General features: G+C 75.5%; 51 protein-coding genes and 1 tRNA gene (2 of these 52 running past the window's edge). 31 read left to right on the forward strand and 21 right to left on the reverse strand.

What is annotated here, in order from left to right:
- The 5 genes from A2CP1_RS07495 to A2CP1_RS07515 form a co-directional block, all read left to right on the forward strand.
- Window positions 1–1178, forward strand: the 3' portion of a protein-coding gene (locus tag A2CP1_RS07495) for an O-antigen ligase family protein (protein WP_150106330.1). It extends 205 nt beyond the left edge of the window; the window shows 1178 of its 1383 coding nt (coding positions 206–1383); the start codon falls outside the window, past its left edge; it ends in the stop codon at window positions 1176–1178.
- Window positions 1179–1247: 69 nt separating this feature from the next.
- Window positions 1248–2099, forward strand: a complete 852-nt coding sequence (locus A2CP1_RS07500; RefSeq protein ID WP_012632778.1) for an ABC transporter permease — start codon at window positions 1248–1250, stop codon at window positions 2097–2099.
- A gap of 1 nt (window position 2100) precedes the next feature.
- On the forward strand, window positions 2101–2865 hold the full coding sequence (locus A2CP1_RS07505; RefSeq protein ID WP_012525450.1) for an ABC transporter ATP-binding protein: 765 nt from the start codon (window positions 2101–2103) through the stop codon (window positions 2863–2865).
- Window positions 2866–2876: 11 nt separating this feature from the next.
- The gene (locus A2CP1_RS07510; protein WP_012632779.1) at window positions 2877–4319 is read left to right on the forward strand and encodes a hypothetical protein; all 1443 of its coding nucleotides are present in this window, start codon (window positions 2877–2879) and stop codon (window positions 4317–4319) included.
- Window positions 4301–6487 carry a glycosyltransferase gene (locus tag A2CP1_RS07515; RefSeq protein WP_012632780.1) on the forward strand — a complete coding sequence of 729 codons (2187 nt, stop codon included), beginning with the start codon at window positions 4301–4303 and terminating at the stop codon, window positions 6485–6487. Before A2CP1_RS07510 ends, A2CP1_RS07515 begins: the two co-directional genes overlap by 19 nt.
- A gap of 4 nt (window positions 6488–6491) precedes the next feature.
- On the opposite strand, the gene A2CP1_RS07520 is transcribed toward A2CP1_RS07515, so the two are convergent.
- Entirely contained in the window at window positions 6492–9188 is a 2697-nt protein-coding gene (locus tag A2CP1_RS07520; RefSeq protein ID WP_012632781.1) for a glycosyltransferase, read from the reverse strand.
- Between the two features lie 143 nt (window positions 9189–9331).
- Between A2CP1_RS07520 and A2CP1_RS07525 the strand changes: the two genes are divergently transcribed.
- The 11 genes from A2CP1_RS07525 (at window position 9332) to A2CP1_RS23605 (ending at window position 21713) form a co-directional block, all read left to right on the forward strand.
- Entirely contained in the window at window positions 9332–10816 is a 1485-nt protein-coding gene (locus A2CP1_RS07525; protein WP_012632782.1) for a hypothetical protein, read from the forward strand.
- Between the two features lie 150 nt (window positions 10817–10966).
- Entirely contained in the window at window positions 10967–12265 is a 1299-nt protein-coding gene (locus A2CP1_RS07530; protein WP_012632783.1) for a glycosyltransferase family 2 protein, read from the forward strand.
- 141 nt (window positions 12266–12406) lie between these two features.
- Window positions 12407–13819, forward strand: coding sequence for a sugar transferase (locus A2CP1_RS07535; protein WP_012632784.1), 1413 nt, complete (start codon window positions 12407–12409; stop codon window positions 13817–13819).
- Between the two features lie 9 nt (window positions 13820–13828).
- On the forward strand, window positions 13829–14467 hold the full coding sequence (locus tag A2CP1_RS07540) for an L-threonylcarbamoyladenylate synthase (RefSeq protein WP_012632785.1): 639 nt from the start codon (window positions 13829–13831) through the stop codon (window positions 14465–14467).
- 18 nt (window positions 14468–14485) lie between these two features.
- Window positions 14486–15835, forward strand: coding sequence for a DUF1015 domain-containing protein (locus tag A2CP1_RS07545; protein WP_012632786.1), 1350 nt, complete (start codon window positions 14486–14488; stop codon window positions 15833–15835).
- 89 nt (window positions 15836–15924) lie between these two features.
- Entirely contained in the window at window positions 15925–16950 is a 1026-nt protein-coding gene (hemB, locus tag A2CP1_RS07550; RefSeq protein ID WP_012632787.1) for a porphobilinogen synthase, read from the forward strand.
- A gap of 2 nt (window positions 16951–16952) precedes the next feature.
- Complete coding sequence (locus A2CP1_RS07555; protein WP_041450467.1) at window positions 16953–17165, forward strand: hypothetical protein; 213 nt, start codon at window positions 16953–16955, stop codon at window positions 17163–17165.
- A gap of 4 nt (window positions 17166–17169) precedes the next feature.
- Window positions 17170–17703, forward strand: a complete 534-nt coding sequence (locus A2CP1_RS07560; RefSeq protein ID WP_012525461.1) for an RDD family protein — start codon at window positions 17170–17172, stop codon at window positions 17701–17703.
- 67 nt (window positions 17704–17770) lie between these two features.
- Window positions 17771–19957 (forward strand): D-alanine--D-alanine ligase family protein, encoded by a 2187-nt coding sequence (locus A2CP1_RS07565; protein ID WP_012632789.1) that lies wholly within the window; start codon window positions 17771–17773, stop codon window positions 19955–19957.
- 106 nt (window positions 19958–20063) lie between these two features.
- A complete protein-coding gene (locus tag A2CP1_RS07570) occupies window positions 20064–21533 on the forward strand; it encodes a DmpA family aminopeptidase (RefSeq protein ID WP_012632790.1) in 1470 nt (489 codons plus the stop codon).
- 72 nt (window positions 21534–21605) lie between these two features.
- Window positions 21606–21713, forward strand: coding sequence for a hypothetical protein (locus tag A2CP1_RS23605; protein ID WP_012632791.1), 108 nt, complete (start codon window positions 21606–21608; stop codon window positions 21711–21713).
- A gap of 81 nt (window positions 21714–21794) precedes the next feature.
- Here the strand turns inward: A2CP1_RS23605 and A2CP1_RS07575 are convergent, their stop codons facing one another.
- Entirely contained in the window at window positions 21795–22892 is a 1098-nt protein-coding gene (locus A2CP1_RS07575) for a hypothetical protein (RefSeq protein ID WP_012632792.1), read from the reverse strand.
- Between the two features lie 275 nt (window positions 22893–23167).
- On the opposite strand from A2CP1_RS07575, the gene A2CP1_RS07580 reads away from it, so the two are divergent.
- Both A2CP1_RS07580 and A2CP1_RS07585 read left to right on the forward strand, forming a co-directional pair.
- Entirely contained in the window at window positions 23168–23449 is a 282-nt protein-coding gene (locus tag A2CP1_RS07580; RefSeq protein ID WP_012632793.1) for a hypothetical protein, read from the forward strand.
- 9 nt (window positions 23450–23458) lie between these two features.
- A tRNA-Ala gene (locus tag A2CP1_RS07585) sits at window positions 23459–23531 on the forward strand.
- A 96-nt stretch (window positions 23532–23627) separates the two neighbouring features.
- On the opposite strand, the gene A2CP1_RS07590 is transcribed toward A2CP1_RS07585, so the two are convergent.
- The gene (locus A2CP1_RS07590; RefSeq protein WP_012632794.1) at window positions 23628–23957 is read right to left on the reverse strand and encodes a hypothetical protein; all 330 of its coding nucleotides are present in this window, start codon (window positions 23955–23957) and stop codon (window positions 23628–23630) included.
- Window positions 23958–24218: 261 nt separating this feature from the next.
- Here A2CP1_RS07590 and istA point away from each other — a divergent pair, with 261 nt between their 5' ends.
- A complete protein-coding gene (istA, locus tag A2CP1_RS07595; RefSeq protein WP_012632795.1) occupies window positions 24219–25496 on the forward strand; it encodes an IS21 family transposase in 1278 nt (425 codons plus the stop codon).
- Window positions 25493–26272 (forward strand): IS21-like element ISAnsp5 family helper ATPase IstB, encoded by a 780-nt coding sequence (istB, locus tag A2CP1_RS07600; protein ID WP_012632796.1) that lies wholly within the window; start codon window positions 25493–25495, stop codon window positions 26270–26272. The genes istA and istB overlap by 4 nt, the downstream gene beginning before the upstream one ends.
- Window positions 26273–26403: 131 nt before the next feature.
- Here the strand turns inward: istB and A2CP1_RS07605 are convergent, their stop codons facing one another.
- The 3 genes from A2CP1_RS07605 to A2CP1_RS07615 all read right to left on the reverse strand — a co-directional run bounded on the left by A2CP1_RS07605 (window position 26404) and on the right by A2CP1_RS07615 (window position 29034).
- Entirely contained in the window at window positions 26404–27507 is a 1104-nt protein-coding gene (locus A2CP1_RS07605) for a sensor histidine kinase (protein WP_041450468.1), read from the reverse strand.
- A gap of 29 nt (window positions 27508–27536) precedes the next feature.
- The gene (locus A2CP1_RS07610; protein ID WP_012632798.1) at window positions 27537–27959 is read right to left on the reverse strand and encodes a response regulator; all 423 of its coding nucleotides are present in this window, start codon (window positions 27957–27959) and stop codon (window positions 27537–27539) included.
- A gap of 172 nt (window positions 27960–28131) precedes the next feature.
- Window positions 28132–29034: a LysR family transcriptional regulator gene (locus A2CP1_RS07615; RefSeq protein ID WP_012632799.1), complete on the reverse strand. Its 903-nt coding sequence runs from the start codon at window positions 29032–29034 to the stop codon at window positions 28132–28134.
- A gap of 106 nt (window positions 29035–29140) precedes the next feature.
- Here A2CP1_RS07615 and A2CP1_RS07620 point away from each other — a divergent pair, with 106 nt between their 5' ends.
- From A2CP1_RS07620 to A2CP1_RS07630, 3 genes are all read left to right on the forward strand, one after another.
- The gene (locus A2CP1_RS07620; RefSeq protein WP_012632800.1) at window positions 29141–30373 is read left to right on the forward strand and encodes a thiamine pyrophosphate-dependent dehydrogenase E1 component subunit alpha; all 1233 of its coding nucleotides are present in this window, start codon (window positions 29141–29143) and stop codon (window positions 30371–30373) included.
- 102 nt (window positions 30374–30475) lie between these two features.
- Window positions 30476–31750 (forward strand): ATP-grasp domain-containing protein, encoded by a 1275-nt coding sequence (locus tag A2CP1_RS07625; protein WP_012632801.1) that lies wholly within the window; start codon window positions 30476–30478, stop codon window positions 31748–31750.
- Window positions 31751–31794: 44 nt separating this feature from the next.
- Window positions 31795–32598, forward strand: a complete 804-nt coding sequence (locus A2CP1_RS07630) for a class I SAM-dependent methyltransferase (protein ID WP_012632802.1) — start codon at window positions 31795–31797, stop codon at window positions 32596–32598.
- 70 nt (window positions 32599–32668) lie between these two features.
- Here the strand turns inward: A2CP1_RS07630 and A2CP1_RS07635 are convergent, their stop codons facing one another.
- The 5 genes from A2CP1_RS07635 to A2CP1_RS07655 all read right to left on the reverse strand — a co-directional run bounded on the left by A2CP1_RS07635 (window position 32669) and on the right by A2CP1_RS07655 (window position 36847).
- Entirely contained in the window at window positions 32669–34042 is a 1374-nt protein-coding gene (locus A2CP1_RS07635) for a CUAEP/CCAEP-tail radical SAM (seleno)protein (protein WP_012632803.1), read from the reverse strand.
- A gap of 42 nt (window positions 34043–34084) precedes the next feature.
- Window positions 34085–34363, reverse strand: a complete 279-nt coding sequence (locus A2CP1_RS07640) for an oxidative damage protection protein (RefSeq protein WP_012525478.1) — start codon at window positions 34361–34363, stop codon at window positions 34085–34087.
- Window positions 34364–34534: 171 nt separating this feature from the next.
- Window positions 34535–34741, reverse strand: coding sequence for a helix-turn-helix domain-containing protein (locus A2CP1_RS07645; RefSeq protein WP_011421488.1), 207 nt, complete (start codon window positions 34739–34741; stop codon window positions 34535–34537).
- A 100-nt stretch (window positions 34742–34841) separates the two neighbouring features.
- Window positions 34842–35588 carry a response regulator gene (locus tag A2CP1_RS07650; RefSeq protein WP_012525479.1) on the reverse strand — a complete coding sequence of 249 codons (747 nt, stop codon included), beginning with the start codon at window positions 35586–35588 and terminating at the stop codon, window positions 34842–34844.
- A 35-nt stretch (window positions 35589–35623) separates the two neighbouring features.
- Window positions 35624–36847, reverse strand: a complete 1224-nt coding sequence (locus tag A2CP1_RS07655) for a molybdopterin molybdotransferase MoeA (protein ID WP_245530008.1) — start codon at window positions 36845–36847, stop codon at window positions 35624–35626.
- Between the two features lie 110 nt (window positions 36848–36957).
- On the opposite strand from A2CP1_RS07655, the gene A2CP1_RS07660 reads away from it, so the two are divergent.
- Complete coding sequence (locus A2CP1_RS07660) at window positions 36958–37797, forward strand: TIGR00266 family protein (RefSeq protein WP_245530009.1); 840 nt, start codon at window positions 36958–36960, stop codon at window positions 37795–37797.
- A gap of 1 nt (window position 37798) precedes the next feature.
- Complete coding sequence (gene rnr / locus A2CP1_RS07665) at window positions 37799–40372, forward strand: ribonuclease R (RefSeq protein ID WP_012632807.1); 2574 nt, start codon at window positions 37799–37801, stop codon at window positions 40370–40372.
- A gap of 13 nt (window positions 40373–40385) precedes the next feature.
- On the opposite strand, the gene A2CP1_RS07670 is transcribed toward rnr, so the two are convergent.
- On the reverse strand, window positions 40386–40700 hold the full coding sequence (locus tag A2CP1_RS07670; RefSeq protein WP_012632808.1) for a hypothetical protein: 315 nt from the start codon (window positions 40698–40700) through the stop codon (window positions 40386–40388).
- A 96-nt stretch (window positions 40701–40796) separates the two neighbouring features.
- Here A2CP1_RS07670 and A2CP1_RS07675 point away from each other — a divergent pair, with 96 nt between their 5' ends.
- On the forward strand, window positions 40797–41540 hold the full coding sequence (locus A2CP1_RS07675; RefSeq protein WP_012632809.1) for a sulfite exporter TauE/SafE family protein: 744 nt from the start codon (window positions 40797–40799) through the stop codon (window positions 41538–41540).
- Window positions 41541–41632: 92 nt separating this feature from the next.
- Here A2CP1_RS07675 and A2CP1_RS07680 read toward each other — a convergent pair whose 3' ends face one another.
- The 8 genes from A2CP1_RS07680 to A2CP1_RS07715 all read right to left on the reverse strand — a co-directional run bounded on the left by A2CP1_RS07680 (window position 41633) and on the right by A2CP1_RS07715 (window position 50825).
- Window positions 41633–42076 carry a CBS domain-containing protein gene (locus A2CP1_RS07680; RefSeq protein WP_012632810.1) on the reverse strand — a complete coding sequence of 148 codons (444 nt, stop codon included), beginning with the start codon at window positions 42074–42076 and terminating at the stop codon, window positions 41633–41635.
- A 2-nt stretch (window positions 42077–42078) separates the two neighbouring features.
- Entirely contained in the window at window positions 42079–42783 is a 705-nt protein-coding gene (locus A2CP1_RS07685; protein WP_012632811.1) for an ABC transporter ATP-binding protein, read from the reverse strand.
- Window positions 42783–43502: an ABC transporter ATP-binding protein gene (locus A2CP1_RS07690; RefSeq protein WP_012632812.1), complete on the reverse strand. Its 720-nt coding sequence runs from the start codon at window positions 43500–43502 to the stop codon at window positions 42783–42785. Before A2CP1_RS07690 ends, A2CP1_RS07685 begins: the two co-directional genes overlap by 1 nt.
- An 11-nt stretch (window positions 43503–43513) precedes the next feature.
- Window positions 43514–44620, reverse strand: a complete 1107-nt coding sequence (locus tag A2CP1_RS07695) for a branched-chain amino acid ABC transporter permease (RefSeq protein WP_012632813.1) — start codon at window positions 44618–44620, stop codon at window positions 43514–43516.
- Between the two features lie 4 nt (window positions 44621–44624).
- Complete coding sequence (locus A2CP1_RS07700; protein WP_012632814.1) at window positions 44625–45491, reverse strand: branched-chain amino acid ABC transporter permease; 867 nt, start codon at window positions 45489–45491, stop codon at window positions 44625–44627.
- A 212-nt stretch (window positions 45492–45703) separates the two neighbouring features.
- Complete coding sequence (locus A2CP1_RS07705; RefSeq protein ID WP_012632815.1) at window positions 45704–46855, reverse strand: ABC transporter substrate-binding protein; 1152 nt, start codon at window positions 46853–46855, stop codon at window positions 45704–45706.
- A gap of 78 nt (window positions 46856–46933) precedes the next feature.
- The gene (locus A2CP1_RS07710; protein ID WP_012632816.1) at window positions 46934–48232 is read right to left on the reverse strand and encodes a hypothetical protein; all 1299 of its coding nucleotides are present in this window, start codon (window positions 48230–48232) and stop codon (window positions 46934–46936) included.
- Between the two features lie 202 nt (window positions 48233–48434).
- On the reverse strand, window positions 48435–50825 hold the full coding sequence (locus tag A2CP1_RS07715) for an endonuclease MutS2 (RefSeq protein ID WP_012632817.1): 2391 nt from the start codon (window positions 50823–50825) through the stop codon (window positions 48435–48437).
- Window positions 50826–50919: 94 nt separating this feature from the next.
- Between A2CP1_RS07715 and A2CP1_RS07720 the strand changes: the two genes are divergently transcribed.
- Window positions 50920–51837, forward strand: a complete 918-nt coding sequence (locus tag A2CP1_RS07720) for a tetratricopeptide repeat protein (protein ID WP_245530010.1) — start codon at window positions 50920–50922, stop codon at window positions 51835–51837.
- 32 nt (window positions 51838–51869) lie between these two features.
- Here the strand turns inward: A2CP1_RS07720 and A2CP1_RS07725 are convergent, their stop codons facing one another.
- Window positions 51870–52358: a hypothetical protein gene (locus A2CP1_RS07725; protein ID WP_012632819.1), complete on the reverse strand. Its 489-nt coding sequence runs from the start codon at window positions 52356–52358 to the stop codon at window positions 51870–51872.
- A gap of 102 nt (window positions 52359–52460) precedes the next feature.
- Here A2CP1_RS07725 and A2CP1_RS07730 point away from each other — a divergent pair, with 102 nt between their 5' ends.
- The 4 genes in view from A2CP1_RS07730 to A2CP1_RS07745 are tightly spaced (at most 31 nt apart) and all read left to right on the forward strand, a layout consistent with a single transcriptional unit that may run on beyond the window.
- A complete protein-coding gene (locus A2CP1_RS07730; protein ID WP_012525495.1) occupies window positions 52461–52742 on the forward strand; it encodes a hypothetical protein in 282 nt (93 codons plus the stop codon).
- 31 nt (window positions 52743–52773) lie between these two features.
- A complete protein-coding gene (locus tag A2CP1_RS07735; protein ID WP_012632820.1) occupies window positions 52774–53886 on the forward strand; it encodes a glycosyltransferase family 4 protein in 1113 nt (370 codons plus the stop codon).
- A gap of 7 nt (window positions 53887–53893) precedes the next feature.
- On the forward strand, window positions 53894–54736 hold the full coding sequence (locus A2CP1_RS07740) for a polysaccharide deacetylase family protein (protein WP_012632821.1): 843 nt from the start codon (window positions 53894–53896) through the stop codon (window positions 54734–54736).
- Window positions 54737–54739: 3 nt separating this feature from the next.
- Window positions 54740–55514 carry the 5' portion of a lysylphosphatidylglycerol synthase transmembrane domain-containing protein gene (locus tag A2CP1_RS07745; RefSeq protein WP_012632822.1) on the forward strand. The gene runs 215 nt beyond the window's last position, so 775 of the gene's 990 nt are visible here — the first part of the coding sequence; its start codon is at window positions 54740–54742; its stop codon lies beyond the right edge, outside the window.

Consider the following 55514-nt stretch of genomic DNA (forward strand, 5'->3'; position numbering starts at 1 on the left):
TCCCGGCGCCGGGCGCGCAGGTGGCGCTCGCGACCCTGGTGCTGCTGGGCGCGGCGCTGGCGTCGATCGCGATCGCGGCGCTGGCGGGCGCGGGGGCGGCCCGCATGGATCACGTGCTCTACGCCCGGGGGCTGGCGCTGCCGCTCGTGTTCCTGCTCGCGATCGAGCGCGGCGACGCCGGCGAGGATCCCGAGGCGCCGCGGCGGCGGGCGCTCGCGCTGGTGGTCGCCTGGGCGGTGGCGACGCTCCTGCCGGCCTCGATCGCCTGGGCGCAGCACCGGACCGGCTTCGACCTGCTCCACGCGCTCGGCCTGCGCGACGCGCCGCTCCGCGCGAAGCTCTACACCGGGGTCGGCCCGCTCGACGTGCCCACCGGGCGCTACGGGGCGGTCGGTTTCTTCAGCTGGTACACGCGGCTGGCGCTCTCGCTGACGCCGCTCGCCGCGCTGGCGGGGGGGCTCGCGCTGCTCGCGCCGCTGCGCCGGCGGACCCGGGTCGCGCTGGCGCTCGGCGCGGGGGGCGCCGCCTGGGCGGTGGTGCTCACCACCTCGCGCGCGGCCTGGGCCGGCCTGGCCGTGGCCGCGGTGGCGCTGGCGCTCTCGGCGGGACGGCGAGTCCGGCGGGTGGCGCTGCCGCTCACCGTCGCGGTGTCGGTGGCGGCCGGCTGCGCCGTGCCCGACCTGCGCGTCCGGCTGGGGCGGGCCTTCTCCGCCGAGAGCAACGCCGACCGCTCCGCCATCTGGCGCGCCTGCCGTGCGGTGATCGCCGACCACCCGCTCACCGGGGTCGGCTACAAGGCGCTCCCCCAGGTGGGCCGGCCCTACTACGAGACGTACAGCGCCGACACCCCGGTGCGCTCGTGGTGCCACGACACGCCGCTCTCGGCCTGGGCGGAGGGCGGCCCGCTCCTGGCGGGCGCGGTGCTCGCCTGGATGGCGCTGCTCGTGCGCGCGTTCCTGCGCGCCCGCCGCGCCGGCGACCCGCTGGCCCGCGCCGCCGCGGCCGGCGCCCTGGCCGCGCTCGCCGCACTCACGGTGAACGCGCTGGTGCACGACGTCCTGTGGGCGATGGAGCCGCTCTACGCGAACGGGTTCCTGCTCGCGGCGGCCGCGGTGCTGGCGCACCCGCGCTCCGCCGGGGCGTCCCGCGCGCGGCCCGTCCTGCGGGCGGTGTCCTGAGCCGGGGCGCGCGACCGCGCGGGGCAGGCGGGTGCCCGGGCGAGCGATCGACGCCTACGTTCCCTCGACGTGACCGCGCTCTCTCCCTCCGCCGGATCGACCCGGACCCCCGCGCCCCCGGACGCGCCCGCGCTGGCGGGCGCCGCCGCCGACGTCTGGCGCTTCCGCGAGCTGCTCGCGCTGCTGGTGCTGCGCGACCTGAAGGTCCGCTACAAGCGCAGCGTCCTCGGGATGGTCTGGACGCTGCTCAACCCGCTGCTCCAGATGGTCGTCTACACCCTGGTGTTCTCGACCATCCTGCGGATCGGCGTCCCGGACTACCCGCTGTTCGTCCTGTGCGGCCTGCTCCCGTGGTCGCTGCTCGCGGTCGGGACCACCGGGGCGGCCACCGCGCTCGTCGGCAACCAGTCCCTCATCCGGAAGGTGGCGGTGCCGCAGGCGGTGTACCCGCTCGCGGTGGTGGGCTCGAAGCTCGCCGACGCGCTGCTCTCGATCCCGGCGCTGGCGCTCCTCGCGCTCGCCACCGGCCGGCCGCCCGGCGCGAGCTGGGCCTGGCTCCCGCTCGCGCTCGCCTGCGCGGCCGGCTTCACCGCCGGGCTGGCGCTGCTGCTCTCGTCGGCGACGGTGTTCTTCCGCGACCTGCGCCACCTGGTGGAGCTCCTGTTCCAGGTCTGGTTCTACGTGACGCCGGTGTTCTACCCGGCGAGCTTCCTCGAGCAGCTCCCGGTGCCCGCCCTGCGCGCCGTGCTCGCCGCGAACCCCGCGGCGCCCATCGTGCGGCTCTTCCAGGAGAGCGTGTACGAGGGTCGCAGCCCGGCCGCCTCCACCGTCGCGTTCGCGCTGCTGGCCGCCCTCGTCTCGCTCGCGGTCGGGGGCGCGGTGTTCACCCGCTGCGAGCACGGCCACATCCACCATCTCTGACATGACCGGGACCATCACCTTCGAGGACGTGGGGATGTGCTACCGCCTGCACCGGGAGCGGGTGCGCTCGCTCAAGGAGGCGGTGCTGGGCGGCTTCCGGCACCTGCGCGAGGCGGACGAGCTGTGGGCGCTGCGCGGCGTGAGCTTCGAGGTGCGTCCCGGCGAGGCGGTCGGGCTGGTGGGCGCGAACGGCTCGGGGAAGAGCACGCTCCTCAAGCTCGCGGCCGGCGTGCTGCGCCCGACCGAGGGCCGGGTGCGGGTGGAGGGTCGGGTGGCGCCCATCATCGAGCTCGCCGCCGGGTTCGACCCCGAGCTGTCCGGCCGGGACAACGTGTTCCTGAACGGCGCGCTGATGGGCCGGGCCCGGCGCGACATGGCCCGGCGGCTGGAGCGGATCTTCGCGTTCGCCGAGCTGGAGGGCTTCGAGGACGTGCCGGTGAAGAATTACAGCTCCGGCATGTACGCGCGGCTCGGGTTCGCCATCGCGGTGGACGTCGAGCCGGAGATCCTGGTGGTGGACGAGGTCCTGGCGGTGGGCGACGAGCGCTTCCAGGCGCGCTGCCTGGAGCGGATCCGCGCGCTGCTCGCCGGCGGGACCACGCTGTTCCTCGTCTCGCACCAGATGGACCAGGTGGCGGAGGTGTGCCGGCGGGTGCTGCTCCTCCACCGGGGCGGCGTGTGCCACGACGGCGCGCCGGCCGACGCCATCCGGCGCTACCGGGAGCTGCAGGGCTTCACGCCGCCGCCGGTGGCGCGGACCGGCTGAGCGGAGGGCGCGTGGGCGAGGCGGTGCTCGCGGTGGCGGGCGGGGCCGAGCGCGCGCGGCGCGCGGGGGTGGCGCTCGGCCGCGGCGCGGCGCTGGTCGCCGCGGCCGCGGCCGGGCTGGCGCTGGCGGGCGCCGCGCTCTCCGCGGTCGCGCTCCACAACGGCTTCCCGCTGGTCTACTCCGACACCGGCACGTATCTGGAGTCGGCGCGGGTGCTCCAGCCCAACCCCGACCGGCCCATCGTCTACGGCCTGGTGGCGCGCGCGGTGGCGCTGGATCGCTGGCCGTGGCTGGTGGTGGCGGCGCAGGCGCTGCTGCTCGCGGCGCTCCTCCGCGCCGCGTTCCGCGCCGCCGGCGCCCCGCGGCCGGGCGCCTGGGCCGCCCTGGCCGCGCTCGGGCTCGCGGCGCTCACCAGCGCCGGCGTCACCGCCGGCCACCTGCTGCCGGACGTGCTCGCGCCGGGCGCGCTGCTCGCGCTGGCGCTCCTGCTCGGCGAGCGCGCCGGCCCTGCGACCCGCGCCGGCGCCTGGGCGGTGCTGGCGCTCGCGGTCGCGTCGCACGCCTCGCTCCTGCCCATCGGCGCGCTGGTGTGCGCGGGCGCGCTGGTCGTCGCCCTTCGGCGGGCGCCCGGGCGCCTGGCCCGGGCCGGCCGGGTCGCGGTGGCGGCGCTCGCCATCGCCGCCGGCGCGGCCGGGCTCGCCCTGCTGAACCGCCACCTCGGCGCCGGCCTGGTGCTCGTCCCGGCCTCCCCGGTGTTCCTGGCCGGCCGCATGGCCGAGACCGGCCTCCTGCACGACGTGCTGGCGGCGCGCTGCCCCGCCGCCGGGTGGCGCCTGTGCCGGTGGCGCGCCCGGGTGCCGCACGACATCGACCAGTTCGTGTGGCGGCCCGACAGCCCGTTCTACCGGATCGGCGGCTTCTCGCCGGCGGGCATCGCGGAGTGCCGGAGCATCGTGCGCGCGTCGCTCTCCGAGCCGCGCTGGCTCGCGCGGCACGCGGTGGACGCGGCGCGCGGCGGCGCCGAGCAGCTGGTGCGCTTCGACCTGCGCTGGGTGGACTCGGCGGAGGCGGCCGGCGGCTGGTCGCACGAGATGCTGGCGCGGAGCTTCCCGGGGCAGCTCGCCGCCTACGACGCGGGCCGGCAGCGGCGCGGGACGCTCGACCTCTCCGGCCTGGAGCGGGCCGAGCGCGCCTCGGTCGTGCTCGGCGCGCTCGTCGCGGCGGCGCTGCTCCTGCGACGGCCGCGCGACCGGCGCGGCGCGGACGCGCGGGCGCTCGCGGCGGTGCTGCTCGCGGGCGTGGTGGTGAACGCGGCGGTGTGCGGGGCGCTCTCCTCGCCGAACGGCCGCTACCAGTCGCGGGTCGCGTTCCTGGTGCCGCTCGCGGCGCTGCTGCTCGCGGCGGCCCGGACCGGCCGGAGCGGGGAGGAGGGGCCATGGCCGCCCACGCCGTGAACTCTGCCGCGTACTGGGAGGCGCGCTTCGCCACCGGCGACTGGGACGCCCACGGCGGCCCGGCCCAGGCGCGGTTCTTCGCCGAGGTGGCGCTGTCGCTCCTCGCGCCGGAGGTGGTGGACGACCTGCGCGCGCGCCGGGCGACGATCTGTGACCTCGGCTGCGGCGAGGGGGAGGGGACCGCCACGCTGGCGGCCGGGCTCGGCGTGCCGGTGGCGGGCGCGGACGTGTCCGGCGCGGCCGTCGCCGTCGCGCGGCGCCGCCACCCCGGCCTCGCGTTCGAGCGGGCCGACGGCGCGCCGCCCGGCGAGGTGGACGCGCTGTTCACCTCCAACACGCTGGAGCACTTCCGCGACCCGTGGGGCGTGCTGGCGGCGGCGCTGGGGCGGGTCCGGCGCTGGGCGGTCCTGCTCGTGCCGTTCGAGGAGCGGGAGCGCATCCCCGAGCACGAGGCCACGTTCGAGTGGGAGAGCTTCCCCGCCGAGGTGGCGGGCTTCGATCTCTGGGACCTCCGGGCAGAGGACGTGTCGGCGCGGCCCGGGTCGCGCTGGCCCGGCGCGCAGGCGCTGGCGGTGTACGCGCGCCGCGGGGCCCCGGACCTGCCGGCGCGCCCGGCGCCGGCGGTGGCGGCGCTCGCCGCGCGCGCGGCGGCGCTGGCCGCGGTGGGCCGGGCGCTCGCGGCGGAGCGGGACGCCTGGCGGGCGGAGCGCGACGCGCTCGCGGCGGCGCTGGCCCGGGCCGAGGGGTGGCTCTCGCGCGAGGCCGGCGCGCTCGCCGCGGCGCTCGAGCAGGCCCGCGCGCCGCGCGGCTACGCGGCGGGCCGGCTGCTCGGCGCGCTCCGGCGCGCGCCCGCGGGCGCGCTGCGCGGCTCGCTGCGGGGCGCCCGGGCGCGGTGGCGCTCCGGTGACGCCGAGGACGATCGGTCCTGCGCCGCGGCCGCCGCCGATGCGCTGGGCGCGCCCGACCCGCTCCGCGACGGCGCCGCGGCCGCCCGCGCGCTCGCGGCCGGGCTCCCGCCGCCGCCGCCGTCGGCCGACCCGCCCTACCGCGCCCACGTGCGGGCGCTGGCGGAGCGCGCCACGATCCCGGGGCCGCGGCGCTCGCGCTCCGGGGACGCGCTCCGCGCGCTCGCCGCGCGCGCCCGCGGCGCGCCCGCGTCGGTGGTGTTCCCGCCGCTCCTCCCCTGGACGTTCCTGCGGCAGCGGCCGCAGCAGCTCGCCCGGGCGCTCGCGCGGCGCGGTTGCGCGGTGGTGTTCTGCACCCCGGATCCGGCCCGCGACGACGTGGACGGGCTGCGCGAGCTCGAGCCCGGGCTGTTCCTCGCGTCCGACCTGCGCCTGGCCGGCGACCTGGAGCGGCCGGTGCTCTGGCTGATGTGGCCGCAGCAGCGCGTTCACGCGGCGCTCCTGCGGCGGCCGCGCCTGGTCTACGACTGCGTGGACCACGCCTCGCTCGATCCGCTGCACGGGCCGGCGATGGAGGCGGACCGCGCCGCGCTGGCGCGGGAGGCGGAGCTGGTGCTCGCCACCGCCCCCCGGCTCGCGGACGGCCTGCGCCCGCTGCGCGACGGCGTGCTGCTCGTGCCGAACGCGGTGGCGCCCGAGGACTTCGCGGCGGCGCCCGGCGCGCCGGTCCCGGCGGACCTCGCCGCGGTGCTCGCCGGGGGGCGGCCGGTGGTCGGGTACATGGGCGCGTTCGCGCCCTGGGTGGACTGGGCCCTCCTGAACGCGGTGACCGCGGGCGCACCGGACCTCTCGTTCGTGCTGCTCGGGGCCGACTACGGCGGCGCGCTCGCCCGGCTCGCGCCGCGGCCCAACGTGCACGTGCTGGGAGAGAAGCCGCACGGGGCGCTGGCCGGGTACGCCTGCCGCCTGGACGCCGCGATGATCCCGTTCGTGCTGGACGAGGTGACCCGCGCCGCCTCGCCGGTGAAGCTCCACGAGTACCTCGCGGCCGGCGCGCCGGTGGTCTCGACGCCGATCGACGCGTGCCTGGGCGAGCCGGCGGTCGCGGTCGCAGACGGGCCGGACGCGTTCGCGGCGGCGCTGCGGGCCGCCGTCGGCCGGCGGGACGACCCGGCGCACCGCGCGCTGCGCGAGCGGGCGGTCGCCGCCAACACCTGGGCCGGGCGCGCGGAGCAGATCCTGCGGGCGCTCGGGGCCGGCTGAGCCGTCAGCCCTGCGCCGGCTTGCGGGCGCGTCGCCAGGCGTCCTCGAACGCGTCGGCGTACGCGCGCGCCATGCTGGCGACGTCCAGCTCGCCGAGCACCCGCGCGCGCCCCGCGGCCGCGCGCGTCCGCCACGCATCGCGGTGCAGGCCCACCTCGCGCATGGCCTCGGCCAGCGCCGCGAGGTTCGCCTCCGGGTAGCTGCGGGCCAGCGCGCGGAGCGCCGCGAGATCGAGCGTGGCGAGGCGCGGGTAGGGGTTGGGCAGCACCAGGCCGATTCCACCGCGCACCACCTCCCGGGCGGAGCCGACGTCGGTGAGCACGAGCGGCAGCCCGTGGTACATCGCCTCCATCACCGCCACGCTCCAGCCCTCCACCAACGAGGGCTGCACCAGGCAGTCGCAGCTCCGGAGCAGCCCCGCCACCTCGGTCCGCCCGGCCTGGTGCACCTGGTGCACCCGGTCCTCCAGCCCCGTCCGCCGGATCGCCGCGGTCACCTCGGCGGCGTAGGCGGCGTCGGCCGGCGCGCCCGCCAGCACCAGGTGCGCGCCGGGGAGCGCGCCCGCGATCCGGCGGAACGCCTCGACCGTCACGCCCTGCAGCTTCTCGCGCGCGAAGCGTCCCACCTGCACGAAGACGACGTCCCCTGCGCCGATCCCGAGCGCGGCACGCGAGGCGGGCGGCGCCTCCAGGCCGCGCACGTCGAGGCCGTTCGGGATCACCCGCACCCGCCGCGCGTCCACCCCGAACACCTCCTCGACGTAGCGCTCGACCGGCGTGGAGACCGCCACCACCAGGTCCATGGCGCGCAGCGCCGCCGCGCGGCGCGCGCGCTCCGCGCCCTCCATCCACACGTACGCGTTGTGCGCGGTGTACGCGCTCGCGATGCCCCGCCGCCCCAGGTCGCGCGCGCCGGCCACGCTGTAGTGGAGGCTCATGACCTGGAGCTTCCGCTCCTCGGCCGCGCGCGCCAGCCGCCGCTCGTCTCCGCCGGTGATCACCAGGTCCACCCCGGCCTCGCGCAGGCGCGCGCCGATCGCGCCGGGCGCGCGCGCGTGGACCAGCACCGTGGCGCGAATCCGCTCGCGCGGCAGGTTGAGCGCCAGGTCGGCCACCACCTGCTCCAGGCCGCCCCGGTCGAGCCCCTCCGCCTGGAGGCCCACGCGCAGCGGCGCGGCCACGGGGTAGACGCGCGCCGGCGGCTGCCGCGGCGCCGGGACGCGGCGCTTCTCGAACAGGCGGTAGGCGGCCACGCGCGCGAGCAGCGGCGCGCCGGCGGCCGGGTCGAGCAGGAACGCGCGCTCCGGGAACCAGCGGCTCGCGAGCGCCTGCGCGCCCGGCTCGCGGGTGAGGAGCAGGTCGTACCGGGCGAGCACCTCGCGCTCAAGCGCGTCGAGCGGCCGGTCCACCACGCACACCTGCAGCGCCTCGGGCCGGCGCGCCGCCTCCTCGACCGCGGGGTCGTCGCGGCGCGAGAGCAGGTGGGCGGAGACGTCGCACGGCTCGCCGGGCCCGGCCAGCCGCACGCCGGGGACCGCCACGCCGGTGCAGCGCCAGGCCAGCGGCGCCGCCAGGGCCGCGAGCCGCGCCTCGTGGCGCGCGCGCAGCCGGTCCACCGCGTCGGCGATGCGCAGCGCCCGCGCCCGGGCGTTCAGGCTGTTCTCGTGGACGCGGTACCGGTAGAGCACCTCGTCCACGTGCCCGATCCCGAACAGCGCGTGCATGCGCAGCCAGTAGTCGTAGTCCTCGCCGCCGAACGTGTCCTCGGCGTACGGTCCGAGCAGGCGGGCCGCGTCGCGCCGGTACAGGAAGCTCGCGCCGATGAAGTTGTCGCCGCTCCGGAGCAGGTTCTCGGTGGTGACCTCGCGCGGCAGGCGCATGCGGCTCGGGTCGCGCGGATCCTGGTCCTGCGGCCGGAACGCGGGGTCGCGGAGCGGGCGGCCCTCGCCGTCGATGGCCTGGTAGTCCGAGTAGACCATGGCGAGGTCGGGCCGGGCGCGGAGCCGGGACAGCAGCACCTCGAGCTGGTTCGGCAGCATCAGGTTGTCGGCGGACGTCCAGGTGAACCACTCGCCGGTGGCCACGGCGAAGCCGCTGTTCAGCGCCGAGGGGAGCTTCTGGTTGGGCTGCGTGAGCACCACCACCCGCGGATGGTCGGCGTAGCGGTCCAGCACGCGCTCGACGCCGTCGCGCGAGCCGTCGTTCACCACGATGAGCTCGAGGTCGCGGTGGGTCTGGGCGAGCACGCTCTCGATGGCGGCGGGCAGCAGGTCGGCCTGGTCGAACACCGGCAGGACCACGCTGACGCGGCCGCGGTGCCCGAGCGTCATCCCCGCGAGCGGCCCGGCGCCGCTCGCCGACGGGAGCCGCGCCGGCGCCCGCTCCGCCCCGCCCGCGCCGCGCCGCGCCCGCACGCTCCGGCGCAGCGCGCGGGCCGCCCGGCGCGCCCAGGCCGCCGCCGGCAGGGCGTCGCGCACGCGGTAGTACAGGAGCGCCGCGCGCCAGGCGCGGCTCGCCTCGACGTCGCGGAGCGCGCCCTCGACCGCCCGGAGCCGATCCTCCAGCGCCTCGGCGCGCCGGCGCTCGCGCTCGGCCACCGCGCGCGCGGCGGCGAGCTCGGCGGGGAGGCGATCCGCCTCCGGGGCGTCCGGAACGGGGAGGGTGTGGGGCTCGCGGGGCTCGCGCTCGAGGGCGATGGGCACGTCGAAAGCTAGGGGGCGGGCGCCCGCGCGGCCAGCGCCCGGTGCCCCCGCGGCGCGCGCCGCAGGGGGCGCGCCACAGCCCCGGTGATGGCCTGCCACGCGCGGCGCCGCGGGGGGAGCCCTGGCCGCGATAAGGTGGCGCGATGGACGCTGCGGGGACCGAGGCCGGCGGCGCGGCGGGGACGCGCGCCGGCGTCGCCGATCGCGCCGCGGCCGTCGCCGCGGTCGGCCTGCTCGTGGCGGGCGCGCTCGAGGCCTGGGCGATGCTGGGCGGGCTCGAGCCGGCCCGCTTCTGGGACACCCCGTCCTACCTCCACGACGCGGTCCACCTCGCCCGCGGCGAGGTCCCGCCGCTCGGCCTGCGCATGCCCGGGTATCCCGCGTTCGTGGCGCTCGTGGGCGGCCGCGCGCTCGATCTCGCGCAGGTCGCCGGGGCGCAGGCCGCGCTCTGGATCGCGAGCGTCGTCCTCGCGTACGCGCTGGTCCGCCGCCTCACCGGCGGCCTCGCCGCCGCGCTCGCCGCGGGGCTCGCCGCGCTCAGCTTCGTGGACCTGCTGTTCATGGCGGTGACCATCTACTCCGAGACGCTCTGCCTGGCGCTGGTGTGCGCCGCGGCGCTCGCCACCGCCGCCGCGTTCACCGGCCGCACGCGCGGCGCGGTCGCCGGCGCGGGCCTGCTCTGGGCCGCGGCCGCGCTGGTGCGCCCCATCTTCCTCGCCTCCGCGGGCGTGTACCTCCTCGCGGCGCTGGTCCTGGCGCTGCGCCGGGCGCTCTCGCGACGCGACGTGGCGCTCGCGTGGGCCGGGGTCGCCGGGGTGGTGCTGGCCATGGCCTCGCTGAACCTGGCCCGCGCCGGCCGGCTCGAGTTCTCGCCGGGCGCGGGGCTCTCGCTGCTCAACCACGTCGGCCACCCCGCGGTGTACCGCCACCTGCCGCCCGACCAGGCCCGCATCCGCGAGGTGTACGAGCGGCTCGCCGCCGAGCAGGGGCGGGAGTGGATCGGGTGGTGGCGCGCGGTCGGGCCGCTCGCGCAGGTGGTCGCGCCCGGGGAGGCGGAGGCGGCTGGCCGGCTCGAGGTGACCGCCGCGGAGCCGGTCGCCGAGCGCGTCGCGCTGCGGGCGATCGCGGCGGTGCCGGGCGGCTACCTGCGCGTGTGGGCCGGCGCGGCGGAGCAGCTCCTCGGGCGGTTCGCGCTGCAGCTGGGGTGGAGCGCCCGGCCGGATGGCCCGCCGCAGTGGCCACCCGGGACGTGGCAGCACCGCGCCGCGCGTGCCGCGGAGGCGGCGTGGCAGGTGGGGATGCCGTGGCTCTCCGCGGGCGCGCTGCTCCTGCCGCCGCTCGCGCTCTGGCTGCGCGCGCGCCGCCGCCGGCGTCACCGCCGGGAGGACGCGGCGGGACCGGCCGGGGCCGGCGCGGCGCTCGCCACGCTGTGGGCGATCGCGCTGGTGAACGCGATCCTCAGCCCGGCGCTCGAACCCTGGGCGGGGCAGATGCGCTACCGCTTCCCCATCCAGCACCTCCTGCTCGGGCTGGTGGTCAGCGCGGCGGTGCTGTCGGCGCGCGCCCTCCGCCCCGCGCTCGGGCTTGCCGGCGCGGGCGAGGGCGCGACCGGCGCCGGCGTCCCTTGACGCTCCGTGACGTCCGCCCGCGGGCATCCGGGCCCCCGGCGGCCCGGAGCCTTGTCGCGCGCCGGGGGTGCACGCAGATCCTCCGCGAGACGGCGGCGCCGATGCGGTGAGGGGGGCGCGCGGGCGCGGGACGCCGTCCGGGGAGCGCGGATGGTGCAGGCGGTGGCGGCGGTGTTCGAGTGGGGCCTGTTCGCCCTCATGGCGTACACGTTCGCGGTGGCGCTGGCGGGGTTCCTCCCGCGTCGCGCCCTCGCGCCCGCGCCGCCGCGCCACCGCTTCCTGGTGCTCGTCCCGGCCCACGACGAGGCCGCGGTGGTGGCGCACGCGGTGCGGGCGGCGCTCCGGCAGGACCACCCCCGGCCGCTGTTCCGGGTGGTGGTGGTGGCGGACAACTGCTCCGACGACACCGCCGCCCGGGCCCGCGCGGCCGGCGCGGACGCGGTGCTGGAGCGGCACGACCCGCGCCACCTCGGCAAGGGCCACGCGCTCGCCTGGGCCCGCGAGCGCGCGCTGGCCCTGTTCCCGGCCGACGCGGTGTGCGTGTTCGACGCCGACAACGTCATGGCCCCCGGCTTCCTCTCGGCCATGGACGCCCGCCTCTCGGCCGGTGCCCGCGTCCTGCAGGGCTCCATCGAGGCGAAGAACCCGGACGACAGCTGGGTCACGCAGGCGAGCGCGCTCCAGCACGCGGTCGCGGCGCGCCTGTTCGAGCGCTCGCGCGCGCGGCTCGGCTTCTCCGCCCTCCTGAACGGCACCGGCTACTGCGTGCGCACCGAGGTGCTGCGCGCCTGGCCCCCGGATCCCGCCTGTCTCACCGACGATCGCGAGCTGCAGCTCCGGCTGCTCCGCGCCGGCGTCCGGGTGGAGTGGGCGCCGGAGGCCGTCACCTACGACGAGAAGCCGGCCACGCTCGCCGCCTCGTGGCGCCAGCGCGTCCGCTGGGCGCGCGGGCACCTCGACGTCGCCCGCCGGCACACGCTCCCGCTGCTCTGGCGCGCGCTCCGGCACCGCGACCTGGCCGCGCTGGACGGCGCGGTGGCCTGCCTGCAGCCGTCGCGATCGGCGGTGGCGCTGCTCGCCGGCGCGGTGTTCGCGGCGCGGCTCGGGGGCGCGGCGCTGGGCCACCCCGCGGGCGCCCCGCACGTCCCGCTCGCCGCGTGGCTGCCGCTGCTCGCGTGCCCGGTGGCGTTCCCGGTGGCGGCGCTCGCCGCGGAGCGCGTGCCGGCGCGGGTGGCGCTCCGCTACGGGTACACGCTGCTCCTGCAGGCCGCCTGGGCGCCCCTGCTGGTGGCCGGCCTGCTGCGCCGGCGGGACCGGCGCTGGGGCGCGACGCGCCACACCCGGAGCATCTCGGTCGAGGCGCGGCTCGCGGCGGGCAACGTCGCCGCGTCGCCCGGCCCCGGCGGTGCGGCGTCGCGGCCGCGGCGGGGCGGGGAGAGCGTGGCGTGAGCCCTCACGGTGCGTCCGCGCGCCCCGGCCCGCGTCGCGGCGAGGGCAGCGCCCCGCGCCCGGGCTTCCGGGCGGGCGCCCGCGTCGCGACGTTGGTGGGACCGGCGGTGTTCGCCGGCAGGGATCACGCACGGTGAAGGCATGCTGAAGGAGCGGGCAGGGGCGGTCTCGGCGGGGCTGCGCGCGCTCGACCTGGCGCTGGTGGCGGTCGCGTTCGGGCTCGCCCTCGCGCTCCGCGCGGCGGTGGACGTCGCGGCCGTGCCGCCGCTGCTCCCCGCCGGCCGGCACCTGGCGTGGCTCGCGGTGGCGCTCGCGCTCTGGCCGGCCGCGGCCGGCGCGGCGGGCGTCTACGGCCAGTACCGCACCCGCTCCCGCCGCGAGGAGATCCTCCGGCTCGCGCGCGCCATCGGCCTGCTGGCGCTGGGCGTGGCCGCGGCGAGCTTCCTCGGGCGCGACCGCGAACTCTCGCGCCTGCTGCTGCTCGGCTGGCTCGGGATCGCGTTCGCGCTGCTGGCCGGGAGCCGCGTGGCGGTCCGCACGCTCGCGCACGAGGCGCGCCGCCGCGGGCACAACACGCGCGCGTTCGCGGTGGTGGGGGGCGGGCCGCTGGCGCGGGCCATGCGGCAGCGGCTGCTGGCGCGCCCGGAGTGGGGCTTCACGTTCGCCGGCTTCGTCCTCGAGCAGGGCGCCGCGCGGCGGGGCCTCCCCGGCCCGGTGCTGGGCCGCGTGGACGAGCTCGCGGCGGTGCTGGAGCGGCACGTGGTGGACCTGGTGGTCTTCGCCGTCCCGCGCGACCGGCTCCCGGAAATGGAGGCCGCGGTGGCCGCCTGCCAGGAGCAGGGCGTGGTCGCGAAGATCGGCCTCGAGCCGTTCCCGGCGCGCCACGGCCGCCTCACGGTGGAGGACCTCGACGGCATCCCGGTGCTCTCCTACGCCTCGGCGCCGCAGGACGCGCTGCCGCTGCTCGCGAAGCGGGCGTTCGACGTGCTGGCGAGCGCGCTCGCGCTCATCGTGCTCTCGCCGGTGCTGGCCGCGGTGGCGCTCGCGGTGCGCCTCGGCTCGCCCGGCCCGGTGCTGTTCCGGCAGCGGCGGGTCGGGCTGTCCGGGCGCACCTTCACGCTCTACAAGTTCCGCTCCATGCGCGCCGGGGCCGAGGCGGAGCAGGCGCGGCTCGCCGATCGCAACGAGATGGACGGCCCGGTGTTCAAGCTGCGCGACGACCCGCGGGTCACGCGCGTCGGGAAGGTGCTGCGCCGCACCTCGCTCGACGAGCTGCCGCAGCTCTGGAACGTGCTCCGGGGCGAGATGAGCCTGGTGGGCCCGCGCCCGCCCTTGCCGGAGGAGGTCCGGCGCTACGAGCGCTGGCAGCGCCGCCGCCTCTCGGTGAAGCCCGGGCTGACCTGCACCTGGCAGGTGTCCGGCCGGTCCGAGGTCGGCTTCGGCCGCTGGATGCAGCTCGACCTCGACTACATCGACCGCTGGTCGCTCTGGCAGGACATGCGGATCGTGCTGCGCACCATCCCGGCGGTGCTGCTCGGGCGCGGCGCGCGGTAGAGTCCGCGCATGGACGCCCAGCTCGAGGCCCGGGTCGCGGAGGCCGCCGCCGTGCTGCGCGCCGGCGGCATCGTGGTCTATCCCACCGAGACGTTCTACGGGCTCGGCGCGCTCGCCTCCGACGACGCCGCGCTCGTCCGGCTCGCCGCCGCGAAGCTGCGGCCCGAGGGGAAGCCCCTGCCGCTCGTCGCGGCCGACCGGGAGCAGGTGGACCGCGTGGCGTCGCTGGAGGGCGCGGCGGCGCGGCTGGCCGGGCGCCTGTGGCCGGGCCCGCTCACGCTGGTGCTCCCGGCGCGGCCGGGCCTGTCCGAGGCCATCACCGCGGGCTCCGGCACGGTCGGGGTGCGGATCCCCGGGTCGGAGGTGGCGCGCGCGCTGGCGCGCATGGCTGGCGGGGCGCTGGTCTCCACCTCGGCGAACCTCTCCGGCGGTCCGCCGCCGGACCGGGTCGAGGCGCTCGACGCCGCGCTGCGCGGGCAGGTCGACCACGTGCTCGACGCCGGTCCGACGCCCGGGGGCCTCCCGAGCACCGTGGTGGCGATCGCCGGCGAGACGCTGCGGGTGGTGCGGCCCGGCGCCGTGTCCATCGAGCAGGTGACCGCGGCGCTCGGTGGCCCCACCGGCGCCTTGCACCGTACGGGGCCGTGATCTACGGTCCGGGGCCCCATGGCCGAGATCGTCCCGTTTCGCGGCGTCCGCTACGCCGCCACCCGCGGCCGGGCCCTCGGCCAGCTGCTGGCCCCGCCCTACGATCTCGTCTCCCTCGAGCAGCGCGACGAGCTGCTGCGCCGCAGCCCCGAGAACATCGCGCACGTCGCCATCGGCGAGGAGCGCGCCGGCGACGGCCCGGGCGCGAACAAGTACACGCGCGCGGCCGAGACCTGGGCCGGCTGGATGCAGCAGGGCGTCCTGCGGCGCGATCCCGGGCCGGCGCTGTACGCGCTCGAGCAGGCGTTCTGGGCGCCCGACGGGCGGCAGGCGCGGCGCCGCGGCTTCCTTGCGGCGGTCCGCCTGCACGAGTTCTCCGAGGGCGTCATCGTCCCGCACGAGAAGACGCTCACCGCCCCCCGCGCCGACCGGCTCGAGATCCTGAAGGCGGTCCGGGCCAACCTCTCGCCCATCATCGGCCTGTACCGCGACGAGGAGCGGACCACGTCGCGCGCGCTGGAGGCGGTCACCGCGGGCGAGCTGGTGGCCGAGACCGACTCCGACGACGGGGTGCACCACCGGCTCTGGCGCGCCGACCAGCCGGTCGTGGTGGCGGCGCTCCAGGCGGCGGTCGCGGACAAGCGGATCTTCATCGCCGACGGCCACCATCGGTACGTCTCCGGGCTCGCCTACCGCAAGCTGGTGGAGGCGCAGCGGCCGGGGCTGCCGCCGGACGCGGGGCACAACTACATCCTCATGTTCCTGTGCCCGATGAGCGACCCGGGCCTGATGCTCTTCCCGACGCACCGGCTGGTGTTCGGCCTCAAGGACTTCTCCGTGGCGCGCCTCACGGACGCGCTCGAGCGGTACTTCCGGGTCGAGACGCTGCCGGAGGACATCCGCCGCCCGGCGGGCCGCGCCTGGGCGATCGCCAAGCTCTCCGAGCACTTCGGGAAGTCGTCCTCGTTCCTGATGGTCACCGCCGAGGATCAGAAGGCGCGCGTGCTCACGCTGCGCGACGAGGCGGACCTGGAGGAGGCGGAGCTGCCGCGCAACGAGACGCTCCGCGCGCTCGACGTCACCGTGCTCCACTCGGTGGTGCTGCAGCACGTCCTCGGCCTCTCGGCCAGCGCCCAGGAGAACCAGGAGAGCCTCACCTACGTCCGCGACGCGGGCGAGGCGGTGAACCGGGTCCTCTCCGGCGAGCACCAGGTCGGCTTCCTGGTCAACCCGACCCCCATGTGGCAGGTCCAGGCGGTGGGCGACGCCGGGGAGACGATGCCGCAGAAGAGCACCTACTTCTACCCGCGGCTGCAGAGCGGGCTGGTGATGCGCGAGGTGTTCGAGCCCGGCACGCCGTCGCCCTGACCCCGCCCGCCGGGCGGCGGGCCGGGGCGCGGGCCCCCGGGGCACTCGGCCGCCTTTCCCGGCGGCCCCGACTGCGCTAGAAAACGCCCATGCCTTTCCCCCAGCACCGCCCCCGCCGCATGCGCCGCACCGAGGCCCTCCGGAGCCTGGTGCGCGAGACCACCCTCGCCCCGCAGCACCTGGTGTGGCCGCTCTTCGTGCTCCCCGGCACGAAGGTGCGGAACCCGGTGAAGAGCATGCCGGGCGTGTTCCAGCTCTCCGTGGACGAGCTGGTCGCCGAGGTGCAGCAGGGCTTCGAGGCGGGCGTCCGCTCGGTGATCCTGTTCGGCATCCCCGAGCACAAGGACCCGCAGGGCACCGAGGCGTACGCCGACGACGGGATCGTCCCGCAGGCCATCCGGGCGCTGAAGGAGCGGGTGCCCGGCATGGTGGTGATGACCGACGTGTGCATGTGCGAGTACACGGATCACGGCCACTGCGGCATCCTCAAGGCGTCGAAGGCCGGTGGCCCGGGCAACGAGCTGCAGGTCGACAACGACCTCACGCTCCCGCTCCTCGCCAAGGAGGCGCTCGCCCACGCCCGCGCCGGCGCCGACATCGTGGCGCCCTCGGACATGATGGACGGGCGCGTGGCGGCGATCCGCGCCGAGCTGGACGGCGCCGGCTACCAGGACGTGCCCATCCTGTCGTACGCGGCGAAGTTCGCGGGCGCGTTCTACGGCCCGTTCCGCGACGCCGCGGAGAGCGCGCCGGTGGAGGGCCCGGGCATCCCCAAGGACCGCAAGGGCTACCAGATGGATCCCGCCAACTGGCGCGAGGCGCTCCGCGAGGTGGAGCTCGACGTCGCCGAGGGCGCGGACATGATCATGGTGAAGCCGGCCGTGCCGTACCTCGACATCGTGCGCCAGGTGCGCGACCGCTTCGACCTGCCCACCGCCGCGTACCACGTGTCCGGCGAGTACGCGATGATCAAGGCCGCCGCCGAGCGCGGCTGGATCGACGAGGACCGGGTGGTGCTCGAGACGCTGCTCTGCTGCCGGCGCGCCGGCGCGGACCTCGTGCTCACCTACTACGCGAAGCACGCCGCCCAGCTCCTCTCCGGGAAGAAGCGTTGACCGTGCTCCGGCCCGCGCCCCAGCCCGCCGCGTACAAGGTCGTCGAGGTCTCGCCGGTGTCCGACGAGACGCTCGAGCGCGCCCTGAACGAGCGGACGGGGGAGGGCTGGAGCTTCGAGTCGCTGCACTTCGTGACGCGCGAGGGCTCGCACCGCCCCGCGCTCGCCTACCTGTTCTTCGTCCGCGGCGATCCGCCCGTGGCGCGGGAGCGCTGACCCGATGCGCGACGCGCGGCGAGAGGGCAGCCCCTATCCCAAGGCGGACCTGACGCTCCGGGGCCTGGCCCGCCTCGCCGACCTCACCGTCGCGTTCGCGCTCGCGCAGGTCTCGCCGCAGATCGGGCCGGTGCTCTCGGCGTTCTACCTGCTCGTCGCGGACGGGCTCATGCAGGGCCAGTCGATCGGCAAGAAGGTCTTCGGCGTGCGCACGGTGGTGGTCCCGCGCCGCGCCCCCGCCGGCTACCACGAGTCGATGCTGCGCAACGCGCCGTTCGCGCTCGTGGCGGTGTTCTGGTCCGTGCCGCTGCTCTGGCCGGTGTTCTTCGTGGCCGGGGTGCCCATCGTGGCGTTCGAGGCCTACATGATCGTCTCGGACCGGCTCGGCATCCGCATCGGCGACATCTTCGCGGACACGCAGGTGGTGGACGGGAAGGTGCTCGCGAAGGACGACGCGGTCGTCCGCGACCTCACGCACGCCGCGCCGGCACCGCCCAGCCCGCCGGCGAGCGCCACGCGCCAGCGCGCGGCCGCATGAAACCCCCACCAGCCAGCGTCGTCCCGCCTCGAGCCCCGCGTCCCCACGGGCCGGGAGAGGTCTCGCCATGCGCATCGCCCTGACCCACAACCTCCGGATCTCGGACTCCGAGGAGGAAGCCGAGTTCGACACCCGCGAGACGGTGGACGCGCTCGCCGGCGCCATCGAGCGGCTCGGCCACCGCGTCGAGCGCATCGAGGTCTCCGGCCCGGCGTCGCGCACGGTGACGCGCCTCGAGGCCTTCGGGCCGGACCTCATCTTCAACACCGCCGAGGGCCGGCGCGGCCGCTTCCGCGAGGCGTTCTTCCCGGCGCTGTTCGACGAGCTGGGCATGCCGTACACCGGCTCGGACGCGTACGCGCTCTCGGTGACCCTCGACAAGCAGCTCACCAAGCTGGTGCTGGCCCAGAAGGGCGTCCGGACGCCGCGCTGGCAGTACGTCGAGGAGCCCTGGCAGCTGCAGGTGAACGCGCTCCGCTACCCGGTCATCGTGAAGCCCAACTTCGAGGGCAGCTCGAAGGGCATCACCCAGGACTCGGTGGTGGACGATCCCATGCGCCTGCACGAGGTGGTGCAGGACGGGCTGGCGCGCTACCCGGCGGGCCTGCTGGTGGAGGAGTTCGTGGTCGGGCGCGACCTGACCGTCCCGTTCCTGGAGGCGGCCGCGCCGGAGCGGCACGGCGTGCTCCAGCCGGTCGAGTACGTCATCGACCCCGCCGTCACCGCCGGCCGCAAGTACGCGATCTACGACTACGAGCTGAAGACGAAGCTCGACCAGGCGGTGTCGGTGCGCGCGCCCGCGAAGGTGAAGCGCGCCCAGGCAGAGCGGATCCAGCAGCTCTGCGAGACCGTCTACCGCGAGCTCGGCATCCGCGACCTGGGGCGCATCGACCTGCGCCTCGGCGACGACGGCGAGCTCTACTTCCTCGAGATCAACGCGCTCCCCTCGCTGGAGCCCGGGGCCGGCATCTACGCGGCCGCCGCGCTGGAGGGGCTGCACGAGGACGCGGTGCTCGGGGCCGTCATCCAGAGCGCGGTGCAGCGCTGGAACATCGTGGACAAGAGCGCCCGGCGAGGGCGGCCCCGCCGCACCGAGCGGCTCAAGGTCGGCTTCAGCTTCAACGTGAAGCGCGTCACCCCCGATCCCGGCGGCGAGCAGGACGAGGAGGCGGAGTACGACTCGCCGAAGACGCTCCAGGCCATCCGCGAGGCCATCGCGAGCTGGGGCCACGAGGTGGTGGACCTCGAGGCGACCCAGGACCTGCCGCTGCAGCTCGTGTCCACGCCGGTCGACGTGGTCTTCAACATCGCCGAGGGCTTCAAGGGGCGCAGCCGCGAGTCGCAGGTGCCGTCCCTGCTCGAGCTGCTCGACATCCCCTACACCGGCTCGGATCCGGCGGCGCTGTCGGTCTCGCTCGACAAGGCGCTCGCGAAGCGCATGGTGCGCACCCACGGGATCCTCACCCCCGACTACCTGGTGCTGAACACCGGCAACGAGCGGCTGCCGCGCGAGCTGACCTTCCCGCTCATCGTGAAGCCGGTGGCGGAGGGCACGTCGAAGGGCGTCACGCGGAAGTCGGTGGTCCGGGACGAGCCCGAGCTGCGCGAGGTGGCCCGGGAGCTCATCGCGAAGTACCGCCAGCCGGCGCTGGCGGAGGGCTACGTCTCCGGCCGCGAGTTCACCGTCGGGCTGCTGGGCGAGCGGCGGCCGCGGGTGCTCCCGCCCATGGAGATCGTGTTCCTCGACGCGAAGGACCCCACGCCCATCTACTCGTTCGAGATGAAGCAGGACTGGAACGAGCGGATCCGCTACGAGGTGCCGGCGAAGCTCACGCCGCGCGAGCTGGAGCGCCTGGAGAAGGCGGCGCGCGAGTGCTTCACCGCGCTCGGCTGCCGCGACGTGGCGCGGCTCGACTTCCGCATGGACGCCGAGGGGCGGATCCACTTCATCGAGTGCAACCCGCTCCCCGGCCTGGCCCCCGGCTGGTCGGACCTCGTGCTCATCGCGCAGGCCGCCGGCATGGACTACCGCGCGCTCATCGGCGAGATCCTCTCGTTCGCGATCCGGCGGTACCAGGAGCGCGAGCGCGAGCGCGAGCGGGCCCGCCGCGCGCAGGCCGCGGCCGAGCGCGAGGCGCTGGCGACGGCGGCGCAGGGGAACGGCGCGCCCGGCGCGGAGGCGCCCGCCGGCGGGAACGGCGGCTCGGGCGGCGAGGCTGGCGAGCGGCGGCCGCAGGCGCCGCACCGGCACTGATCTCGCGGCGCCGCGCCCCGGCGGGAGCCCCGCGGCAGGACCGCCCATCCGCGCCCCGGCGGGATTTCCGCTTCGCCCGGGGCCGCGGGTGGCGTAAGTCTTTCGCATGCCCGAGACCGCACCGACCGAGCCGCGCTGCCGCGCCCGCGACCTGGGCATCTCGCTGGGCCGCTACAAGCCGGGCCGCTGGAACGCCATCACCGACGTGGCCGGGGTGCGCGTCGGCCACTCCACCGTGACCCGCGGGGCCGGGCCGCTCCGCGTCGGCAAGGGGCCGGTCCGCACCGGCGTCACCGCCATCCTCCCCAACCCCACCAACGTGTTCGAGGACCGGGTGGTCGGCGGTGGCTTCGTGCTGAACGGCGCCGGCGAGGTCTCGGGGATGACCCAGCTCCTGGAGTGGGGGCTGGTGGAGACGCCCATCTTCCTCACCAACACGCTGTCGGTCGGCGCCGTCTCCGACGCGGCGGTGAAGTGGATGGTCGAGCGCTACCCCGGCATCGGCGACGAGCACGACGTCATCATCCCGCTGGTCGGCGAGTGCGACGACTCCTGGCTCAACGACATCGCCGGCCGGCACGTGAAGGACGAGCACGTGTACGAGGCGCTCCGGACGGCCAGCGACGGGCCGGTGCCGGAGGGGAGCGTCGGCGGCGGCACCGGCATGATCACCTGCGACTTCAAGGCGGGGATCGGGACCTCCAGCCGCAAGCTCCCCGAGACGCTGGGCGGCTACACGGTGGGCGTGCTGGTGATGTCCAACTTCGGCGTGATGCGGCAGCTCCGCATCGGCGGCCTGCCGGTCGGCGAGGTGCTCGAGGCCCGCTACCGCCCGGCCAACCGGCGCACCCGCAACTACGGCTCGATCATCGCGGTGATCGCCACCGACGCGCCGCTCGCCACGCACCAGCTCAACCGCCTCGCGAAGCGCGCCGCGCTCGGCATCGGGCGCGTGGGCTCCACCGCGATGCACGGCTCCGGCGAGATCGTGCTGGCGTTCTCGACCGCCAACCAGGTGCCCCGCGAGACCAACAAGATGGTCTACCGGATGAAGATCCTGCTCGACCAGCGGCTCGACCCGCTCTACGAGGCGGTGATCGAGGCGACCGAGGAGGCCATCCTGAACGCGCTCTGCATGGCGCGGGACATGGAGGGCGTGAACGGGAACGTGAGCAAGGCGCTGCCGCTCGACGACGTGAAGGAGATGGTCACCACCTGGCAGGCGGACGCCGCGCGCCAGGCGGCCGCCCCGCCGCTGCGCGGCCGGCGCCCGCCGGCCCCCGACGCCGCCGCGCGGGCCCGCACCGCGCCGGCCGCCTCCGCCGCGAAGCCGAGCGCGGTCCGCGGCGCGGAGGGGATGGCCCGGCCCGCCCGCCCGGCCGGCGCCGCGGCGGGCACGGCCGGGACGCAGGGGAGCCCCACGCGCATCGAGCGCCAGGACGCGCGGAGCGACTCGCAGGAGGCGAAGCGCGAGGCGGCGGAGCCGCGCCGGGACGAGGCGCCCCGGGGCGCGGGCGCGCGGACGAAGGACGGGGCCGGACCGCGCCCCGACGGCGGGGGGTCCGGCGAGGGGTAAGCCCCGGACCGCGGGCGGCGCCCGTGGTATACAGGGCGCCCCGCGTTTCGCGGTCCCTTTCCAGGAGGACGCATGGCGAACTCGAAGAGCAAGCACAACCGCATGAAGTCCCGCCGCCGCCAGCAGTGGAAGGCGCGCAAGAAGCGCCAGGCGTCGGCCACGAAGTCCTCGAAGAAGTAGCGCCGCGTCCCGTACGGACGCGAACGGCGGGCCGGCATCGCGCCGGGCCCGCCGTTTCGCTTTCCGTCCGCCGGGACCGCCTCAGAACCGGAACGACAGCCCGAGCTCCGGCCCGGTGAAGTCGGCCGAGGGCGCCTCCGTGCCGTCGCCGAACACGTGGATGGCGCGCCAGCCCATCGTCAGCGCCAGCGGGCCGCCGCGGAACGCCACCGCCGCGCGCGAGTCGGTCACCGCGATCGGCAGCGGCGTGACCCGCGCGTGCCCCTCGAGGCCGATGGGGCCGATGAGCCCGAGCTGCCCCGAGACGCCGACGTCGGGCCCGAACGACACGTCGCCCGCGTGCGTCTTGTCCGCGAACGCGCCGGTGCGCGGCATCGACAGCATCGACCCGCCCGCCTCCAGCCGGAGCTGGACGGAAGGCTCGGAGAGGAACGCCCAGGTCACGTGGGCGGTGCCCCAGCCCAGCGCGTCGCCGCTCGCGCCCGGCAGCCGGGTGAGCCCGTCGCGCTCCAGGCCGTCCACGCTGGCGTTGAAGCCGAGCGTCGGCGTCTCGATCGCGATGGCCACGCCGCCGGTGTAGCCGTCCGGCACGGCGGCCACCCGCGCGTCGAGGCGCAGGGTCACCGGCTCGGGCTGCGGGGCCGGGTAGTACGCGCCGCTGCCGTCGCCGGCGACGGTGCCCGGAGGGCCGCCGTACGGGCTCGGGTAGAGCGGGTAGTAGCCGTAGCCCCAGCCCCAGCCCCACCAGAACGGCGCGGTCGCGACCACCGCCACGCCGGGCGCGACGGCGTAGCCGCCGCGGTAGCCGCCGCGGCCCGGCGCCGGGGCCGATGGGTAGGGCGCCGGCGCGCCGCGGTAGTAGGGCGCGGGGGCGGTGCGGTAGGGCGCGGGCGCGCCGCGCGTGGCGTACGGGGCCGGCGCGCGCGGCCCGTAGGCGTAGCCGCCGGGCGCGTAGGCGCGCGGGGACGCCGGCGCGCCGCGGGCGTAGGGCGAGGGCATCGGGCCGGGCACCGGCGCCGCCACCGGGCCGCCGCCGCGGAAGCCGCCGCGCGGGGCCGCGGCGCCGCGCGGTGGGCCGCCGCGCGCCGGAGCGCGGGCGGTGGGGCGATCGTCCCGCGCCGCCGCGAGGGCGGGCGGCAGCGCGAGGGAGAGGGCGAGCAGGGAAGCGGTGAGCCGCATGGGACACCTCCGGAAGGACCGGGGTAGCAACGGCGGTGCCACCTCCTCCCGCGGAGGGAGCGCCGGGCGCGGAGGCCGCGGGATCGCGGGCGCTTTCCTCGCGCGCGGCGCGCCCGCGGGCACGGCGGGCGCGGCCGGGTGACGCTGCGCGAGGACAGGTGTGTGAATCCGCGCGCCTGCCCGCGGAGGCGGGCGACAACGGCCTTGACTGCCGCGCCGCCCTCGCGTTAATCACTGCCCCTCCCGAGCGGCTCGATGACCGTGCGGGAACGCGAGTGGCAGGGAAGCTCTTCGAGGCGCTGCGGGATCGGGTCATCCTCCGATCGCAGATCGGGAAGCGGAAGCTGGACCGGACCGCGACCCGGCGAGCGCTGGACAGGGCCCTGCGCGACCTCGGCGAGCGCTTCGGCGCGCTGGCCCGGGCCGGGCGGGTGACGGTCCCCGCGGAGCTCGCGGTGGTGGTGAAGCAGGCGCAGGATCTCGAGCTCCGGCTCGAGCAGCAGGAGCGGGACCTCGCGGAGCTGGAGCGCGAGAGCCCGGCAGGCAGCACGACATAGAAGATCTCCGGGCCCGTGGCGCAGCTGGGAGCGCGTCTGAATGGCATTCAGAAGGTCACCGGTTCGATCCCGGTCGGGTCCACAATGAAAACGGGCGGTTAGGAGAAATCCTGACCGCCCGTTTGGTTTTGCCGGGGAGTGGCGGGGGGACGAGCCCGTGGACACCCCGTGCACCTCGTCACTCGTCTAGCCGGCGACGTCTCGCGAGCTCAGCCTCGGCCTCGGCACCGGAGTACGTGCGGCCGAACCAGTACGCGTGCATCCTCGACAGGAACTCGCGGTCGGTGGGGAGCCCGGACTTCGAGCCGATCACCGAGTCGATGCCGCAGCGCGGGCAGAGCGCGGTCTTGCCGACGCCGGCGGCGTCCTCGGCGATCCACTCCTCGATCTTGGCCGGGGGGAACGTCTCGAGGCAGTAGAAGCAGCCGCACACGTCGCTCGCGAGGAGCTCGGCGCGGTGGTTCCCGCACCTCCGATGAGCCGCCTCGAGGTCCGCGTCGTAGCTCATGCAGCGAGTCTAGCAGGCGGCGCGGCGCGCTGACCTCGCGCAGAGCGCACCTTCCACAGGAAGGCCTCTCGCTGGACAATCAGACGCCAAACGAGTTTGCTCGCCGTCTCACCGGGCTCACGAAGTTAGCCGTCTAAAGTCGGGGGGCAGGTCACGGCGAGTGGCCGCCCAGCGCGCTCTTCCGGGGTGTAGAGCGACAGGATAACTGACCCCCTTGCGACACAACTTCTGACCCCCTCTGCCCTCAGCAAGGAGGCGGAGATGGGCAGCGAGATGGGATTCGTGGCACCCCCGACGACGGAGGTGCCGATGGTCGAGGCGGAGGCGGTCAGGCAGATGCGTGACCTCGCGGGTAAGGGCTGGGGCGCGAAGCGGATCGCGCGCGAACTCGGCGTGGCTCGCAACACGGTGCGTCGGTACCTGCGCGGCGCGGTGGCCGATCTCCAACGGCACCCTTCACAGCAGCGGCTCGACGACGTCCGGCGAGCTGAAGCGGTCGCGCTATTCGAGGGCGAGGCCGAGGGCAACGCCGTGGTCGTCGCGCAGATGCTCGGTGAGCGCGGCGTTGAGGCGAGCGTGAGGACCGTGCAGCGTGCCGTGGCGGACCGCCGGCGCGAGCAGCGCGCCGCCGACGTTGCGACGGTCCGGTTCGAGACCGCGCCGGGCCGGCAGATGCAGATCGACTTCGGCGAGCGCCAGGTCTGGATCGCCGACGAGCGCGTGACGGTGCACTTCCTGGCCGCGGTGTTGAGCTACTCGCGGCGGATCTTCGTGAAGGCGTTCCTGCACGAGCGTCAGGGCGAGTGGCTCGACGGGATCGCGTCGGCGTTCCGCCACTTCGGCGGCGTGCCGCTCGAGGTTCTCGGCGACAACACGCGCTGCCTCGTCGCCGGCCGCAACCGAGAGGCGCAGACCGTGATCTTCCACCCGGCGTATGTCGCGTTCTGCCGCGATTGGGATGTTCAGCCGCGCGCCTGCCAGCCATACCGCGCCAGGACCAAGGGTAAGACCGAGTCCGGCGTGAAGTACGTGAAGCGAAACGCGATCGCCGGTCGGCGGTTTAACTCGTTCGCGCACCTGCAGGACCACCTATCCGCGTGGCAGCTCCTCGTGGACGGCCGCGTGCACGGGACGACGCACGAGGCACCTGCGAAACGCTTCGAGCGCGACGAGCGCGAGGCACTGAGGTCGCTGCCCGCGCGGCCGCTCCCGACGCACGGCCGTCGCCTGCAGCGGCGCGTCGCGAACGACTCGCTCATCGACATCGACACGGTCCGCTACAGCGTTCCGCACCGCCTCGTGCGCGACCGCGTCGAGGCGCTCGTCACCGCCGACGAGGTTCGCATCTTCCACGGCCGCGACGTCGTAGCGGTTCACGCGCGCTCGTTCGAGCCGCACGCGCGGGTGATCGACCCGGCCCACCTCGACGGCCTCTGGCGCCGGCCTGCGGCTGAGAACCTCGTTCCCATCGCGCAGCCGCTCGCCGCGCTCGGACGGACGCTCGACGACTACGCGGCCGTGATCGGCGGTGCCGCGTGAGCACCGAGATCACGCGGGCTCGCGTCCTCGAGAGCCTCGGCCGGCTCCGCCTCGGGCGCATCGGCGAGCAGCTCGACGCGTTGCTTTCGACCGCGGCACGGGGCGAGCCGACGTACCTCGACTTCCTCGACACGATCCTGCGCGAGGAGGTCGGGGCGAAGCAGCGGAAGCGCGTCGCGATGGGCATCCAGATCGCGCACTTCCCCGCGGTGAAGACCCTCGACGACTTCGACTTCAAGTTCCAGCCGAGCGTCGACCAGAAGCTCGTCCGCGAGCTCGCCGTCAGCCGGTACGTCGCGAACGCGGAGAACGTGCTCGTGTTCGGCCCGCCCGGCGTCGGCAAGACGCACCTCGCCATCGGGCTCGGGCGCGCCGCAGTCGAAGCCGGCTACACCGTGCTCTTCACGAGCGCGACGGCGTTGCTGGGCGCGCTCTCGAAGGCCGAGACCGAGGGCCAGCTCGCGGAGCGGCTCGCGTTCTACGCGAAGCCCAAGCTGCTCGTCGTGGACGAGCTGGGGTACCTGCCGTTCGAGAAGCGCAGTGCGCACCTGTTCTTCCAGCTCATCGCGAGGCGGTACGAGAAGGGCGCGATGATCATCACGACGAACCAGGTCGTCACGCAGTGGGGCACCGTGTTCGGGGACGAGATCCTCGCCGCCGCGATCCTCGACCGGCTCCTGCACCACAGCTTCACGCTGATGATCCAGGGCGAGAGCTACAGGCTGAAGCAGAAGCGCAAGGCGGGCCTGCTCGGCAGGGCCGAGAAGGCGAACTGAACCCCGAGGCGGAGGGGGTCAGAAGTTCTGTCGTTTGGGGGTCAATTCCCCCTGTCGTTTGACACGGGGCAACGTACGCAGTGGGCCAGCAGCGGCGCTGCCGTAGCGTCAGCCGAAGCGAGACCGTGTTCTCACTCGACCGGCGGCAGCGCGATGCTGAACACGCAGCCCTTGCCCGGAAGGTTCCGAACCTGGATCTGGCCGCCGTTCGCCAGCACGGCGTCGCGGCTGATCTTGAGCCCGAGGCCGAGGCCGGGGGGGCCCGCATCCGTTCCTCCCCGGGCGAACGGTTGGAACATCGTCTCGGCACGGCCCTCGGGGAGCCCACCGCACTCGTCCTCGACCTCGATGAGGGCGTGCGTCGCGTTCCGGTGCCCGGTGAGCGACACACGACCGCCCGAGGGGGTGAACTTGATCGCGTTCTGGACGAGGTTGGCGACCGCCGAGGCAAGCAGCGGGCGGTCGACGTTCACCGCCACGCCCGGCTCGACGGCAGGGACCTCGAGCGCCAGCCCCTTCGCCGTCGCGTCGAGGGCGGCGGACACCTCCAGCTCCTCGATGAACTCGGCCAGATCGACGCGCTCCGGGTTCCGGAGCGTGGCGGCCAGGCGAACCTCGGTCAGCGAGCGGTCGATGAGGTTGCGCAGACCGCGCAAGCTGCGCCCGAGCACCGCGCCGGTGCTGCCGTCGACGCCCACTCCACCGCTCTTCAGCGCCTGGTAGGACAGCATCGCCGTCGACAGGAGGTTTCGCATCTCGTGCGCGAGCACGCCGAGCCGCTCGGTCTCCTGGGTCGCCGTGCGGCGGTCGCGCGAGGCGGAGAAGGCGCTCACCGCACGGGCGGTGGCCACGTCGAGGCACAGGTTGAGCGTGTGGTACTCGTCCAGGCTGATCGGCGCCTTGAGCTCGCTGGCGTACTCCGTGATCGCCTGGCAGACGTCGCCGTAGCCTTCGACCACCTGCGCGACGGTCAAGCCTGCGCGGAGCAGGTCGTCCCCTTGCCGGTCGGCGGTGGCCCCCATCGCCTCGTGAGCACGTCCCGACGTCGTCGGTACGGTCACGGATCGTGCGGGATGCACCTCGTCGCGCAGCAGCTCGGCGAGCTGGGTGAGGAACGCAGGGACGCCTTCCGTGAGCTCGAACTGGGAAGGAACGGGTACGCGCCTCGCGGCGACCCTCGCCCGCGCGCGCTCGATGATGGCGTCGCGGTGCTGGGTCAGGAACTCGTGGAGCACGGAGACACCCCCTGGGCCTCTTTGTAGCATCAGGTCCGCTCGAGGTCCGGGCGCGCTGGGGGGCGGCCGTGGGTCCGCCCCTCCAGCGACGAGGCGCCCGATCCCCTGGAACGATCGGTCGCGATCAGCATCTCGAGAAGCTCGCCGAACTCGCAGGGCTTGCGCAGAAACGCCACGTCGGACGGTGGCGACGGCCCCGCCGAGACGACCACCACGGTGATGACGTCGAACGCGCCGGAACGGTGCAGCGACGCGAGCACCTCCCAGCCGTCCATGACCGGCATCTCGAGGTCGAGCACCAGGAAGCCGGGGACGCGCTCGGCGATGAGGTCCAGCGCCACGCGTCCGTTCTCCGCCTCGCGGACCGTGTAGCCCCGCATGGCCAGGAGCTGCGAGAGCGCATCCCGCCCGGCGGCATCGTCGTCGACCACGAGCACGTCCCGGGTCTCCATCACTCCACTCTGGTCATCCCGATCGGAGGACGCCGGACGTGGCCTCGTGCGTCCGCCCGCACGGTCGACGAGGAGGGTCCGGGACGCCGAGCGAACGTGACGTCCCCCCGCCGGCGCCGTGAGGCGGGTGGGATGGAGCTCCGTCGTCACCGCCCGGCGCCGGGCGCGCCGTTCAGCCGGTCCGCGCGGCCCCGCGCGGCGCGACCTCCCGCGCGCACTCGAGCAGCGCCTCGGCGGCGCGCGAGAGCGGGGCGTCGCGGCGGTGCACGAGCAGCACCGGGCGCGGGAAGCGCATCTCGCGCACGGTCAGGCCGACCAGCTCGCCGCGAGCGAGCTCGGGCTCGGCCACGCGCGCGGGCATGAGCGCGATGCCGACCCGCTCCACCACCAGCCGCTTCACCGCGTCGAGCGTGGGCAGCTCCATCACGATGTCGAGCGTCGTCCTGTGCCGCGCGAACGCCTTCACCACCCGCTCGCGGTTGGGCGAGCGGACGTGGTGCGCCAGGAACGACTCGCCGCCGAGCTGCCGGATCGAGACGGTGCCGCGGCGGGCGAGCGGGTGCTCGGGCGGGACGAGCAGCACCAGGTCGTCGATGGCGATCTGCTGCGCGACCAGCCCGGGCTGCGTCGCCCGGTAGGTCAGCACGCCGAGCTCGGCGTCGCGCCCGAGCACGGCGGTGGGGATGTCGCGCGCCAGGCTGCGGTGGACCTCGACGCGGAGGTGGGGGTGCCGCCGGCGGAACTCGGCGAGCACGGGGAGCAGGTGGGTGGCGGTGAACTCGTTCGCCGCGACGACCACCGTGCCGCGCTGGAGGCCGCGCAGCGCCTCGAGCGCCTCGCCCGCGTCGCGCCGGAGCTTCAGCATCCGCTGCGCGTACTCGTGCAGCACCTTTCCCTCGGCGGTGAGGCTGGCGTCTCGCGACGAGCGGTCCACCAGCGTCGCCCCGACCTCCTCCTCCAGCCGGCGCAGGGCCTGGCTCACGGCGGGCTGCGTGCGGTGGAGCCGCTCCGCGGCGCGGGTGAAGCTGCGCTCCTCCGCGACCGCGGCGAGCAGCTCGAGCTGGGCGAGATCCATGCGGACGTCCTCCGGGGGGCGGGCGCGCGAGCATATCAACACACGTGATACTTACATCACCACAATCACTTGGACTTATGCGGCCGCGCGTCGCTAGGGTCGGACCGTGCGTTCCACCCTGCGTCCCGACAAGGTCGAGCCCTCCCGCCGCCCGCGCAGCGCTCGCGTCCACGCCGTCCCCGCGCCGTCGTCGGAGCCCGCCGGGCGGGCCGACGGCGGACTGGCCGCGGACGCCGGGCGAGGGTGGGAGGCGGCGTTCCCGATCTTCCGCGTGCTCGACGACGACGGCGTGGCGGACCCGCGCCACGCCACCCTCACGCCCGCGGAGGCGCTGGCGCTGCACCGGCACCTGGTGCGCGCGCGCGCGCTCGACGCGCGGATGACCGCGCTCCAGCGCCAGGGCCGCATCGGCTTCTACGTGGGCGCGGAGGGTGAGGAGGCGTGTGTGGTGGGCGCGGCCGCCGCGATGGCCCCGCAGGACTGGCTCTTCCCGTGCTACCGCGAGCACGCCGCGGCGCTCCTGCGCGGGCTCCCGCTGGACGCGTTCCTCTGCAACCTGTTCGGCAACTCGGGCGATCTCGCCCGCGGCCGCCAGATGCCGTGCCACGAGACCTGGCGCGCTGGCCACTACGCCTCGGTGAGCGCGCCGCTCGGCACCCAGCTCCCGCACGCGGTCGGCGCCGCCTGGGCGGCCCGCCTGAAGGGCGAGGACATGGTGTCGCTCACCTGGTTCGGCGACGGCGCCACCAGCACGCACGACTTCCACACCGCGCTCGGCTTCGCGGGCGTGCACCGGGTGCCGGTGGTGTTCCTGTGCCGGGCCAACGGCTGGGCCATCAGCACGCCCACCGCGATGCAGACGGCCGCCGAGACCATCGCGCAGAAGGGCATCGCCTACGGCGTCCGCGGCGAGCGGGTGGATGGCAACGACCTGCTCGCGGTGCACGCGGCCACCCGCCGGGCCCGGGCGCGGGCGGCGGCGGGGGAGGGGCCGACGCTGCTCGAGTGCGTCACCTACCGCGTCGGCCCGCACACCACCTCCGACGACCCGCGCGGCTACCGCGACGAGGCCGAGGTGGCGCCCTGGCGCGCGCGGGATCCGATCGAGCGGCTGCGGGTGCACCTGGAGCGGATCGGCGCGCTCGCGCCGGGCGCGCACGCAGCCCTGCTGCGCGAGGCCGACGAGGAGATCCGCGCCGCGGTGGCGCGCGTCGAGGCGCTCCCGCCGCCGGCGCGCGAGAGCCTGTTCGACGACGTCTACGCGGAGCCCCTCCGGCAGCAGCGCGAGCAGCGCGACGAGTGCCTGGCCGCGCCGGCGGGCCCGGCGCGCGATCGCTGACGCGGGGGGGGCGCCGGCGCGAGGGACGCGCACCGGGGAAAGGCAGCGCTCCGCGCGGTCCGCCGGTTGCCCGCGCGCCGCGACTGCCGCATAACCTCCGCCATGCCCACGCCGCAGGGAGCGCTGCTCCTCCTCGTCCCCACCACGAGCTACCGCCTCGACGACTTCCGGGCCGCCGCGCAGCGCCTGAACGTCCCGCTGCTCGTCGGGAGCGATCGCTGCCACCAGATCGAGGACACCTTCGGGCCGGAGGCGGGCCTCCTCTCCCTCGACTACCGGAAGCCGGAGCACGCGGCGGAGCAGGTGGCGGAGGCGGCCCGGACGCGGCCCATCGCCGGGATCGTCCCGGCGAGCGACCCGACCGCCGTCATCGCCGCGCTCGCCGCGGAGAAGCTCGGCCTGCCCTTCAACCCGCCCGTCGCCGCGCGCCGCGCAGCGGACAAGCACGCGATGCGCGCCACGCTCCGCGACGCCGGGGTGCCGGTGCCCGGGTTCCGGCTCCACGCGCTCGACGAGGATCCGGAGGCGGCCGCCCGCGCGGCGCCGTACCCCTGCGTGCTGAAGCCGCTCATCTTCTCGGCGTCCCGCGGCGTGATCCGCGCCGACGATCCGGCCGGGTTCGTGGCGGCCTGGCGCCGGATCCGGAAGCTGCTGCACGACACCCGCGTCGAGCGCCGCGCGCGCGAGCGCGAGGCGGCGGGCAGCGTGCTGGTGGAGGCGTTCGTGCCCGGCGCCGAGGTCGCGCTGGAGGGGCTGCTGCGCGGCGGCCGGCTCGAGGTCCTGGCGCTGTTCGACAAGCCGGACCCGCTCGACGGGCCCTACTTCGAGGAGACGATCTACGTGACGCCCTCGCGCCACCCCGCCGCGCTCCGCGCCGAGGTGGAGCGGATCACCGCGGCCGGCGCGGCGGCGCTCGGCCTGCGCGAGGGGCCGGTGCACGCGGAGCTGCGCCTGTCGCCGGACGGCCCGGTGGTCCTGGAGATCGCGGCGCGGTCGATCGGCGGCCTCTGCTCCCGCACGCTGCGCTTCGGCGCCGGGCTCACGCTGGAGGAGGTGCTGGTGGCGCACGCCATGGGCCTCCCGCTCGAGCAGGTCCGGCGCGAGGCGCGCGCGTCCGGCGTCATGATGCTGCCCATCCCGCGGCGCGGGGTCCTGCACGGCGTCCGCGGCGTGGAGGAGGCGCGGACGGTGCCCGGCGTCGACGACGTGGTGATCACCGTGCCGGAGGGGCGCGAGGTGGTGCCGCTCCCGGAGGGCGACAGCTACCTCGGTTTCCTGTTCGCGAAGGGGGAGACGCCGGAGGAGGTGGAGCGCACCCTGCGGGAGGCGCACCGCCGGCTGGCGTTCGACATCCGGGCGCCGCTGCCGGTCGCCTGATCCGGGACGTGCGCGGCGCGCCGCCCCGGCGACAAGGGGAGGGCATGTCCGCGGCTCCGGCAGCGCACGACGTCTGGGACGTGGGGGCTGGCTACGAGGCGTACATCGGCCGGTGGAGCCGGCGGGTGGCGCGCGAGGTGGTCGGGTGGCTCGGGGTGGGGCCGCACGCCCGCTGGCTGGACGTGGGCTGCGGCACCGGTGCGCTCGGCGACGCGATCGCGGCGCAGGCCGCGCCGGCCCTGGTCGTCGGCCTCGACCGCTCGATGGGCTTCGTCGCGCATGCGCATGCCCGCGCCGGCGGTGCCCACGCAGCCTTCGTCGTCGCGGACGCGCAGGCGCTGCCGGTCCGCGACGGCGCGTTCGACGCCGTGACCTCGGCGCTGGTGCTGAACTTCGTCGCCGACCCGGCGCAGATGGTGGCCGAGCTGGCCCGGGCCGCGCGGCCGGGCGCGCCCGTGGCGCTGTACGTCTGGGACTACGCCGACGGCATGGAGTACATCCGGCGCTTCTGGGACGCGGCCCGCGCGCTCGACCCGGCGGCGGCGGCGCTCGACGAGGCAGTGCGCTTCCCGGTCTGCGCGCCCGGGCCGCTCGCGGCCCTGCTCGAGGGCGCGGGGCTCGCGAGCGTCGAGGTGCGCCCGGTCGAGGTGCCCACCGTCTTCCGCGACTTCGCCGAGTGCTGGGCGCCGTTCCTGGCCGGCCAGGGACCGGCGCCCGCCTACGCGATGGCGCTCCCCGAGGATCGCCGCGCGGCGCTGCGCGTGGCGTTCCGGGCGGCGCTGCCGGTGTCGGCGGACGGCACCATCCCGCTCCGCGCCCGCGCCTGGGCGGCGCGCGGCCTCCGCTGACGGCGCGGGCCGCGCGTCAGCGCCGGGGGTCCTCGGAGAGCCCGTCGACCTGACGGGCCGTCGGCTCTGCTCAACAGAACCAGCTCTCGGTGAGGCGGGGCACGCGCCGCTGGTCGGGGGCGAGCACGCGGACGTGCCGGTGCGGCAGCCCGGCCGCGGCGAGCACCAGCGCGCGGACGCGCGCGATGGTCTCGAGCGGCGGCGCCTCGCGCGCGGCGCCGGCCTCGACCTCGGCGGCGATCCGCGGCTGCAGCGCGTCCATCCGCGGATCCGGGTGGCGCCAGCGCCAGGTGAGCGCGGCCGCGTCGAGCCCCTCGAACGCGATCCCGGGCGCGCGCTCGAGCAGCGAGCCGGGCGGGATCAGCAGGCGGATGGAGAGCTGCACCGGATCGAGGTTCGGGAGCATCCCCTCCGCCTCGAGCACGTCGAGCAGGTCCACCAGGTCGTCGAGCGTGCCCCAGGGCGTGAACGGCACCAGCGTCGGGCGGAGGGGCACGCCGGCCGCGGCGCAGGCGCGGAACGCGGCCAGCGCGGCGGCGCGGTCGTGACCCTTGTCGAGCGCCGCCAGCACGCGCTCCGAGAGCGACTCGACCGCGGAGGTGACGAACACCGCGCCGAGCCGCGCCAGCTCCGCCACCGCGTCCGCGTGCTCCACCAGGTGCGAGACCTTGGCGGTGAAGTCGAAGGTGAGCGCGGAGAAGCGCGCGTGCACCGCGCGCGCGACGCGGAGCGCGTGCGTCGGGCCGTTCAGGAAGTCGGGGTCGCCGAACGTGACGTGCGCGGCCCCGAGCGCCACCTGCCGCGTCACGTCCTCGACCACCGTCTCGAGCGGCACCGCCACGAAGCGGCCGCGGTAGACCGGCGGGATGGGGCAGTGGCGGCAGAGGTGCTTGCACCCGCGGGTCGCCTCGGCGTAGCCGGCCACCTGGAGCGTCCCGTCGGCGGCGGCGAGGCGCGCGTAGCGCGACAGCGCCGGGAGCCCGGCGCGGCTCGGGACCGGGAAGTCGAGCCGGGCCCGCGGCGCCGCGTCCCCGCCGCGCTGGACGAAGCGGGCGAGGTCCGCTCCGCGCTCGAGCGCGGCCGCGAGCGCGACGAGCTCCTCCTCGCACTCGCCGCCGAGGACCGCGATGGCGCCGGCCGCGAGCAGCAGCTCCGCGTGGAGCGGCGCGTACAGGCCGTGGAACGCGATCGCGGCGGCAGGGTTGAGCGCCCGCACGCGCGCCGCCGCCTCGAGCCCGAGGCGCAGCGCGGTGTGCATGGGGACGGAGAGCGCGACCAGGCGCGCGGCGGCCACCCGGGCCGGATCGAGCGGCTCGACCGCGAGATCGAGGCAGGCGGGCGCGAACCCGGCGCGCTCCAGGAACGCGCGGGGTAGCGCCAGCCCGTGCGGCTGGTGACCGAGCTCGTACGTGGAGACGAGGAGGATCTCGCCCGGACGCCGCACGTGCGCTCCCGCGTCACCTCGCCCGCCGCGCCGGCGGGACGGCTAGCCCTTGGACGGCGGCGGCCGGTAGTCGGGCGGGAGCTGCGCGTTCTCGCCGAAGAAGAACTGCTCGGCCTGCTGGTAGAGGATCTCGGTGGTCCGCGGGTCCGCCGGGGCGAGGCGGTACTCGTTGAGGATCATCTTGAAGTGCTCGAGCCAGAGCTTCCAGGCGTCCTGCGAGATCGAGTCGTAGATCCGCTGCCCGAGCTCGTTCGGGAAGGGCTTGTAGGCGAGGCCCGGCAGCTCACGGCCGAGCTTCTTGCACATCACCATTCGCGCCACGCCGACGTCCTTTCGAAGGTGGGGGCCGGTCGAGGGGGCGGGACCGGCGGACCGCCGGAACATAAGCGATCTCCGCGGCGGACGCCACGCGCACGGGCGGCAGGTGTGGGAGGGGCGCGGCCCGGCGGGCGCGCGACGCGGAGGGCCGCGCCGCGCGCGCGGGCCGGTCGATCAGGACAGCAGCGACGTCGGCGAGACCGACAGCGCCTTCGCCAGCGACTCGAGCGTGTCGAGCGGCGGCGTGCGCTGGCCGCGCTCGAGCATGGAGATGTACGAGACGGACAGCCCGGCCTTGGCGGCCAGGGCCTCCTGGGACAGCTTGCGGCGGAGACGTTCGCTCTTGAGGTTGACGGCGAACTTGTCGGCGAGTGCGGCCATGGTGGCTCCCTGCGGTGTCACGGTGGGTGATTTGCGGAATCCGCAACCCGGACTGCGGGTTCCGCACACCGAGAGAAATAACACCTCTCGAGGGGCGTTTCTACCGCGAGCTTGTCCCAGGTTTCCTCGACCTGGACGGAAGGGGCACCTGATACCTAGCGAGAAGTCGCCTGAGCGCGAAGTACGAGATCCCGAGCGCCCGGGCCAGGCCCTGGCTGTCCCCCTCGAAGAGGCGCGCCGAAGCGGTGAGGTAGCGCCGCGCAGCCTCCTTGAACGGGAGCACGTCCTCGCGAGCCTGCGGCGGCCGGAACCCGGGCATGGCGCGGGCGAGGTCGCCGGAGAGCTGGGACAGGCGGGCCCGGGCCTCGTCCACCTCGGCCTCGCCCTTCTCGATTAGGCGGGTGAGCCGGCGCCGGTCGAGCGCCAGCTCCAGGGCGCGCTCGAACGCGAGCGGCTCCGGCTCGTCCCGGTACTCGTGGAAGAAGTCCGCGCCGGCCATCACCGCCGCCACCGCCTCGGAGGCAGGGGCACCTGCGGTGAACGCCAGGATGGCGAGGTCCGGGCGGCGGGCGCGCAGCTCCTGGATGACCTCGAGGCCGTTGCGGCGCGGCATGACCAGGTCCACCGCCACCGCGGTCACCTGGGCGGTGGCGCGCCGCAGCGCCTCCTCGCCGTTGCGCGCCACCAGGATGCGGTAGCGCGGGTAGCGCCCCAGGATCTGGGCGCGCTGGCGCCCGGGCACGGTGTCGAGGTGGCGCTTCACCGCCTCCAGGTGGAGGTCGTCGTCGTCGGCGAGGAGGAGGACATGGTCATGCTCCTCCGGGCGTTCCCATCGCGCGCGGGCCATTGCGCGCCCCTCATAGCACGGACGGGGGGTACCGTTCACCCATCGTGCCGCACGTCGGGGGCGAGCAGGATCGCCCGGACCCTGGCCCCGCGCGCGAGCCGCGCGCGCCCCGGCGGCAGCACCGCCAGCGCGGCGTGACCGGTGGTGGACGAGAGGTTGCCGCTGACCTGCGTCCGGAGCGGCTCGAGCACCAGCTCGTCCCCCGAGTGCCGCACGCGGCAGCGCAGGTAGACGGTGAGCTCGGCGGGCTTCTCCTGCGCGGATGCGAGCCGGCCCACCGACACCACGCGCCCGCTGCCGGGGAGCCCCGCCAGGGCGCGGAGCGCCGGGCGGACGAACAGCTCGAACGTGACCAGCGTGCTGGCCGGGTTGCCCGGCAGGCCGAACACCGCGGTGGTGCCCCACAGCCCGAACGCGAACGGCTTCCCGGGGCGCATCGCCACCCGCCAGAAGTCGAGCCGCGCCCCGGCGTGCTCCAGCGCCGCGCGCACCAGGTCGCGCTCGCCCACCGAGACGCCGCCGGACGTGAGGAGCGCGTCGGCGCCGCGGACGGCCGCGAGCGCGGCCGAGAGGCTCGCGGCCTCGTCGCGGGCGGGGCGGAGCAGGATGGGCTCGCCTCCCGCCTCGCGCACCGCCGCGGCGAGCGCGAGGCCGTTCGAGTCCACCAGCTCGCCGGGGCCGGGGACGGAGCCGGGCGGCACGAGCTCGTCGCCGGTGGGCAGGATCGCGACCCGCGGCCGCCGGCGCACCACCAGCTCGGCGCGACCGATCCCGGCCGCGAGCCCGACCGCGCCCGGGTCCACCACCGCCCCGGCGGCGAGCGCCACCGCGCCGGCGGCGAGGTCCGAGCCGCGCGCGCGCACGAAGCGCCCCGCGGCCACGGGGCGGCGGAAGACCGCCGCCTTCCCGGCGCGGCGCACCTCCTCCTGCATCTCCACCGCGTCGGCGCCCGCCGGCAACGGCGCGCCGGTGAAGATCCGGCAGCAGCTCCCCGGCGGCAGCGGCGCGGCGGCGGGGCGGCCGGCGTACACCTCGAACGCGACCGGCAGGCGCGCGCCGGCGCGGCGCGCGTCGGCGGCGCGGAGCGCATAGCCGTCCATGGTGGACGCGTCGAACGCGGGCAGGTCGCGGTCGGGGACGAGGTCCTCCGCCAGCGCGCGGCCGACCGCGTCGGCGAGCGGCACGCGCTCGCCGGCCAGCGGCGCGAGCGGGGAGAGGGCGGCCAGGATGCGCGCCCGGGCGGTCTCGGGGGTGAGCACGGACCGTTTATACACCCGGGCGGCGAGGCGCCCGCGCGGGCGGGCGGGGCGGTGCCGCGCTCCCCTGCCTTCCGCCCCTCGCCCCGCCGCATCGCGTGTAGACTCGCGCCATGCGCTGTCCCAACTGTGGAAACGAGGTCGGGCCCGACGCCGCCTGCCGCGCCTGCGGCGCGGTGCTGCGGGCCGGCGCCGCCGCGGCCGGCGACGTGCTCGCCACCACCTCCGCCTCGAGCACGCTCCGCTACCAGCTCGTGGGCGGCAACGCGTTCGCGTGCGCGCGCGTCGAGCTCGCCGCCGGCCAGTCCATCCTGGCCGAGGCCGGCGCGATGGTCTCGATGAGCGGCAACGTGGACCTGCAGTCGCGGATGCAGGGCGGCGTGATGGGCGCGCTCCGGCGCATGGTCACCCGCGAGTCCGTGTTCGTGTCGACGTTCACCGCGATGGGCGGGCCGGCCGAGGTGCTGCTCGCGCCGCCGGTGCCGGGCGACGTGATCGGGCTGGAGCTCGCGGGGCGCACGCTGCTGGTGCAGTCCTCCTCCTGGCTCGCCTCCGACCCGGAGACCCGAATCGACACCGAGTTCGCCGGCTTCCGCGGCCTGTTCGCCGGCGAGGGGCTGTTCTTCATCCGGCTCTCCGGCCGTGGCACGGCGCTGCTCTCGTCCTACGGCGCCATCGTGCGCCGGCCCATCCCGGCGGGCGGGCGCTACGTGGTCGACACCGGCCACGTGGTCGCGTTCGACGCCGCCATGCCGTACCAGGTGCGCAAGGCCAGCCGCCGCGGGTGGCTCCGCTCCATCGTGTCGGGCGAGGCCCTGGTGGCCGAGTTCGCCGGGCCGGGCGAGGTGTGGCTGCAGACGCGCAACCTGCAGGCGCTCGCCGGCGCGCTGTTCCCGCTGTTCCCCACGCAGCACCAGGGCGGCTCGGACCTCGGCCGCCTGTTCGGAGACTAGGATGCAGCGCGACCTTCAGGAGCGCCGCCGCGCGGCGCTGGTGGACCAGTTCCGCAAGGCGGGAGGGAAGGCCCTCTCGGTCCGCGAGGTGATGCAGCGCGGGAACATCCACCCCGGCGAGCGCACCGAGGTGAAGCGCGTGCTGCGCGACCTCGCGCGCGAGGGGGTGCTGCTCCGCGACGGCAACCGCTTCTCGCTGCCGGGGACGAAGCCCGCGTCGGCGGAGCGGGGCGGCCGGCGGCCGGGGCGCCCGGGCGACGGCGCCGGGGCGGGCCGGCTCGCGCCCTCGTCGCGCGGCCGCGGGCTGGCGGGCGCGGCCGGGCGGGCCGCGCGCAGCGGCGGCGTGCTCGGTACGCTCAAGAAGCACCGCGATGGCTTCGGGTTCGTGGCACGGATCGACCGCAAGGGCGAGGACGTGTTCGTGCCGCCGCACGAGGCGGCGCGCGCGCTCGACGGCGACCTGGTGCGCCTGGAGATCGTCCCGGCGCGCGGCGGGCGCACCGCCGGGAAGATCGTGGAGGTGGTGGAGCGCCGGCGGCGGCTGCTGGTCGGCACCTACCACGCGCGCGGGAAGCAGAGCTTCGTCGTCCCGGCCGACGCCGAGCTGGAGGGTTACGTGCCGGTGGCCGAGACGGCGGCCGCCCGCGACGGCGAGGTGGTGAAGGTCGCGCTCGACCCGGAGAGCCCGGAGCTGCGCGGCGAGGTGGTGGAGGCGATCGGCCGCCCGGGCGAGCCGCGCGTCGAGGTGCTGAAGGTCGCGTACGCGCGCGGGTTCGCCGACGTGTTCCCGGAGGCGGTGCAGGGCGAGGCGGTCGAGACGCCGGACCACGTCCGCTCCGAGGACTGGCGCGGCCGGCGCGACCTCACCGCGCTGCCGCTCGTCACCATCGACGGCGAGGACGCGCGCGACTTCGACGACGCGGTGCACGTGGAGCGGCTGCCCTCGCGCAAGGGCAAGCCCATGTACCGGCTGGTGGTGGCCATCGCCGACGTCGCCCACTACGTGCGGGCCGGCAGCGTGCTGGACCAGGAGGCGTTCCGGCGCGGGACCAGCGTCTACTTCCCGATGCAGGTGCTGCCCATGCTGCCGGAGCGGCTCTCCAACGGGATCTGCTCGCTCAACCCCGAGGTGGACCGGCTCTGCATGGTCGCCGACATGGTGGTGGACGGGCGCGGCGAGACGCACGCGACGGAGGTGTACGAGGCCGTGATGCGGAGCGCGGCCCGCTGCACGTACACCGAGGTGGCCCGCGTGCTCGCGGGCGAGCGGGTCCCCGGGCGCGAGCGCTTCCGCGAGTCGTTCGAGCTGATGGCCGAGCTGCAGGAGAAGCTCACCGCCATGCGGCGCCGCCGCGGCAGCATCGACTTCGACCTGCCCGAGGCGAAGATCGTCCTCGGCGACGACGGCGCCGTCGCCGCCATCGAGCGCCGGCCGCGCAACCGCGCGCACCGCATCGTCGAGGAGTTCATGCTGGCGGCGAACGAGGCGGTGGCGCGCTGGTTCGGCGCGCGCGACCTCCCCACCATCTATCGCGTGCACGGGCTGCCCGACGAGGAGAAGCTCCAGGCGCTCCTCGATCTCGCGGCGGCGCACGGCTTCGAGGTGCCGGAGCTGCCCGCCGACCCTCGCGCGCTGAACGCGCTGCTCGAGAAGTTCCACGGCCACGCCCAGCAGCGGGCGCTGAACCAGCTCCTGCTCCGGGCCATGATGCAGGCGGTCTACAGCCCGGAGAACATCGGCCACTACGGCCTGGCCGCCGAGCACTACCTGCACTTCACCTCGCCCATCCGCCGCTACCCCGACCTCGCGGTGCACCGGCTGCTCAAGGAGGAGTGGGCCCGGCGCCAGGGCCGGCCGGTGCGCGGCACGCCGGCCGAGGCGCTGGAGGAGATGGCGGCGCTGGCCTCGGAGCGCGAGCGCGCGGCCATGGAGGCCGAGCGCGAGATCGCGTCGTTCTACGCGGCGCTGTTCATGGAGGACAAGGTCGGCGAGACCTTCGACGGCGTGGTGGCGGCGGTGGTGGACTTCGGCGCGTTCGTCGAGCTGAAGCGCTGGATGGTCGAGGGCCTGGTCAAGGTGGAGGACCTCCCCGGCAACTTCGAGCTGGACGTCGTCCAGCACGCGCTGGTGGACGCCGCCGGCGGCCGGGCGATCCGCGTCGGCGACGAGGTGAAGATCCTGGTGGCGGCGGCGAGCCCGGTGCGGCGGCGGATCGACTTCGTGCTGGCCGGCGCGGAGGCGATGGCGGCCGCGGCGGAGGGCGCGCGGGGGAAGCGCCGGCGCGGTGGGCCGGGCGAGCGCGGGCCGGGCGAGGTGGCCGTGGCGAGGCCGGAGGCGGCGGCCGCGCGCGGTCCCGCCCGCGGGCGCGGCGACCTCGCCGAGGCGCTCCAGCGGCGCGCGGACGGCAAGGCGCCGCGGCGCGGCGAGGCGGGCGGCCGGCGCCCGGGCGCGCAGCCGCGCGGCGGGAAGCAGCAGGCCGGCGGCCGGCGGACGTCGGATGGCAGGCAGGGCGGCGGCAAGCCGCGGGGCGGGAAGCCGGGCGGCGGCGCCAAGGGCCGGCGCCGCGGGCGCTGAGGCCGGGCCGCCCTCAGGCCGGCGGGGTCCACTCGCCCCGGAGCGCGCGCAGGAACCGGCGCGCGCCCTCCACGCCGCCCTCGCCGGGCCCCGCCCCGTGGGTGGGCGCGTCTCCCCGCGGCACCAGGCGGGCGCCGCCGTCCTCCTCGAACGCGACCGCCAGGCCGCGGTCGCCCAGCGCGCGGAAGAACGGCTCCCACCCGCACCGCCCGGCCGTGTCGCCGTGGCCGGCGAGGGCCGGCGCGCCGTCGCGCAGGGCAGGGGACAGGTGGGCGCGGCCGGCCCGGTGCAGGATCTCGCCGCGATCGGCGGTGACGGTGGCGGGCATGGGGAAACCTCCACCCACCATCTCGCCGAAGCCGCCCGCCGCGCGCAACCCGCCGGTCGGGGTGCGGGCGCCCGCCCGGCGCGCTAATCACATGCCGTGACCGTCGCCCAGGGTGTCCTCGTGACCGCCGCCTCCGCCGCCGCCGGCCTCGTGAACGCCGTCGCGGGCGGCGGCACGCTGCTCACCTTCCCGGCGCTGCTGCTGGCCGGCCTCTCCCCGGTGACCGCGAACGCCACCAGCACGGTGGCGCTCTGGCCGGGCCAGATCTCCTCGGTGTGGGCCTACCGGCGCCACATCGACGAGGAGCGCCACCGCGCCATCGTGCTCGGGCTGCCGGCGCTGCTGGGCGGCGCGCTCGGCTCGGTGCTGCTGCTGGCGCTGCCGGAGAAGGCGTTCGCGGCGGTGGTGCCGTGGCTCATCCTGTTCGCCTGCGCGCTGCTCGCGCTCCAGGGGCCCATCCGCCGCGCGGTGGGGCACCAGGTCGCCGGCAACCACCCGGTGGCGCTCTGGATCATCCAGTTCCTCATCTCGGTGTACGGCGGCTACTTCGGCGCCGGGATCGGCATCCTGATGCTGGCGGCGATGGGCATCCTGCTGCCGTCCAGCCTGCAGCACGCGAACGCGCTCAAGGTGCTGTTCGCGCTGCTCACGAACGGCGTGGCGTGCGTGCTGTTCCTGGCGTGGGGCAAGGTGGATCCGCCGCTCGCCGCGCTGATGGCGGTCGCGTCGCTGGTCGGCGGCTGGGTGGGCGCGCACGTGGCGCAGCGCCTCCCGCCGGCGGGGATGAAGGCGTTCGCGATCGCGATCGGGCTGTTCGCGGCGGCGAAGTTCTTCTGGTAGCGGCCCGCCGCGGTGCCGCCGCGCCGCCGCTCCACCCGTCGGGCCCCGCGCCCCGCGTGGCGGGGCGGGCGGGGCTCCGGACGGGCGCGTGGCTACGGCTTCGCGCCGGCCGCGGCGGAGAAGTGGATGAGCGCCTCGAGCGCGTTCGTGGTGGTGAGCAGGCCCTGCAGGTCGCCCTGCGCGTTCACCACGAGGACGCCGTTCAGCTTGCGGTCGTGCAGCAGGCGCGCGGCCTCGGCCAGCGGCGTGTCCGGGTGGACGGTGTGCGGCGCCGGGTTCATCGCGGCGCGGACCGGGGTCTTGGAGAGCAGGTAGTGCAGCTCCCACTGGTCGAGGGTGGTCGCCTTCGCCGGCATGTAGCCGAACAGCATCTTCTCCGTCACCAGCCCGACCAGGCGCCCCTGCCGCATCACCGGCAGGCGCCGGATGTTCTTCTCCTTGAGCAGGTGGATCGCCTCGATCACCGAGGACTCGTCCTCGATGGTGATCGGGTTCTTCGTCATCCAGTCGCCGACCGTGAGCTTCGCGTCCGCCATGATCACATCCCCAGGAAGGCCTTCTTGACGTGGGCGTTGTCGAGCAGCTCCGCGCCCGTGCCCGAGAGTACCACCCGTCCCGTCTCCAGCACGTACGCGCGCGTGGAGATGCGGAGCGACTGGTAGACGTTCTGCTCCACCAGCAGGATGGTGGTCCCCTGGCGGTTGATCTCCTTGATGATCTCGAAGATGCTCTTCACCAGCAGCGGAGAGAGCCCCAGCGAGGGCTCGTCGAGCAGCAGCAGCTTCGGGTTCGCCATCAGGCCCCGCGCGATGGCCAGCATCTGCTGCTCGCCGCCGGACATGGTGCCGCCGAGCTGCTTCGCGCGCTCCTTCAGGCGGGGGAACAGGGTGAAGGCGCGCTCGATGTTGCGCTCGCGGTCCTTGCGCGTGGACTTCACGAACGAGCCCATCCGCAGGTTCTCGACCACCGTCATCTCCGGGAAGATGCGGCGGCCCTCCGGCACCTGCACGATGCCCAGCTCCACCACCTCGTGCGACGCCAGCTTGCGCAGGTCGTGGCCCTGGAACGTGATGTGGCCGTGGCCCGGCTTCACCAGGCGCGAGACGTTCTTCAGGATGGTGGACTTCCCGGCGCCGTTCGCGCCGACCACCGTCACGATCTCGCCCTGCTTCACCTCCAGGTCCACGTCCCAGAGGACCTTCAGGTCGCCGTAGGCGAAGGACAGCTTCTCGAGCTTCAGCATCACTCCACCTCCTCGCCCAGGTAGGCGGAGACCACGTCCTTGTTGTTCACGATCTCCTGCGGCACGCCCTCCGCCAGCTTCTCGCCGGAGTTGAGGACCACGATGCGATCGGAGATGCGCATGATGGCCTTCATGTCGTGCTCGATGACCATCTGCGTGAGGCCGCCCTTCCGGAGCTCGAGGATGAGCTGGATGATCTCCTCGGACTCGGCCGGGTTGAGGCCGCCCATCACCTCGTCGAGCAGCAGCAGCTCGGGCTTGGTGGCGAGCACGCGGGCCACCTCCAGCTTCTTCCGCTCGCCGATGGGCAGGCCGCCCGCCAGGAACGCCTCCTTGCGCTCGAGCTTCACGACGTGCAGCTGCTCCAGCGCCACCTGCCGCGCCACCCGCAGGCTGGTGGTGCGCGCCAGCGCGCCCACCATCACGTTGTCGAGCACCGTCATCTTCGCGAGCGGCCGCACCTTCTGCCAGGTGCGCACCATGCCGAGGTGGCAGACCTGGTTCGGCTGCAGGCCGTTCATCCGCACGCCCTTGAACAGCACCTCGCCCTTGGACGGCGGGTAGAAGCCGGTGATGCAGTTGAACAGCGTGGTCTTGCCGGCGCCGTTCGGGCCGATGAGGCCCATGATCATCCCCTTCTCCATCGTGAAGGAGACGTCGGAGTTCGCGGCGAGGCCGCCGAAGAACTTGGAGACGTGCTTGATCTCGAGGATCGCCATGGCGGTCTCTCCTAGGCCTTGGCCGCGGCGGGCGGGACGTCCTGCGGACGGCGGCCCCAGCGCGCCGTGACGCGCCGGATGACGCCGAGCACGCCCTCGGGCGCGAACAGGATCACGAGCACCACCAGGATGCCGTACACGAGCAGGTGGGCGTTGGAGAGGTAGCGCTCCACGAACGTCACGAAGCCCGAGTCCGGCGAGAGCACGCCGACCTGCACCAGACCCTTCGGGTTGCGCAGGATCTCGGAGAGCGGCACCAGCACCACCGCGCCGATCACCGGGCCGACGATGGTCCCGATGCCGCCGATGATGCAGAGCAGGACGATCTGCACCGACACGTCCAGGCCGAACACCGTGTTCGGGTCGATGAACTTCACGAACATGGCGTAGAAGCCGCCGGCCAGCGCGGTGAAGGCGGCCGAGATGGAGAGCGCCACGTTCTTGTAGAAGGACAGGTTGATGCCGAGCGAGTGCGCCGCGTCCTGGTCCTCCCGGATGGCCTGGAAGTAGTAGCCGAGCTTGGAGTGCTGGACGATCCAGTTGACCGCGACGGCCACCACCGCGAGACCCAGGCCCACGAAGTAGAAGGGCCGCTTGCCGAAGAACATGATCTCGTTGCCGAACAGGTTCAGCGTCGGGATCTCGCCGAGCAGGAAGCCCTCGGCGCCGCGGGTGAGGTCCTTGAAGTACAGGGTGGCGAGCCGGATGATCTCGGCGACCGAGATCGAGGCGAGCACGAAGTACGGCCCGCGCAGGCGGAAGGTGATGCTGCCGATGACGAGCGACAGCAGCACCGACGCCGCCATGGCCGCCCACACGCCCCACCACGGCGCGATCTTGTTCACCTCGAGCAGCATCACGGTGACGTACGCGCCCACGCCGAAGTACGCGGCGTGGCCGACCGAGTACTGCCCGGCGTAGCCGCCCACCACGTTCCAGGCCTGGCCCTGGATCACCGCCAGGAACAGCAGCACGCCCATGTGCAGCACGTACGGCTTCTTCACGAACTGCGGGAAGACCGCCAGCGCGGCGACGACCGCCAGGAACACGAGCAGGCCCACCACCGAGAAGCCGCGCGGGGCGCGGGAGGGGAGGGGAGAGAGGAGTCGGGTGCGCATCGGATCAGGCCCTCGTCTTGCCGAGCAGGCCGGCGGGCTTGAAGAGGAGCAGGGCGAGGAACAGCACGAAGGTGACCAGCTCCTTCAGCCCCGAGGCGATGTAGACGGCGGACAGCGACTCGGCCACGCCGATGATGATGCCGCCCAGCGTGGCGCCGACGACGCTGCCCATGCCGCCGAGCACCACGATCACGAACGCCTTCAGCGTGAAGGCGCTGCCCACCTGCGGGAAGATGTAGTAGGTCGGCGAGATCAGCGCGCCGGCGGTGCCGGCCAGCGCCGAGCCGATCCCGAACGCCAGCACCGACATGCGGCGCACGTTGATCCCCATGAGCTGGGCCGCGTCGCGGTCCTGGGCGGTGGCGCGGATGGCCTGGCCGGTGTCGGTCTTGAGCAGGAACCAGTAGAGCGCGCCGGTGATCGCCACCGTGATGAGGAACGCGTAGAGCAGCGGCTGCGAGATCGAGAGGCCGGCCAGCTTGTAGCTGGAGGACGAGTAGGTGGTGGTCAGGATCCGGTAGTCGGAGGTGAAGATCAGCATCACCGTGTTCGACATGATCAGGCCGAGGCCGATGGTGAGCAGGATCTGGTTCTGCGGCAGCGCGCCGAGCACCCGGTTGACGAAGCTCTTCTGCAGGAACGCGCCCCACAGGAACATCGCGGGCGCGACCAGCACGATCGACAGGAACGGATCGAGGTGCAGGCCGGTGAAGGCCAGCCAGGCGAGGTACATGCCGAGCATCAGCAGCTCGCCGTGCGCGAAGTTCGTCACGCGCATCACGCCGAAGATCAACGTGAGCCCGATCCCGATGAGCGCGTAGACGCCGCCCACGAGCAGGCCGCTCAGCACCGACTGCAAGAACACGATCATCGAGGCTCCTCCGCTGGACGCTTCACGCGCCCGCGCGCCGGCAGCGCGCCTTGCATCTCCGGCTCGACGGGGCCCGTCAGGGTACCGAAGCCGAGTTGGGACTTCAACGATCCACGGCCGCCCGGGCCGGAAAAAAGAGAGCCGGGGAGCGGTCGCGCCGCCCCCCGGCTCCGAGCTGCTTCACGCTGCGTGCGCGCGCGGCGCGCGCCGATCTACTTCCAGCCGGGGAACGGGTAGACGGCCTTCTTCTGCGCCGCTTCCTTAGGGAAGACGGTCTCCGACTTGCCGCCCTGGTACTGGATCACCGGCATGACGAGCTTGTTCTGGTTGGTGAAGCCCTCGTACGTCTCGAAGTCCACCTTGCCCATGATCCCGGTCCACGAGCCGTTCGCGAGCGCGTCTCGGATCTTCTTCCGGTCGCCGCCGTTCTTCGCGGCGGTCTCGCCCACGATCATCATCGCCGCGTAGGCGCAGGCCGCGTGGTACGTGGGCTTCTTGCCGTACTTCGCCTTGTAGCGATCGGCGAACGCGGTGGCCGCCTTGGACGACTCGGGCGTCCACTGGGTGACCGAGTAGACCAGGTTGGAGATGTCCTTCTCGCTCTCGAACTGCGCGGTGTCGAAGCCGGCGCCGCCGCCCAGGAACGCCTGCGGCTTCAGGCCCACCTCGCGCGACTGCCGCATCAGCAGGATGGCGTCGGCGACGTACGAGACCATGAAGACGAGGTCGGGGTTCTGCGCCTTGATCTTGGTGAGCGTGGAGCGGTAGTCGGGCGCGCCCTTCTGGTAGGCCTCGTCCGCCACGATCTTCAGGCCCTTCTTCTGCGCGTAGTCCTTGCCGGCGGTGGCGACCGACGCGCCGAAGTCGGTGGACTCGTAGATGAACGCGATCGACTTCGGCTTGCCGAACGTCAGCGCCGCGTCGATGAGCGACTGCGCGTACTGGTGCGCCGGGGCGTTCAGGCGGAACACCCAGTCGTAGCCCTGCTTGGTGATCTCCTCCTTCGCGGCGGCCGGAACGACCTGCGGGACCTTGTACTGCTGGGCCAGCTTCGCGACGGCGTTCGCGGTGGCGGAGGTGTACGGGCCGACCACGGCGGCGACCTCGTCGCCGGTGGCGAGCTGCTCCATGGCGCTCATGGCCACCTGCGGCTTGCCGGTGTCGTCCTGCTTCACGATCGTGACGCTCACGCCCTGCTTCTTGAGATCCTCGACGGCCATGTCCACGCCGTTGGTGAGGTTCTCGCCGATGGGCGCCTCGGGGCCGGTGATGGAGTTGATGAAGCCGATCTTCACCTGCGCGCTGCCGGTGCCGGGCAGCGCGAGGGCGAGCGCCGCCACGGCCATCGCGAGCTTCTTCGTCATGATTCGCTCCTGGGTGAAGGGGTGCGCTGAAAACACGAAGGGCGCCCGGGCGTCGCCCGGGCGCCCCTCGAGGAGAAGCTAGAACTTCAGCTGCGAGGAGACCGCGATCTGGGTCGCCTTCTGCTCGGGGTCGCTACCCGCAGGGGCGGCCAGGTACTTGGTCGTCACCTGCATCGCCTCGACGCCGAACCGCCAGAACTTGCCGGCGTTCACGAGCACGCCCCCGGCCAGCTGGCTGTTCTCGTACCGGGTGGAGTTCGTGGGGTCGGGCGTGACGCCGGCGATGGCGTCGGTCAGATCGCCCTTGTTCGCCTTCGCCTGGCCGTAGCCGATCGTCAGCCACACCTGCGGGATGGGCTTCACGATGCCCTGCGCCCAGAAGCCGTCCGACTTGACCTTCTGGTTCGGCGCGGCCACCTGCACGGCCGGCGAGCCGATGGTGTTGTACGTGTCGTCGGCGCCCTCGCCGGTGAAGTACTCGCCCTTGACCTGGAGGAACTGGGTCAGGTTGAGGTCGGCGTCCGCACCGAACATCCAGCCGTCCACGTCCTTCTCGGTCGGGGTGCCGTAGCGGTAGCGGCGGGTCTGCATGTGGTAGCCCGCGCCCACCGTGCCGCTGATGTCCGGGGCCGCCTTGACGCTGACCGCCGCGCGGGCCTCGAAGTTCGGCGTGCGGGAGGCGTTGCCGTAGCCGTAGTCCACCGGCGTGCCGGCGTCGGCGGGCGACAGCATGGCGGCGGCGAGGCTCAGGCCCACCGCGTCGAACTGGCCGTTGTACGACAGGCGGATCTGCGGCGCGCGGCGCCACAGGTTGCCGGCCTGCCAGAACAGCGGATCGGCGACCCACGCCAGCGACTCGGCGAACAGCGGGTTCACCAGGCCGTACTCCTGGCCGGCGAGGACCGCCCAGTTGCCGTACGGGGTCTTCCAGGTGGCGGTCATCGCCGCGAGGCGGAGCCGCATGACGCCGTTGTACCAGGCGGTGCTGGCCGTCGAGAGGTGGCCGGCCTTGAAGTCGAACTCGAGCACGCCGGTGAGCGCGGCGCCCGTCCAGTTCTCACCGGACGTCGCGAGCCGCATGCCGATGCGGGACTGGCGCGCGCTCATCAGGAACGCGCCGCCCTCGTTCGTGCCGGCCCTGGCCGCCTGGCCCGGGTAGTCCTTGTTCACGAGGGTGTTGCCGTCCCAGTACGCGTTGAGGAGCACGAAGCCGTAAGGCGTGACCTTGATCGTCTCCTCGGCCGGCTTCGCGGCCGGAGCCGGCGCAGCCGCGGGGGCGGCCTCCGCAGGCTTTGCGGCCTCGGTCGCCTGAGCGAGCGTCGCGAGAGGCAGCGACAGGGCGAGGCCTGCCACGAACAGCTTCTTCAGAGCCTTCATGCAGTTCCTCCAGAAATCGGAGCGCGGGTGTGTCCGGACGAATCGAGTTGCAGCCCGGACGGGTGGGAATTTCCTACCACATCAGGCAGACAGCCGAGCGCAGAATTGTTGTTCCGGTCGGCAAATCTTGCACCCGCGCAGGGACTGCGCGTTCGTGCCGCACTCCGTCAAGTGCGCGATCTTCCAGAGGTCCCGCGACCTGCTAGCGGCGGAGGCCGATCACCGTCACCGCATCGCCGCCCTCGTGCCGATCGCCGGAACGGGAGGCTCCCACGTAAGGGGATGCGGCAAGGTGATCCCGCAGCGCCTGCTTCAGCGCCCCGGTGCCGTGGCCGTGCAGCACCACGCACTCGGCTTCACCGTCCGAGTACATGCGGTCGAGGAAGCGATCGACCTCGCGCAGCAGCTCCTCCACGCGCAGGCCGCGCGCGTCGAGGCGGCGCTCGGCGCTCACCGGCGCGTCCGGCCGCGCCGCGCTCGCGGCCGCGAGCTTCTCCCCCCGCGTGCGAGCGAGCCCCGCGTCGCGCGCCTTGCCGGCGAGCGCCAGCAGGTCCTTCACCGGGCGGCGAATCTTGAGCGGCCCGGCGCGCACCAGCGCGTCCTTGCCGTCCACCTCGACGACCTCGCCCTCCTGCCCGAGCGACAGGATCCGCACCCGCGCGCCCGGCTTCAGCTCGCCGCCGGGCAGCGCCTCCGGGCCGGCCTCGGCGCGGGCGCGCGTGGCCTCCGCGGCCTGCGAGACCGTGGCGTGCCACGCGTCGAGCCGCGCCTTCGACTCGGCCGCCTTCTTCACGCTGGGCTGCGCCTGCAGCTCGGCCATGAGCTCGGCCACCTCGGCGCGCGCCGCCTCGATCTCCTCCGCCAGCGCCGCGCCCATGCGCGCGCCCGCGTCGCGCTCCGCCCGCCGCGCCGCCTCCTCCGCCGCCCGCGCGCGCTGCTCGGCCGCCCGGGCCGCGGCGCGCGCCTCCTCTGCGCCGCGCCGCTCGGCCGCGAGCCGGCCGCGCTCGTCGTCGAGCGCGCGGAGCGCCTCGCCCAGCGCGCCGCCCTGGCCGTGCCGCGCCGCGCGCGCCCGCTCCACCACCGCGGGCGGCAGCCCGACCCGCGCCGCGACCTCGATGGCCGACGAGCTGCCCGGCGCGCCCAGGTGCACCTGGTAGGTGGGCACCAGCCGCTCCGCGTCGAAGCCGACGCGGGCGTTGCCGTAGCGGGCGTCGGTGAGCGCGAGCGCCTTCAGCTCGTCGAGGTGGGTGGTGACGAGCACGGTGGCCCCGCGCTCGACCAGCGCCTCGAGGATCGCCGCGGCGAGCGCGGCGCCCTCGCGCGGATCGGTGTCGGCGGCGATCTCGTCCACCAGGATCAACGAGCCCGGCACCGCGCCGGCCAGCATGTCCTTCACCGCGGTGAGGTGCGCGGTGAAGGTGGACAGGTCCTTGGTGAGGTCGCCGCGCTCGTCCACCGCCGCCTTCACCTCCAGGTAGAACGGGAGGCGCGAGCCCTCGGCGGCCGCCACCGGCAGGCCGGCGCGCAGCATGAGCGCCGAGAGGCCCACCGCGGTGATGGCCACCGTCTTGCCGCCGCCGTTCGGGCCGGAGACGATGAGCGCGCGCTGCGGGGGCGAGAGGCGCACGTGGCTGGCCACCACCTTCTTGGCCTGCAGCACGAGCAGCGGGTGGCGGAGCGAGAGCAGCTCGAAGCCGGCCGGCTCCGGGCCCACCTCCGGCGCGTGCGCGTCGAGATCCGACGCGAGCCGGGCCTCCGCCTCGAGCAGGTCGAGGCGGGCCAGCAGCTGGAGGTCGCGCGCCAGCGCGCCGGCGCCGGCGGTGAGCGCCTGCGACAGCTCGCGGAGGATGCGCTGCTCCTCCTCGGCGGCCATGGCGTTCGCGATGGACAGCTCGTTGCCGAGCTCCACCATCGAGTCCGGCTCCACGAACAGCGTCTGGCCGGACTGCGAGGCGTTGTGGACGATGCCCGGGACCTGCCCGCGCGCGCTCGCCAGCACCGGGAGCACGTAGCGGTCGTTGCGGATGGTGAAGTAGCGGTCGCGCAGGTTGCGCTGCATGTCGCCGTCGTCGAGCAGCGCCTCGACCTGGGCCTTCAGGGCGCGGTGCAGCCCGCGGGAGCGGTCGCGCGCGGCGGCGAGGGCCGGGCTGGCGCGGTCGGAGATCGACCCGTCCGGCTCGATGGCGCGCTCGATGCGATCCGCCACCCCCGCGCTCGGCGAGAGCGCCTCGGCGAGCGCCCACAGCCGCGGGAGCTCGGCCGCGCGCGGCTCCAGCGTGGCCCGGGTGCGGGCGGCGGCGCGGGCGAGCCCGGCGCACTCGCGGAGCGCGAGCGGCTCGAGCACGCCGCCCTTGGCCGCGCGGTCGAGGTGCGGCTCCACGTCGGCGACGCCGCCGAGCGGCAGCGACGTGCCCGCCTCCGAGAGCGCGCGCGCCTCGCCCACCCGCGCCAGCGCCTCGCGGACGGCGGGCGCGTCCGGCAGGAAGGGGAGGGCGGCGGCCTGGCGGCGCCCCGCCGGCAGCCGGCAGCGGCCCGCCAGCGCCTCCAGGATCCACGGCCAGCCCAGCTCGTTCAGCGTGTCTTCGGCGCGCATGCGGGCCGTGACCTACCGCGCCTGGCGGCGGCGCGCCAGGGCCGGCGCGCGCCGGGGGAAGGGGCGAGCGGTCCCCGGGGTTATCATGCGCGTGATGCGCTCCCTCCCGCTCCTGGTCCTCGCCACCGTCGCCGCCGCGGCCACCGCAGGCTGCACCCCCCGCGCCCGGTCCTTCTCGCGGCCGCCCACCGCCGCGGCGCCGAAGCCGCAGGCCGCCCCGGCGCCGGCTGCGGCGGCGACCCCGGCCGCCGCGCCCGCGGCCTCCCCCGCGCAGCCCACCGCGGCGGGCGCAGCCGCCCCCGCCACCCCGTCCGCGCCCGCCCCCGCACCGGCGGCCGGGCCCGGCGGCCGGCGCCCGCGCACCGAGGTGCTGGTGGCCCGCGCCGAGGCGCTGCGCGCCGACGGCGACGTGGAGGGCGCGCGCGAGATCCTCGAGGCCGCGTTCGCGCTCGCGACCGCGTCCGGCGAGGCGCGCCTCGCGCTGGCCGACCTGCTGGTGGCGGACGGCCGCGAGCTGGATCGCGCCGCCACGCTCATCGGCGGCGCGCCGGAGGCCGCGGCGGTGCCGCGGCGCCGCGTGCTGGCCGGCCGCCTGGCCGAGCTGCGCGGGGACGACGCCACCGCGGTCGCCGAGTACGCGGCCGCGCTCGACCTGGGCGCCGACGCCGAGGTCCGGGTCCGCCGCGCGCTCGCGCTGGAGCGGCTCGGGCGCGGCGACGAGGCGCTGCTGGAGCTGCACCGCGCCAGCCGCGAGCGGCCCGGGGACGCGCTGGTGCGCGCCCGCCTCGCCGAGCGCTACGAGGCGGCGGGGCTGCTGCCGGCCGCCGAGGCGGAGCTGGTGGCGGCGGCGGAGGCCGCGCCGGAGCGCGCCGCCGGCTGGGACCGGCTGGCGCGCTTCTACGCGCGCACGCACCGCGACGAGAAGGCGCGCGCCGCCGAGGCGAAGGCCCGCGCCGCGGCCGGCACGCCGCGCGAGCGCGTGCTGCGGCCGCTGCTGCCGTCCAGCCGCTGATCGTGCGGGGAGCCGGGCGGGCCGCCGGGGCGCTACGCCGGGGGAACGCCGTCCGGCCGTCCTGCCCCGTCCTCGGGGGTCGCCGGCTCGGGCCGGCCCAGGGCGCGATCGAGCACCCAGGCGACGGCCCACGCGCGGGGAACCCCCGCGGCCAGGCTGCCGAGCGCCACGCCCCAGGGCGGGGACAGGTAGACCAGGATGAGCAGGCCGCCCGACAGCACCCAGAACGCGGTGAGCACCCAGGCGAGGGCGCGCCGGCGCCTCGGCGCGTCCTCCAGCGCGACCGCCATGAGCGCCGCGATGGCCCCGTTCACCGCCGAGGCGGCCACCGAGACGGTGACCAGGATGGCGGTGCGATCCAACGCCAGGAGATCCCTGAAGAGCTCGGCCGCGTGGTCGAGGAGGAGGTAGGGCGGGGCGATCGCGTGGACCTGCGCGGCGGCCGCGTCGCACGCGAGGTGGACGGCGCCCGCGAGGGCCGCCAGGGCGAGGCCGTGGACGCGTCGGGGTGGGCCGGGCATCTCGCCGTGTGTAGCAGGTCGGCGCCGCCCCTCGCCACTCGCCCGAGGTCGCCTGGCCGTCCGCGGAACCGGTGTCTAGATTCGTCGCGGAGGACGGAACCCGTGCCGGATCCCGCTGCCCAGCCCGCTCGCCGCCACCTGCGCCTCGCCCCCGCCCCCGGCCCCCGCGGCAGCCCCGAGGGTCGGCTCGCGCTGCTCGCGCGCACGCTCGTCGCCGCGGTGGCGCTCGTCCTCGTGACCGCGCGGGCCTGGCTCGCCGCGGCGCTCGCGCTCTTCCCGCTGCTCTGGCGGCGCGCGCCCCTCGGCCGGCGGGTCACCCCGCTGGCGCGGCGCGAGGCGCGCGTGATCCCGTTCCAGCGCCGCCGCCAGGCGATGCCTCGCTGACGGCGCCCCTCCGCCGGAGGGGAGGTGCCCCGTGAAGATCGGCGTCGTCACCGAGTACTACTACCCGAGCGTCGGGGGCATCCAGGAGCACGTCCACCACTTCGCCCGCGAGGCGAGGCGGCTCGGGCACACGGTCCGGATCGTCACCTCGGCCATGCCGGACCTGGGCGACGGAGCGGCCACGCCGCAGCCCGACGTGATCCGCCTGGGCCGCAGCCTGCCGGCGTACACCAACGGCGGCTTCGGCCGCGTCACCGGCGGGCTCGGCATCCGCGGCGCCGTGCGGGAGGTGCTCGCCCGCGAGCGCTTCGACGTGGTCCACGTGCACGCGCCGCTCACCCCGGTGCTGCCCCTGCTCGCGATCCACCAGGCCACCGGGCCGATCGTCGGCACGTTCCACACCAACTTCCGGCCCGGCCTGCTGTTCCGGATGATGCGCGGGCCGCTGCAGCGCTACCTCGACCGGCTCGACGCGGCGGTGGCGGTCTCGCAGGCCTGCCTGGGCGCGTTCCGCGATCGCCTGCACGCGGACTTCCGCATCATCCCGAACGGCGTGGACACCGAGCGCTTCGCGCGCGGGCGCCGCATCCGCCGCTACGACGACGGCAAGCTGAACGTGCTGTTCGTGGGCCGGCTCGAGCCGCGCAACGGCCTCGACCGGCTGCTCGCGGCGTTCCACCGCGCCTGGCGCCAGGTGGGGGCGCGCCTGATCGTTCTGGGCGACGGCCCGCTCCTGCCGCGCTATCGTGCCATGGTGCCGCGCGAGCTGCGGGAGGACGTGGTGTTCGCGGGACGAGTGCTCGACGAGCGCCCGGACTGGTACGCCACCGCCGACGTGTACTGCGCGCCGACGCGCGTGGCGAGCTTCGGGGTGACGCTGCTCGAGGCGATGGCGGCGGGCAAGCCGGTGCTGGCCGCGGACATCGACGGCTTCCGGGAGGTCATGCAGCACGGCCGCGAGGGCGAGCTGCTCTCCGGCGACGATCCCGCCGCGTGGGCGCGGGCGCTGGTGCGCATCGCGCGCGAGCCGGCCCGCGCGCAGGCGTACGGCGAGCGCGGCCGCCTCACCGCCCAGCGCTACGCCTGGCCCTCGGTGACGCGCGAGGTGCTCGGGCTGTACCGCTCCATCGGCGTCCGGGGCTGAGGCGCGCGTGCCGGCCCGCAAGCGGCTCGCGGTGGCGCTGGCGGTGCTCGGGGGCGTGGCGCTGCTCGCGCTGGCGGCGTGGCTGGCGATCCGGGGACGCCCGGGACCCGGCGCGGCGCTCGGGCTCGCCACGGTCGCCGCCGCGCTCGGCGTCCTCCAGGCGCTCTGGGTGCCGTTCGATCTCACCGGCCGGAGCCTGCGGCGCGGGCCGCCGGGGTCGCGGGCGGTGGCGCTCACCTTCGACGACGGGCCCTCCGACGACACGCCGGCGGTGCTGGCCGCGCTCGACCGCGCCGGCGTCCGGGCCACGTTCTTCGTGCTGGGCGAGGCGGCGCGCCGCGCGCCGGAGCGGGTCCGGGAGGTCGCCCGCCGCGGGCACCTGGTGGCGCTGCACGGCGACACGCACGCGAAGCTGCTCCTGGCGGGGCCGCGGCGGGTGGCCGCCGAGCTCGATCGCTGCGCCGACGCCATCCGCGCCGCCGGCGTCGAGCCCGCGCCGCTGTTCCGCGCGCCGCACGGCTTCCGCGGCCCGTTCCTCGGGCCGGCGCTGCGCCGGCGCGGCCTCACGCTGGTGGGCTGGACGCGCGGCGTCTTCGACACCGAGCGCCCGGGCGCCGAGGCCATCGCGGCGAGCGCCAGCCGCCGCATGCGGCCCGGCGAGATCCTGCTGCTGCACGACGGCTGCGCCACGCCCGGGATCGACCCGCGCCGCGACCAGACCGCCGCTGCGGTGCCGGAGATCGTCCGCCGCTGGCGCGAGGCCGGGTACGCGTTCGTGACGCTGGACGCGTTCGCCGCGCCGCGGGGGGCGGAGGGCGGGGCGGGCGCCGCCGCGCGGGGAGGGGCGTAGCGGATGGGCGAGCGGCTCGCCGGCCTGCGGTCCCTCGCGCCGGCGCGGCCCGGGAGCCGGACCGCGCTGCACCTGGCCGGCCTCGCCGTCGTCGCCGGGCTGGCGGTGCTGGCGGCGCGCCACGTGGACCTGCGCGAGGTCGCGGGCGTGCTCGCCCGGGCGGACCCGCTGCTGCTGCTCGCCGCCAGCGGCGCGAACCTGCTCTCGCTCGCGCTGCACAGCGCGCGCTGGGCCTCGGTGGTGCGAGGGCCCGCGCTGCGGGTGCGCTTCCGCGACGCGTTCTCGGCGGTGGTGTCCGGCTTCGCGCTGTCGCTCGTGATCCCGGCCCGGGCCGGCGACGTCGCCCGCGCCATGCTGCTCTCGCGCCGGTCGGGCGTGCCGGTGGCGTCGCTCCTCACCGCCGCGGCGCTCGACTACGTGGTCGGCGCCGCCACGCTGGTGCCGCTGCTCGCGGCGCTGGCGCTGCTCGGACCGCTGCCCGGCTGGGCGCGCCACGTGCTCCTCGTGTTCGCCGCGGTGGCCGTGGCGGGCGTGCTCCTGGCGCGGCTGCTCCGGCCGCCGCGCGGGCGCGCGCCGGAGCGGGGCGGGGGGGCGGGCCTGCTGGTGCGGCTGCGGGCGGGCCTGGCCGCGGCGCACGATCCGCGCGCGCTGGCCGCGTCGTTCGCGTGGGGCCTCGCCGGCTGGGCCGCCGAGGTGCTCATCGCGCTGTGCGCGCTGGCGGCGGTGGGCCTCGCGCCGTCGCTCTGGGCGGCGGGGCTGGCCGTGGTGGCGTCCACCG

Source organism: Anaeromyxobacter dehalogenans 2CP-1 (genome assembly GCF_000022145.1).
Classification (GTDB): Bacteria; Myxococcota; Myxococcia; order Myxococcales; family Anaeromyxobacteraceae; genus Anaeromyxobacter; species Anaeromyxobacter dehalogenans.

Coding starts and splice junctions, on each gene's coding strand:
- A2CP1_RS07715 (WP_012632817.1), bottom strand. CDS start 50,825: ATGCGCGCCGAAGACACGCTGAACGAGCTGGGCTGGCCGTGGATCCTG.
- A2CP1_RS07720 (WP_245530010.1), top strand. CDS start 50,920: ATGCGCTCCCTCCCGCTCCTGGTCCTCGCCACCGTCGCCGCCGCGGCC.
- A2CP1_RS07670 (WP_012632808.1), bottom strand. CDS start 40,700: ATGCCCGCCACCGTCACCGCCGATCGCGGCGAGATCCTGCACCGGGCC.
- A2CP1_RS07540 (WP_012632785.1), top strand. CDS start 13,829: ATGGACGCCCAGCTCGAGGCCCGGGTCGCGGAGGCCGCCGCCGTGCTG.
- rnr (WP_012632807.1), top strand. CDS start 37,799: ATGCAGCGCGACCTTCAGGAGCGCCGCCGCGCGGCGCTGGTGGACCAG.
- A2CP1_RS07660 (WP_245530009.1), top strand. CDS start 36,958: ATGCGCTGTCCCAACTGTGGAAACGAGGTCGGGCCCGACGCCGCCTGC.
- A2CP1_RS07685 (WP_012632811.1), bottom strand. CDS start 42,783: ATGCTGAAGCTCGAGAAGCTGTCCTTCGCCTACGGCGACCTGAAGGTC.
- A2CP1_RS07700 (WP_012632814.1), bottom strand. CDS start 45,491: ATGATCGTGTTCTTGCAGTCGGTGCTGAGCGGCCTGCTCGTGGGCGGC.
- A2CP1_RS07725 (WP_012632819.1), bottom strand. CDS start 52,358: ATGCCCGGCCCACCCCGACGCGTCCACGGCCTCGCCCTGGCGGCCCTC.
- A2CP1_RS07565 (WP_012632789.1), top strand. CDS start 17,771: ATGCGCATCGCCCTGACCCACAACCTCCGGATCTCGGACTCCGAGGAG.
- A2CP1_RS07545 (WP_012632786.1), top strand. CDS start 14,486: ATGGCCGAGATCGTCCCGTTTCGCGGCGTCCGCTACGCCGCCACCCGC.
- A2CP1_RS07625 (WP_012632801.1), top strand. CDS start 30,476: ATGCCCACGCCGCAGGGAGCGCTGCTCCTCCTCGTCCCCACCACGAGC.
- A2CP1_RS07575 (WP_012632792.1), bottom strand. CDS start 22,892: ATGCGGCTCACCGCTTCCCTGCTCGCCCTCTCCCTCGCGCTGCCGCCC.
- A2CP1_RS07690 (WP_012632812.1), bottom strand. CDS start 43,502: ATGGCGATCCTCGAGATCAAGCACGTCTCCAAGTTCTTCGGCGGCCTC.
- A2CP1_RS07560 (WP_012525461.1), top strand. CDS start 17,170: ATGCGCGACGCGCGGCGAGAGGGCAGCCCCTATCCCAAGGCGGACCTG.
- A2CP1_RS07680 (WP_012632810.1), bottom strand. CDS start 42,076: ATGGCGGACGCGAAGCTCACGGTCGGCGACTGGATGACGAAGAACCCG.
- A2CP1_RS07610 (WP_012632798.1), bottom strand. CDS start 27,959: ATGGAGACCCGGGACGTGCTCGTGGTCGACGACGATGCCGCCGGGCGG.
- A2CP1_RS23605 (WP_012632791.1), top strand. CDS start 21,606: ATGGCGAACTCGAAGAGCAAGCACAACCGCATGAAGTCCCGCCGCCGC.
- A2CP1_RS07530 (WP_012632783.1), top strand. CDS start 10,967: ATGGTGCAGGCGGTGGCGGCGGTGTTCGAGTGGGGCCTGTTCGCCCTC.
- A2CP1_RS07705 (WP_012632815.1), bottom strand. CDS start 46,855: ATGACGAAGAAGCTCGCGATGGCCGTGGCGGCGCTCGCCCTCGCGCTG.
- hemB (WP_012632787.1), top strand. CDS start 15,925: ATGCCTTTCCCCCAGCACCGCCCCCGCCGCATGCGCCGCACCGAGGCC.
- A2CP1_RS07710 (WP_012632816.1), bottom strand. CDS start 48,232: ATGAAGGCTCTGAAGAAGCTGTTCGTGGCAGGCCTCGCCCTGTCGCTG.
- A2CP1_RS07570 (WP_012632790.1), top strand. CDS start 20,064: ATGCCCGAGACCGCACCGACCGAGCCGCGCTGCCGCGCCCGCGACCTG.
- A2CP1_RS07645 (WP_011421488.1), bottom strand. CDS start 34,741: ATGGCCGCACTCGCCGACAAGTTCGCCGTCAACCTCAAGAGCGAACGT.
- A2CP1_RS07650 (WP_012525479.1), bottom strand. CDS start 35,588: ATGGCCCGCGCGCGATGGGAACGCCCGGAGGAGCATGACCATGTCCTC.
- A2CP1_RS07590 (WP_012632794.1), bottom strand. CDS start 23,957: ATGAGCTACGACGCGGACCTCGAGGCGGCTCATCGGAGGTGCGGGAAC.
- A2CP1_RS07535 (WP_012632784.1), top strand. CDS start 12,407: ATGCTGAAGGAGCGGGCAGGGGCGGTCTCGGCGGGGCTGCGCGCGCTC.
- A2CP1_RS07505 (WP_012525450.1), top strand. CDS start 2,101: ATGACCGGGACCATCACCTTCGAGGACGTGGGGATGTGCTACCGCCTG.
- A2CP1_RS07525 (WP_012632782.1), top strand. CDS start 9,332: ATGGACGCTGCGGGGACCGAGGCCGGCGGCGCGGCGGGGACGCGCGCC.
- A2CP1_RS07515 (WP_012632780.1), top strand. CDS start 4,301: ATGGCCGCCCACGCCGTGAACTCTGCCGCGTACTGGGAGGCGCGCTTC.
- A2CP1_RS07695 (WP_012632813.1), bottom strand. CDS start 44,620: ATGCGCACCCGACTCCTCTCTCCCCTCCCCTCCCGCGCCCCGCGCGGC.
- istA (WP_012632795.1), top strand. CDS start 24,219: ATGGGCAGCGAGATGGGATTCGTGGCACCCCCGACGACGGAGGTGCCG.
- A2CP1_RS07615 (WP_012632799.1), bottom strand. CDS start 29,034: ATGGATCTCGCCCAGCTCGAGCTGCTCGCCGCGGTCGCGGAGGAGCGC.
- A2CP1_RS07630 (WP_012632802.1), top strand. CDS start 31,795: ATGTCCGCGGCTCCGGCAGCGCACGACGTCTGGGACGTGGGGGCTGGC.